A 56,746-nucleotide genomic window follows, 5' to 3' on the forward strand; every position below is an offset into this window, starting at 1 on the left:
GTGCCGCGAGCGTCGCCGAAGCATCCGCTGTGTTGGCTGGAGATGGTCTGTTGTTGGTCTCGAGGACGACGATCAACGGGGTTGTAATCGCTGCGGCCGGCGCGCGCTGAGCGCTGATCCGCCGCGGCACTGTCGATGAGCCATGGCGAGACGCACGCTTCGGCCGTTGCATGTCGCTCCAGCCACGTGATGGGCCGTGGCAAGTTCGGTTCGGTGCGTGACCGGTGCGGCGGCTACGGTGCCAGCGATCCCCAGTCGGCGAAGCCGGTGGGGTCGTGGCGGCCGATGCTGGCGTGCTCGAACAGGCCCCAGCCCTCGGCGTCGCCGCAGCGGGCGTGGGCGACGTGGTCGATCACGCCGTAGGGGGTGCGGGCGACGATGGCCGGGTCGGTCAGGTCGTAGCGGCTGGCGAAGGACCAGTCCCGGCCCTTCCACTGACCGTGCTGCCAGTCGGGATCGCCGCCGTAGCCGCAGCCGACGTGCAGCGGGATGCCGGTGCCCGGCGTGATCTCGATCTCCAGCGGCTTGCCGTCCGGCGTGCTCAACTCCAGCCGGGCCGCGACGGGAAGTCTTGTGCCGGAACGGTACTCGAGCGCGATGCGCGGCCAGCCGAGTTGCTCGGTGCGCCCGTCCGGCCAGACCCGGGTCGCGTCGTTGAGTGTGCGCCTGCCGTCCGGCTCTTCCTGCACGATCACCACCACGGCGAAATCCTCGAAACGCAGCGGCACGTACAGCCACCAGAACCCACCCGAGGGCTCGGCGGCCGCGCGGCCGGGCGGCTCGGTCTCGCCGACCGGGCGGATGCCCCACGAGCGGTCCCTGGTTCCGGTCCACACCGCCGGGTCGACGGCGATGTCGTCGCCGTCCACGTGCAGCGTGCCCGACCACGAGCCGACCTGCGCGAACCGGGACGCGTCGATGATCGGCCGGTTGCCGGCCAGAATCAGGTGCGGTTGTTCCTGCACGGCGGGGAAGGCGCCGGTCCAGGTGAGATCGAAGCCCAGGTCGTCGTGGTCGCAGACCACCCGGATGCGGCGCAGCGGCTCCAGCACCTCGACGCGGTAGCCGCCGACGCGCTGGTCGAGGCCGCGGTCGCCGAGCGCGTCGGAGAACCGCACCGCCCGCAGCGTGTCGCCGCGGCGGACCGCGGCGTAGGCGTCGGTCACCCCGAGGTTGGGGTACACGCCGAGCCCGGTGATCAGCAGGGTGCCGCCGTCGCGGTCGTGGGCGTTGAAGTAGCTGCGGTCGTAGAAGTTCCGATCGCTGCTGGCCACCCTGGCCAGCGAGAGCGGTGTCTGGTGGATCGGGTATTCGTCCAAAGGCACAGGCATGGTCAGTCCCATTCGTAGGTTCCGGCGAGCAGCGCTTCCAAGCCGGCCCGGTGCATGACGTAGTCGTCGCGATCCGGCGTGTCGGTGTCCTCGCCGAAGTGGATCATCCGGCGCTTCACCCTGGCCATCACGATGGCGTGCCGCAACGCTGCGTAGATGAGGTAGAAATCGAGATCGCGCACCGGATAACCCGTCAGGGCTTGGTATTTCGCCACCACGTCGTCGCGGCGGAGGAAGTCGGGCAGGCCCGGTTGGCCGAAACGGGTGGCCAGGTCCTGGAAGAACCGGTGGATGAAGATCACCCAGGCCAGGTCGAGTTCACGCGGCCCGAGCGCGGCCATCTCCCAGTCCAGCACCGCCACCGGATCGAACCCGTGGTAGATGATGTTGCCCGGGCGTGCGTCGCCCCAGCTGAGCACGTCCGGGCCGGGGGCGGTGGGCCAGTGCTCGTCGAGCCACGCGAAACTCCGTTCGATGAGCGGGACCGCGAAGCCGTCGTCGGCGAGCGCCCACCGGTACCACGCGTGTTGCGCCGCGACGTGCCTGCGCAGGGACTGGCCCGGTCCGTTCAGCATCGGGAACCGCGCCGCGGGATCGGGGATGTCGTGGATCTTCGCGATCACCTCGACCGTGTTGTGGGTGAGCTGGAGCCGCTCGGCGGGACTCGCGTCGAACAGCCAGCCGACGAAGACGTACGGCGGGTTGTCCGCGGGCACCCTGCCGTCGACGCGGCGCATCACGAAGAACGGTGTTCCCAGCGGCTTGTCGTCGTTCTCCAGCCAGCACAGCTCGGGCACCGGCACGTCGGTGGCCGCGGCCACGCCCGCCATCACGTGGTACTGCGTGGCAAGGTCGTAGGTCTGGAAGACCGGGAACGATCCGGCCTCCGGCGCCATCCGCGCGACGAACGACCCGCGCTCCGAGCGCCCCGCGGCGCTCCATTCGGCGTCGAACAGGATCGACGTGCTCGACATGCCGCCGGACTGCGGACGCGATAAGCCGGAGACCCGGGGCAGGTGGTCGGCGCCGGTCTTCGCATGCAGCCAGCGGGCGAGATTCTCGGCGAGCGTGTCCAGGTCGCGTTCGCTGACGGTCAGCTGCTGTCGCTGTGCCGGGTCCGGATCGTCGGTCATCTTGTCCTCCTGACACGTGCCGCCCGGGTGCACCACCCGCCCGGGTTACGCGACTGTAACGCGTTCTAGTTGCGTCATGGGCGAAAACCGGACAGGAGTCCCGATGACCGGGACCATTGGCGATCAGCCGGTGGGGTCAGCACGTAGGCCGAAAGATGTACGCGGAACTCCAGGGTTTTCCCTGAGGTCATCCCACCATCCATTCGGATACTTTCGGCTCGCGGAAATCTGTTGGCGAGCGAGGGGTTTGTGTGCGCACGGTCGGAACGAATGTCCTGGATTCTCGCAGCGACGAGGCCCCGCTCGCGGTCGAGCGACGGCCGTGGAGCCTGCCGACCCGGATCGGGTTCCGGTTCGTCTTCGCGTATCTGCTGCTGTTCTGCCTGCTGTTCGCGCAGATCCTCTTCGTGTTTACGGGGATCGTGAGCAAGTGGCTGCCGGACAGCGCGATTTTGTGGCAGATGCGTGCGACGAACCCGCTGACCGGCTGGGTCGGCGAGCACGTCTTCGGAGTCCAAGCCGTTCTGCACGAGGATTCCGGCAGCGGCGATCAAGCCGCCATCTGGGTGCTGATCTGCTGTGAACTCATCGCGGCCACGGTGATCACGGTCGTCTGGTCGGTCCTCGATCGACGCCGTCGCGAGTACACCACACTCGGCGCGTGGTTCGTGCTGTTCATCCGGCTGTGCCTGGGCGGCCAGATGCTCTTCTACGGCATGGCCAAGGCCATCCCGACCCAGATGCCCGCGCCCTCGCTCACCACGCTGCTACAGCCGTACGGGACCATGAGCCCGGCTTCCGTGCTGTGGAACCAGGTCGGGGCCGCGCACTCGTACGAGATCCTGCTCGGCACCGCCGAAGTGCTCGGCGGAGTGCTGCTGTTCGTGCCGCGCACCGCGACGATCGGCGCGATGCTCAGCCTGGTGAGCATGGCGCAGGTCTTTGTGCTGAACATGACCTACGACGTGCCGGTGAAGATCCTCTCGTTCCACTTGCTGCTGCTCTGCCTGGTTGTTCTGGCGCCGCAGGCCCGGCGATTGGCGAATGTGCTCGTGCTGGAACGCCCGTCGGAGCCCGCCACCCAGCCCGCCCTGTTCGGGTCCCGGCGCGCGAACCGTATCGTGGCGGCGCTCCAGGTGGCTCTGGGGCTGTGGATACTGATCGGCGCCGCGCAGATCGGCTGGCAGGCATGGCGCGAGACGAACGGGGCGCCGAAGCCCCCGCTCTACGGCATCTGGACTGTCGGGGAGTTCACCAGCGCGGGGCATCCGGTGCCGCCGCTGCTCACCGACGAGAACCGCTGGCGTCGAGTGATCTTCGACCGGCCCGACGCGAGCGTGCAGAAAATGGACGACTCGTTCATGCCGGTGGTGGCGGAGGTCGACGACACCGCCCACACACTCGTGCTCATGCAGCCGCCGCGATCGCCGGACGCGTCGCCGAACCGCCTGGCGAGTTTCACCTTCACCCAGCCCACCGCGGACACGCTGCTGCTGACCGGCGAGCTGAACGGGACGCCGGTGCGGCTGTCACTGGATCGGGTGGATCTGAACTCGTTCCCGCTGCGCAGCCGCGGATTTCACTGGGTGCAGGAGTATCCGTACTTTCGCTGACCGAGACCTCGCGCCGCTGCGCCGGGTCCGCGGATCCCATCGAAACCCCGAACGGGTCCCGGAACTTTCGGTACCTTCGGTCTGCGTCAACTGGGAGTGAAAGGGACCGCCGTGACCGCGGAAGCGATCCTCGATCGGGCAGACGGCGCCGCGAGCGCCGTGGATCCCGGTACCCGGCCCTGGAGCGGCGCCACCCGCGTGGCGTTCCGCTTCGGTCTTCTGTACTTCGGGCTGTTCTGCCTGGTGTATCCGTCGATCGTGCCGGAGTTTCTCGGCATGGCCCGGCAATGGCTGCCCGACTCGGTCAACTACGGGGTCGCCCGGGCGCTCCGGCCGATCGTCGAGTGGACCGGCACGCGGGTGTTCGGCGCCTCCGTCGCGGCGAACACGGCGTCCATCAGCGGAGATCAGGCCTACTTCTGGGTGCTGGTGTTCGTCGTCGCGGTGGTTGCGGTGGCCGGGACTCTGATCTGGAGCGTGCTGGATCGGAAACGGCCGGACTACCGCGCCGTGCAGCCGTGGTTCCTGCTGTTCCTGCGGTTGTGCCTGGCCGGGCAGATGATCTCGTACGGAATTGCCAAGGCCATCCCGACGCAGATGCCGCCCACACCGCTGAGCCGACTGATCCAGCCGTACGGGGACTTCAGCCCCATGGCGGTGCTCTGGAACCAGATCGGGGTGTCGCAACCGTACGAAATCCTGCTGGGCTGCGCGGAACTGCTCGCTGGAGTGCTGCTGTTCGTGCCGCGCACCGCACTGGTGGGCGCGATGCTGAGCCTGGTGTGCACAACCCAGGTGTTCGTGCTGGACATGACCTACGACGTGCCCGCGAAGATCCTGTCGTTCCACCTCGTGCTGCTGTGCCTGGTGCTGCTCGCGCCGGAGGTCCGGCGCCTGGTGAGCGTGCTGGTGCTGGACCGGCCCACCGGCTCGTCGACGACGCCTCCGCTGTTCCGGACGGCGCGAGCCAACCGATTCGCGGCCGCGGCACAGATCGCGCTCGGGCTGTGGTTGCTGTTATCGAACGCCTACACCGGCTGGGATCGATGGACCGAACAGGGTGCGGGAAAGCCGGAACCTCCGCTGTACGGCATCTGGGCGGTCACCGAATTCAGCGTGGACGGCAAGTCGCTCCCGCCGCTTACCACCGACGAAGTGCGTTGGCAGCGGGTGGTTTTCGATCGCGATGGCGCCGCGGTGCAGCGGATGGACGGCCGGCTGGTCCCGGTGCTCGCGATGGTCGACTCCGACGCCCGCAGCCTGGCCCTGCTCGCGCCGCCGAGCACGATGACCGAGCGACCGGTGGTGATCGGCAGCTTCGGCTTCGACCGGCCCGACCCCGAGCGTTTGACGCTGACCGGCACTATCGCCGGACAGCCGGTGTCGATCGCGCTGACCTCGGTGAACCTGGACGATTTCCCGTTGCGCAGCCGCGGCTTCCACTGGGTCCAGGAGTATCCGTACTTCCGCTGACTGGCGTGGACAGGGAGTTCACGCCTCGAGTTCGTCGGCGACGCCGATGTCCTCGTACCACAGCGCGGGATGCTCGGCGATGAACTGGGTCATCAGGTCGACGCAGCGCCGGTCCTGCAGGACGGTTACCGCGACACCGTGGTCGGCGAGCCAGTCGTGACCGCCGGAGAAGGTCTGCGATTCCCCGACGATCAGCGAGCCGATACCGAATTGGCGAATCAGGCCGCTGCAATACCAGCACGGCGAGAGGGTGGTGACCATGGTCGTGCGGCGGTAGTCGCGCCGCCGCCCGGCCGCCCGGAACGCGTCGGTCTCGGCGTGGACGCTGGGATCCCCGGACTGCACCCGGCGGTTGCGGCCGCGTCCGAGCAGCGTGCCGTCGGCGTCGAAGAGAGCGGCGCCGATCGGGATCCCGCCCTCGGCGAGCCCGTGGAGCGCTTCCTCGTAGGCCACGTCGAGTAGCTCCTGCGCCGGTGTCACCGATGTCATGCGTCCACCTTCCAAGCCGGTCGGTCCGGCCACGACACCGAGTCCGTCGGTGGAGCCGGGTGGGGTGAATGACATATCCGACCGTATGTCACCCGAGGTAGCGTGAGCTACCCATCGCCCCGTCGGCCGCGGTGTGTCGTCGCAGGTCACAGTGGATTGGCCGGGCGCGCCGCGGTCGCTTACGCGAGATCGGGAGCGGATCCACTACTGTCTGGTAACCCATGCGGCGTCGGTCCGCTTGGTGACGCGGGCACGTCGCGGCGTCTCGCGGCGCGCGACCGCTATGCGGGCGGTGGGGTGTGTTCCGGAGTGCGGATACCGGCGATCCCGGCTCGCCCTAGCGTTGCTGCCGCACGAGAGCACGCGTTCACCTATCAGCAGCCCGACGCGGTCACCCTGATCCTCGACGGTCAACTCGGCCGGACGACCCGTCCGCCTGCGCATGGAGCTGGTCGAGAAAGGCAGCTTCCCGCTGATCGCGCGCGGCTTCCACTGGGTTCAGGAGGCGCGCTATCGCCGGTAGGCGGCGACCTTGCTCTCGGTCGTCGGCGCGGCGATCGCGAAACGACGCCGTAGGGGTGGCCGGTCGATTGCCGGTGCCCGGCGGTCAGGCCGTAGGCTCGAAACTTGTGCCGAACACGTCAGACGCAACGCAAGACCAGCCCACCGGCGACCCGAACTACCTGGTCGGGCTCGATCTGCGCGGCCGGCGCGTCGTCGTGGTCGGTGGGGGCACGGTGGCGCAGCGCAGGCTGGGCCTGCTGATCGCCTCCGGTGCGGACGTCCACGTGGTGAGCCGCGCGGTCACGCCCGCGGTCGAGGGCATGGCGACGTCGGGTCAGCTCACCATCGCGCTGCGCGCTTACGCCGACGGCGACCTCGACGGCGCCTGGTATGCCATCGCCTGCACCAACGAGCCGGAGACCAACGCCGCGGTGGTCGCCGAGGCGACGCGGCGGCGGATCTTCTGCGTGCGGGCCGACACGGCGCGACTGGGCACCGCGGTCACCCCCGCCACCGCCCGTTATGACGGACTGACCCTCGGCGTGCTGGCCAGTGGACAACACCGGCGTTCGGCGGCGGTACGCACCGCGCTGCTCGAGGCTCTGCAATCCGGTGTGGTGACCGACGACTCGACGCCGATTACGCCCGGTGTCGCCCTGGTCGGCGGCGGACCTGGCGATCCCGATCTGATCACCGTGCGCGGGCGGCGGTTGCTGGCCAGGGCGGATCTGGTGGTCGCCGACCGGCTCGCTCCCCCCGAACTGCTCGCCGAACTCGGGCCCGAGGTCGAGGTGGTCGACGCCGCGAAGATCCCGTACGGGCGGGCGATGGCGCAGGACGCGATCAACACCGCGCTCATCGAAGGCGCGAAGGCGGGCAAGTTCGTGGTGCGGCTCAAAGGCGGCGACCCATACGTGTTCGGGCGCGGCTACGAGGAGCTGGAAGCCTGCGTCGCGGCCGGGGTACCGGTCACGGTGGTGCCCGGTGTGACCAGCCCCATCGCGGTACCCGCCGCCGCGGGGATCCCGGTGACGCACCGCGGCGTCACCCACGAGTTCGTGGTGGTGAGCGGGCATGTCGCGCCGGACCATCCGGACTCGCTGGTCGACTGGCCCGCACTGGGCCGGCTGCGCGGCACCTTGGTGCTGATGATGGCGGTGGAGCGGATCGAACAGTTCGCCACCGCGCTGCTCGACGGCGGGCGCCCCGCCGATACACCTGTCACGGTCATCCAGGAGGGCACGCTGCGCACCCAGCGCGTGTTGCGCGCCGATCTCGGGACGGTCGCCGGCCGGGTTCGCGCGGAAGGCATCCGTCCACCCGCCATCGTGGTGATCGGCCCCACCGCCGGATTCTCCGCCGCCTCCGCCCCTTCACACGCCGACTCCGCGACGGGGTAGTTCCGTAGACCACCTGCGCCCGATCCGGTGGGCCGCGCGGCGGAGGCGACGGGGAGCATGAATTACAGTTGCTCACTGTGCTTCGGAATCCCGCTGCGACGATGCAGTATCCAGTGACGCAGCGGGCCTTCGGGCTCGCGATCCTAGTGCTGAGCGGGTTGCAGCTCATGGTCGTGCTCGACGGCACGGTCGTGATCTTCGCGCTGCCGCGGCTGCAAGAGGAGATGGGGCTGTCCAGCGCGGGAAGCGCGTGGACGGTGACGTCCTACGGGCTCACCTTCGCGGGCCTGATGCTGCTCGGTGGCAGGCTCGGCGACGCCTTCGGCCGCAAGCGCATGCTGGTCGTCGGCGTGGCGGTGTTCACCTTCGCCTCGCTGCTGTGCGGGCTCGCGCAGAACCAGGGCATGCTGATCGCGGCGCGCGCCTTCCAGGGCGCGGGCGCGGCGGTCGCGGCGCCGACCGCCTTCGCCCTCGTGGCCACCACGTTCGCGCCGGGTAAGGCGCGCAATCAGGCGATCGCGATCGTCGGCTCGATGGTCGGCATCGGCTCGGTGGGCGGCCTGGTGGTCGGCGGCGCGCTGACCCAGCTGTCCTGGCGGTGGATCTTCCTGATCAACGTCCCGATCGGCGCGCTGATCATCCTCGGCGCGGCATACAAACTCGCCGATACCGAGCACCACCGCTCGGCGCTGGACGTGCCCGGTGCGGTGCTGGGCACCATCGCGTGCGCCTCCATCGTGTTCGGCGCCACCGAGGGACCGGAGCTCGGATGGGGGCATCCCGCCATCATCGGCTCGCTGATCGCGGGCGTCGTGCTGCTCATCGTCTTCGTGGCGCTGGAACGGCGTGTGGACGACCCGCTGCTGCCCTGGTCGCTGTTCGACAGCAGGGACCGCGTCGCCACCTTCCTGCTGATCTTCCTCGCGGGCGGCGTGCTGGGTGCGATGACCTTCTTCGTCGCCCAGTTCATGCAGAACGTGATCGGTTACGGCCCGCTCAAGGCGGGCGTGGCGGCGATTCCGTTCACCGTGGGGATCGGTATCGGCGGCGCGGTGGCGTCCAAGGCGGCGCTGTATATCGCGCCCCGCTGGCTGCTCGCGGGTGCGGCCGCGGTGCTGGGCATCGGGTTGCTGTTCGGCTCGACCCTCGACGGCGAGGTGCTGTATTTCGCGACGTTGCTGCCGCTGCTGACGGTGATCGGTTTCGGCGTCGGCATCGCGATGGTGCTCGCGCCGCTGTGTGTGCTGGTCGGCGTGCCCCCGGCGAACATCGGTCCGCTGGCCGCGGTCGGCCAGATGTTCATGAACCTGGCGACGCCGGTCTTCATCGGCCTGCTCACCCCGATCGCCGCCTCGCGCACGCTCTCGCTCGGCGGCAGCACCGGCAAAGTCGCCCGGATGACGCCGGAGGAGATCGCCGCGCTGGGCAACGGCTACACCCTGGTGCTGTTCGTCTGCGCGCTCATCGCCTTCGCGGCCGGACTTGTCGCGCTGACGTTGCGGTTCACACCGCAGCAGCTGGCGAAGGCGCAGCACGCCCAGGAAGAAGCCCAGCAAGCCTGAGATTTGTGTCGGCTGAAGCCTGGCTCGCGGGCGCGCATGTCCAAGCAAGCAACGCCGCGCGTCGGGCCAGAGGAAATTCAGCGCGGCGGGCTAGCACGGCGTCTCAGCGGCCGGTCACAGTCGGCCCGCCACGCGACGCGGTGTGACTCGGACGATGATGCGCGGGCCGTCGTTCACCGACGCCGGGTTGAAATCCGCGTACTTCTTGCCGGTGTACTTCAACGAGAGCTCGTTGGGCAGCGTCTTCTCCGGGTCCGGGGTGATCGTGGCGTTGCCCCTGATCTCCGCGTAGACATACGGGTTGTCCGGGGGATTGATCAGCACCGTGATCTTCGGGTCGCGCGCGAGGTTCTTGCCCTGCTGGCGGTCGGCCGTGGTGGAGAACAGCAGATCGTCGCCGTCGCGCTTCAGCCAGATCACGGTGAGGTGCGGTTGCCCGTTCGGCCCGACCGTGGCGGCGGTGGCGAACACCCGCTCCTCGTCCAGGTACTTCTTCAGGTCATCGGAAAGCACAGCGGTACTGGTCACGTTTGGAGCGAACAATGCGGTGCGCCAGGGCATTCCCGCATCAGGCTGGTCCACCTCACCGCGTCCCACGACCCGGCGGCCGACGACCCTAACGGCAATGTGCTCTGCAACGCGGACCTGGCGATCCTCGCCGCCGACGCCTCCGGCTACGCCGCGTACACGCAGGCGGTTTAGTCAGGTGATGATCAACAGCTCAGTGGGTGAGGCGATCTCGGTACGCAATCCGGCTTTGGCCGCCACCCGCGCCACCCCGCGCACATCCCCCGGTTCGGCCCGAGTGAGCACGAGGGCGCGAGCGAGCAGGCCCTTGTGGTGCTTGTTGAAGTGACTCACCACCGTGCGTGACCCGTCCGGATGCTCGGTGAGCACGTTCGCGGTGACCGCGCCGGGAACCCGGCCCAGCTGCTGATAGGTGCCCGAGCGCAGATCGACGACGAGCTCGCCCGCGGCCTCGGCGTGCAGCGCTGCGGCCAGCTCGTCGCGCCAGACGGCCGAAAGAGTAGGCAAGCCGGGCAATTTGGAGCCGCCGGAGAGCCGGTAGGCGGGAATCGGGTCACCCGCGCGGACCGCGCCGAACAGGGCCGAACCGATGCCGAGCCGGGCGTACGCCTTTGCCCGTTGGATTTTCGTGAACGAGCGCGCGTCCAGCGCGTCATAGAGGACACCGGTGTAGCGCTCCAGCGCGGGCCGGGTCGGCGACGTGCGCAGCGCCGCATTCCGGGCGATCTCGCCGTCGGCGCCCTTGCCGAGCCCGAGCGCCGCGCGGGCGCGGTCCGGGTCGGCCGCCAAACGCACCACTTCCTCGACCAGCCGCGCGCGCACCGCCGTGAGCTGCGGCATCGCCAGCGCGTCCAGCGCGAGAGGCGCTCCGGCGCCGCCGTCGGACTTGGTTTCGGAGGGAGGCAGCAGCACCAGCACGAACGAATACGGTAATGCGCTGTGAGCAGCGTCGGGCCAGCGACTACCCTGTGCTTCCGTGATCACCCGCCTCTCCCGCCTGTTCCTGCGAACCCTGCGCGACGATCCCGCCGACGCGGAGGTGCCCAGCCACAAACTCTTGGTCCGCGCCGGCTACGTGCGCCGCGTCGCCCCGGGTGTCTACTCGTGGCTGCCGCTCGGCCTGCGCGTGCTGCGCAAGGTCGAGGACGTGGTTCGCGAGGAGATGGACGCGATCGGCGCCCAGGAGATCTCGCTACCCGCGCTGCTGCCCCGCGACCCGTACGAGACCACCAACCGGTGGACCGAGTACGGCGACGGCCTGTTCCGGTTGCGCGACCGCAAGGGCGCGGACTACCTGCTCGGCCCGACCCACGAGGAGCTCTTCGCGCTCACCGTGAAGAGCGAGTACAGCTCCTACAAGGACCTTCCGGTCACGCTGTACCAGATCCAGACCAAGTACCGCGACGAGGAACGTCCCCGCGCCGGCATCCTGCGCGGGCGCGAGTTCGTCATGAAGGACTCCTACTCCTTCGACCTCGACGAGGACGGCCTCAAAGCCAGCTACGACGCGCACCGGCAGGCCTACCAGCGCATCTTCGACCGGCTGCGGGTCAAGTACGTCATCGTGGCGGCCACCTCGGGCGCGATGGGCGGCAGCGCGTCGGAGGAATTCCTGGCCGACAGCCCGGTCGGCGAGGACACCTACGTGCGCTGCCTGGAATCCGGCTACGCGGCCAACGTGGAGGCGGTGGTCACGCCCGCTCCCGAGCCGCTGCCGATCGAGGGCAGGCCTGCCGCGGTCGTGCACGACACCCCGGACACCCCCACCATCGCGACGCTGGTCGACTGGGCCAACAGCGCCGGCCTCGCCGAGCACTACGGCCGCCCGGTCACCGCGGCCGACACGCTGAAGAACGTCATGGTCAAGCTGCGGCACCCGGACGGGAAGACCGAGATCATCGGCATCGGCGTCCCCGGCGACCGTGAGGTGGACGACAAGCGCCTCGGCGCCTCGGTCGAACCGGCCGAGGTGGAGTTGCTCACCGACGCCGATTTCGCCGAGAACCCATTCCTGGTGAAGGGCTACATCGGTCCGAAAGCATTGCAGACCAATGGTATTCGCTACCTTGTCGACCCCCGTGTCGGCACCGGGACGAGCTGGATCACCGGCGCCGACGAACCGGGCAAGCACGTCGTCGGACTGGTGGCCGGACGGGACTTCACGCCCGACGGCACCATCGAGGCGGCCGAGGTCCGCGACGGCGATCCCTCGCCGGACGGGCGCGGAGCGTTGGTGGCGGCGCGCGGCATCGAGATCGGCCACATCTTCCAGCTCGGCAACAAGTACACCGACGCGTTCGAGGTGGACGTGCTCGGCGAGAACGGCAAGCCGGTCCGGCTGACCATGGGCTCCTATGGCATCGGTGTCTCGCGCATGGTCGCGGTGATCGCCGAACAGCAGCACGACGAGAAGGGGCTGCGCTGGCCCGCCGCCGTCGCGCCGTACGACGTGCACGTCGTCATCGCGAACAAGGACGACGCGGCACGCGCCGGCGCCGAAGAGGTGGTCGCCGGACTGCACGCCCAAGGCTTGGACGTGCTCTTCGACGACCGCACCGCCTCGCCCGGCGTGAAGTTCAAGGACGCCGAACTGCTCGGCATGCCGCTGGTCCTGGTGATCGGCCGCGGCTGGGCCGAGGGCAAGGTCGAACTGCGCGATCGCTTCACCGGCGAGACCGAGGAACTCCCTGCCGCGGCGGCGGTGGACGCGGTGGTGGCCAAAGTTCGCCGCTGACCGGCTGCGCCGCCTCCCCATTTCCGACGACCCCCTGACGCAGTGCGTCAGGGGGTCGGTCGCTTATGGCACCCGCGGGATGCGGCCTGGGGGCTACTCGAAGCGGGCAACACGAGGCAACCAACGGGGCGGCGGTCACCTACGCAACCGTAGCCTGAATTTGCTGGTCATAAATCCGCGTACCTGGTCCACGCTGCGATTACCCGCTGGTAAGTTAACCGCCATGGGAAACACAGACGCGCGGTTGTTCAACCCCGCCAGCTATGATCCGCAGCAGTTCGACGCCGAGACGCGGCGGCTGTTGCGCGCCACCATCGAGTGGTTCGAAGGCCGGGGCAAGCAGCGTCTGCTCGCCGACGACGCGAACGCGGTGTGGACCGCCGACTTCCTCGACTTCGTGAAGAAGGAGAAGTTGTTCGCGACCTTCCTGACCCCTGCGGCCTACGCCGACGGCGACCCGAACCGCCGGTGGGACGCGGCACGCAACGCGGCGCTGTCGGAGATCTTCGGCTTCTACGGTCTGGCCTACTGGTACGCCGAGCAGGTCACCATCCTCGGCCTCGGCCCGATCTGGCAGAGCGGCAACGAGGACGCCAAGAAGCGCGCGGCCGCCGATTTGTCCGCGGGCGAGGTGATGGCGTTCGGTCTGTCCGAGCAGACGCACGGCGCCGACATCTACAACACCGACCTGGTGCTGACGCCCACCGAACCCGGCAGCGCCGATGCCGAGGCCGGAATCCTGTTCCGCGCCAACGGCGAGAAGTACTACATCGGCAACGGCAACGTGGCCAGCATGGTGTCGGTTTTCTCCCGTCGCGCCGACCTGGAGGGGGCGGATGGCTACGTCTGGTTCGCCGCCGATTCGCGCCACGACAACTACCGTCTGCTCGGCAATGTCGTGCACCAGCAGATGTACGTCAGCACGTTCCGCCTGGAGAACTACCCGGTGCGCGCCGAGGACATCCTGCACACCGGGCCCGAGGCGTTCTCCGCGGCGCTGAACACCGTCAACGTGGGCAAGTTCAACCTCTGCCACGGCGGCATCGGCATGGTCGAGCACTCGTTCTACGAGGCGATCACGCATGCCAACAACCGCATCCTCTACGGCAACCCGGTCACCGATTTCCCGCACGTGCGCACGAACTTCGTCGACGCCTACGCGCGCATCCTCGCGATGAAGCTGTTCAGCGACCGCGCCGTCGACTACTTCCGCAGCGCGAGCCTGGAGGACCGCCGCTATCTGCTGTTCAACCCGATGACGAAGTCCAAGGTGACCTCCGAGGGCGAGACCGTCATGACGCTGCTGCTGGACGTGCTGGCCGCCAAGGGTTTCGAGAAGAACACCTACTTCGCCGAGGTGCAGCGGCTGATCAACACCCTGCCCCGGTTGGAGGGCACGGTGCACGTGAACGTCGGGCAGATCCTGAAGTTCATGCCGAACTACCTGTTCAACCCGCAGGACTACCCGGAGATCGAGACCAGGCAGGACGCGGCCGACGACGAGTTCTTCTGGCGGCAGGGCCCGGCGCGGGGCGCGGGCAAGGTGCGGTTCGCGGACTGGACGCCGAGCTACGACAAGCACGCCGACATCCCCAATGTCGGCCGGTTCTACGAGCAGGCGCAGGCGCTGCGCACGCTGTTGACCACGGCGGCGCCGGACGCCGAGCAGCAGAAGGACCTGGACTTCATGCTGACCATCGGCCACCTGTTCTCGCTGGTGGTCTACGGCCAGCTGATCCTGGAGCAGGCCGCGATCACCGGGCTGGACCGCGATCTGATCGACCAGATCTTCGACTTCCAGATCCGCGATTTCAACGCCTACGCCACCGCGCTGTACGGCAAGCCGTCGGCCACCCCGGACCAGCAGGGCTGGGCCGCGGCCGCGCTGCGGCCTCCGGTCGCCGACCGTCCGCGCTTCGACCGGGTGTGGGCCGAGGTGGTGTCCTACGACGGCGCCTACGAAATGCGTCCGTAGTCGAGGCGTTCGAGCTGAACGGCGGTCCGGGTTGCCCGGACCGCCGATCGGGCAGCTCGTAGGGCGCTGCACGTCCGGTATCGATCGGCCGACGCGATGGCAGTGGACGTCGAATTCGGCGTGCACGGCTGGGCGTGGTCACCACGGTCGGGTCGGCATGGTTCTTCGGACGCGACGAGCATCCTGCGACGCGCGATGAGCATCCCGACCCTCGTCGCATTCGGCAGCTGCGCACGCCGCCCGGCCTGCTCGGAGCTCACCGCTCGGCACGGACCGGGCGATGCGCGGCCGTGTCGGCCCCACGGGCCGCGCAGCGCGGTCAGGCTTTGCCGGGGAACGCGACGGTCGGCGGGTCGGCGCCGAGGATCGATTGCCAGGTCGCCAGCCGGACAGCGGCGTCGGTGAGCGCGTCGACACCCGTGCGGCGGACGGTCGCGGACGCACCGCGCTCGACTACCGCTCGCCAGGCGATCGCGGTGTCGGACTCGACCGTCGCGGCCAGCCGGGCGGCCGAGATCGGATCGGTGACCGGGAACGGCACGGTGTAGGCGGCGCCGGGCGGCGGCACCGTCGCACCGTCCGCGGCGAGCGCGTCGGCGGTGGTGTCGCGCCGGGCGCGGTGTGCTGCGGTGTGCTCGGCGATGAGTCTGGTGCGTTCGGGCGAGGCGTGCGCGGCGATCACGCCGTAGGCGTATACCGCGCCGTATTCGGCATTCAACGCCTCCAGCAGCGCCTGGCGTTCGGCTTCGGTCATGCCAGCAACACCCCCGCCTGAGCCGCGCAGGCGGCGCTGATCGAGGCGAGCAGCCCGGCGCGATATCCGGACAGTGCGCGGGCCAGGTCGGCGGCCGATTTCTGGGACGCGGCGAGCTGGGAGCGCAGCGCATCGATGCTCGGCGGCGCGGTAGGCGGAACGGCGCTGCCTGCGGCCACGGCGGACGGCCCTGGGCCATTGGCGCGGGTTCGGTGCACCGGTGTGGTTCCGTCGGCGTATACGCCGATCACGCGGTCGATCTCGGTGCGCAGCGCGTCGGCGTGCGCGGTGCGCTCGGCCGCTATCACGTTGAGGGCCGCGTGCCGTTCCGGTGCGACGGCGATGGCCGCGGACGCGGCGGCGGCATCGGCACGAGCCAGAATCTCCTGTGCGGCAAGCGGATCCGGTTCGTGGATCACTTCCTTTTCGGCGCAGCCCGCCAGCGCGCCGAGGGTGAGGATGCCGACCGTTCCTCCGCCCGCGAGGCGTAGCGCGCTGCGTCGGTCCAGGGCGGCGAGGCGGGGCTCGTGCCGGTCGGAGGGAATGCCGGAAGTGCACCCGGCACGCGGCGGGGCGGGAAGGCGGATGGGCACGGCACCATCGTGCCAGATTCGTGGCACGCCACCGGACGAGGCGTCGGCCGTGGCGCGCGTACTCCTCGACCAGTGGTCCTTTACACTCTCGTGGCGCGTTACGCTAGACCTTCGGTAGAGAAATTTCCCGCCGCGTCACAACTGAACCAGGAGCCGCCCACATGCCGATGCCGACCGAGGAAAGGGTGAGCCAGCTCGTTGCTGGTCTCGTCGAACGCCGAGGATTCGATCTGGAGGGCGTCGAGATCTCGACGGCGGGCAAGCGCGCGGACGCGCAGGCTCGGGTGCAGGTGATCGTGGACAGCGACGCGTCCGATCTGGATTCGATCGCTACGCTCAGCGCGGAGTTGTCGGCGCGGCTGGACGACGCGGGAGATTTCGGCGAGACGCCCTACCTCCTGGAAGTGACGACTCCGGGCACCGATCGCCCGCTGACCGCCGACCGGCACTGGCACCGCGCCCGGGGGCGGAAGGTGCGCGTCGCACTGCGCGACGGCGTCCAGCCGCCGGAGGGGGCGGCGACCTTCGAAGCCAGAGTCGGCGCGCTCACCGGCGATTCGGTGGCGCTGGTGCTGGGCGGCAAACACGACCCACACCGGGTGACGGTTCCGCTCGCCGACATCGCCAGCGCTGTGGTCCAAGTGGAGTTCTCCCCGCCGGGCGCGCGGGAGCTGGAACTCGCCGGCGGAGTCGTTCCGGGACGACCCGCTCCGGGCCAGGAAGACGCGGTGGATGTCGCCGACGCGGCGCAGAGCAGTCCCGCTAGAGCAACACCGAATGCACGACACCAATCCATAACAGCGTCCGATTCGCCGACCGAAGGGATCGTGGAATGAACATCGAAATCGAAGCCCTGCGCGCGATCGTCGCCGACAAGGGGATCTCGATCGAGACCGTGATCTCCGCGATCGAGTCGGCGCTGCTGACGGCGTACCGCCACACCGAGGGGCATCAGCCCAACGCGCGCATCGACATCAACCAGCGGACCGGCGTGGTCCGGGTGATGGCGCGTGAGCTGGACGCCGACGGCAACGTGATCTCCGAATGGGACGACACCCCGGAGGGGTTCGGCCGGATCGCGGCGACCACGGCCAGGCAGGTCGTGCTGCAGCGGCTGCGTGACGCGGAGAACGAGAAGTCCTTCGGCGAGTTCTCCACCCATGAGGGCGACATAGTCGGCGGCGTGGTGCAGCGCGACGCGCGCGCCAACGCCCGCGGCACGGTCGTCGTGCGCATCGGCAGCGAGTTGCACGGCGCGGAGGGACTGATCCCGCCCGCCGAACAGGTGCCCGGCGAGACCTATGAGCACGGCGATCGGATCAAGTGCTACGTCGTCGGCGTCTCGCGTGGTCAGCGTGGCCCCCAGATCACCTTGTCGCGCACCCACCCCAACCTGGTGCGGCGACTGTTCGCGCTGGAGGTACCCGAGATCGCCGACGGCTCGGTGGAGATCGTCGCCGTGGCGCGGGAGGCGGGACACCGTTCCAAGATCGCCGTGCGCAGCGCCGTGCCCGGCGTCAACGCGAAGGGCGCCTGCATCGGCCCGATGGGCCAGCGGGTGCGCAACGTGATGAGCGAGCTGGCCGGCGAGAAGATCGACATCATCGACTACGCCGACGACCCGGCGACGTTCGTCGGCAACGCGCTCTCGCCGTCGAAAGTGGTTTCGGTCACGATCGTCGACGCCGAGGCGCGCGCGGCCCGCGTCGTGGTGCCCGATTTCCAGCTTTCGCTGGCCATCGGCAAGGAGGGGCAGAATGCCCGCCTGGCCGCGCGGCTGACCGGTTGGCGCATCGATATCCGCAGCGATGCCGCGCCTGACATGGGCGGATCCCTCCGGACGGAGGCGCATCGGAGTTGACCGGAACCCGCCAGCGGAGTGCTCGGGATGACAGGTTCGTAACTTCCGCGGGGGAGGGGTTCGGCGTTCCGAGCGTGGCAGCGGTAGAGTGGTCCAAGGTTCAGTCCGAGCCTTCGGCACTGATGCCCGATCGCACCACCGAGCAACACGCGGCGCCCCGGCGCCGGGCGGCTCCCGTGCGGACGTGTATCGGGTGCCGGAAGCGCGAGCTGGCCGTCGATCTGTTGCGGATCGTGGCTCGGGATCGTGAGACCGGTGACGGCTCTCACGTCATCGAGATCGTTCCCGATCCGCGGCGCAGACTTCCCGGACGGGGTGCCTGGCTGCACCCCTTTTCGGCTTGTCTGAGCACGGCAGAGCGGCGCCGAGCCATCGGCAGAGCACTACGAGTGTCCGGACATCTGGATATCTCAGCCCTGGAGCATTACCTCGAGAACAGGCACGAGCACTCATGAGCACACCGTGAAGTACCAACGATGAACGTCCATCGGAGATAACCCGAGGTCGTGCGGGCCTCCGTCGTCAAGACGGTGGCGCTGCTCGGCCTCTCAGTGAGGAGAGCAGTGGCAGGCAAGGCCCGCGTGCACGAGTTGGCCAAAGAACTCGGTGTCACGAGCAAGGAACTACTCGCAACGCTCAAGGAGCAAGGCGAGTTCGTGAAGTCCGCGTCGTCGACGGTGGAAGCTCCCGTCGCGCGCAGGCTGCGTGAGTCGTTCGCGGCGAAGTCCGCCCCGTCGAACGGCACCAAGCCGGGTGCACGCCCCGGTCCGTCGTCGTCGGCCCGTCCGTCCGCGAAGCCCGCGGGCGGTGGCCCTCGCCCCGGCCCGCGTCCGTCGGCTCCGGCGCCTACTCCGGCGCCCGCGGCGCAGGAGACCCCTCGTCCCGCCGCGCGTACCGGCGAATCCCCGGCCGTGAAGCCGGGTCCGGCCGCGCGCCCGGGACCGGCTCCGGCCCCGAAGCCCGCAACGCGGGAATCGGTCGCTCCGGCCGCCGCGGCGTCCGCGGGCGCGACGGCACCGGCCCCGGCTGGTCCGCGCCCGACGCCGGGCGGTCCGCGTCCAGGTCAGCAGCAGCGTCCCGGCGCCCCCACGCCGGGTGGCCCGCGTCAGGGTGGCCCTACTCCCGGTCCCCGTCCCGGGCCGAAGACCCCGCGCGTCGGCAACAACCCCTATTCGTCGGCTCCTGAGCGTCCCGCGCCGCGTCCGGCCGGTGGGCCGCGCCCGGGTCCCGCGCAGGGTGGTCCGCGTCCCGGTCCGGCGCAGGGCGGTCCGCGTCCCGGCCCGGCCCAAGGCGCTCGTCCGACCCCCGGTCAGGGTGGTCCGCGTCCCGGCGGTCCGCGGCCGAGCCCCGGCTCGATGCCCCCGCGCCCGAACCCCGGCGCGATGCCGTCGCGTGCGGCGCGTCCGGGTGGCGCGGGCGGTCCCGGCGCAGGTCGTCCGGGTCGTCCCGGTGGAGCGGGCGCCGGTCGTCCCGGCGGCGGTGGCGGCGGCGGCGGTTACCGCGGCGGTGGCGGCGGTGCTCCCGGTGCGGGCACCGGTGCGCCCGGTGCCGGTGGTGGTGCGGCCGGTGGCTTCCGTGGTCGTCCCGGTGGCGGCGGTGGCGGCGGCGGTCGTCCCGGTGGTCCCGGCGGGCGCGGTGGCGCGGCCGGCGCGTTCGGCCGTCCCGGTGGCGCGCCCAGGCGTGGCCGCAAGTCGAAGCGGCAGAAGCGGCAAGAGTACGACTCGATGCAGGCGCCCGCCGTCGGCGGCGTGCGGCTGCCGCGCGGCAACGGCGAGATCATCCGGCTCGCCCGCGGCGCCTCGCTGTCGGACTTCGCGGAGAAGATCGACGCGAACCCGGCCGCGCTGGTCCAGGCCCTGTTCAACCTGGGCGAGATGGTCACCGCGACCCAGTCGGTGAACGACGAGACCCTCGAGCTGCTCGGCAGCGAGATGAACTACGTCGTGCACGTGGTCAGCCCCGAGGACGAGGACCGCGAGCTGCTGGAGTCGTTCGACCTGACCTACGGCGAGGACGAGGGCGGCGAGGAAGACCTCGAGCAGCGTCCGCCGGTGGTGACCGTCATGGGTCACGTCGACCACGGTAAGACCCGACTGCTGGACACCATCCGCAAGGCCAACGTCCGAGAGGGCGAGGCAGGCGGCATCACCCAGCACATCGGCGCCTACCAGGTGCTCACCCACCTGGGCGACGACAACCGGCTGATCACCTTCATCGACACCCCGGGTCACGAGGCGTTCACCGCCATGCGTGCCCGCGGTGCGAAGGCCACCGACATCGCGATCCTGGTGGTCGCCGCCGACGACGGCGTCATGCCGCAGACGGTGGAGGCGATCAACCACGCGCAGGCGGCCGACGTGCCGATCGTGGTCGCGGTCAACAAGATCGACAAGGAAGGCGCGAACCCGGAGAAGATCCGGCAGCAGCTGACCGAGTACAACCTGGTGGCCGAGGAGTACGGCGGCGACACCATGTTCGTCGACATCTCCGCCAAGCAGGGCACCAACATCGAAGCACTGCTCGAGGCGGTCCTGCTCACCGCGGACGCCGCCCTCGACCTGCGGGCGAACCCGGACATGGACGCGCAGGGTGTGGCCATCGAGGCGCACCTCGACCGCGGCCGCGGCCCGGTCGCCACAGTGCTGGTGCAGCGCGGCACGCTGCGCGTCGGCGACTCGATCGTCGCGGGCGACGCCTACGGTCGCGTGCGGCGCATGGTCGACGAGCACGGCGAGGACGTGGACGCGGCGCTGCCGTCGCGGCCGGTCCAGGTCATCGGCTTCACGTCGGTTCCCGGCGCCGGTGACAACCTGCTCGTCGTGGACGAGGACCGGATCGCGCGGCAGATCGCCGACCGGCGCAACGCGCGCAAGCGCAACGCGCTGGCCGCACGCAGCCGCAAGCGGATCAGCCTGGAAGATCTGGATGCCGCGCTGAAGGAAACCAGCGAGCTGAACCTGATCCTCAAGGGCGACAACTCCGGTACCGTCGAGGCCCTCGAAGAGGCGCTGCTCGGTATCCAGGTGGACGACGAGGTGCGGCTGCGGGTTATCGACCGCGGTGTCGGTGGCGTCACCGAAACCAATGTCAATCTGGCGTCGGCGTCGAACGCGATCATCATCGGGTTCAACGTCCGCGCCGAGGGCAAGGCGACCGAGCTGGCCAACCGCGAGGGCGTCGACATCCGGTACTACTCGGTGATCTACCAGGCCATCGATGAGATCGAGAAGGCCCTCAAAGGCATGCTCAAGCCGATCTACGAAGAGGTCGAGCTGGGTCGCGCCGAGATCAGGGCGATCTTCCGCTCGTCGAAGGTCGGCAACATCGCCGGTTGCATGGTCACCTCGGGTTCGGTCAAGCGCAACGCCAAGGCGCGCCTGCTCCGCGACAACATGGTGATCGCCGAGACGATGACGATTTCCTCGCTGAAACGGGAGAAGGACGATGCCGTCGAGGTCCGCGAGGGCTACGAATGCGGTATGACGGTCACCTACTCCGACATCAAGGAAGGCGACATCATCGAGGCCTACGAGCTGCGCGAGAAGCCGCGCGACTGATAGACCGAGACGAGTCCGGACGCCGCGCCGTGTGTGCGCGGCGTCCGGGCCGGTCGTCCCGATTACTGGAGGGGTGTCGGTGTACCTGGGTGCACTGGAGTTCGACGTGCTGCTCGGCGATGTGCATTCACTGAAACAGAAGCGTTCGGTGATCCGGCCGGTCCTGGCCGAATTGCAGCGCTTCGGCGTGAGTGCGGCCGAAGGCGGGGACCATGATCTCTACCGTCGCTCACTGCTGGGCGTCGCTATGGTCAGCCCGGGAATGGACCACCTGACCGAGGTGCTGGACAGATGTGAACGGCACGTCGCGGCCCGTCCGGAGTTACAGTTGCTGGCGGTGCGCCGCCGGATCTTCGGACCCGAAGACTGACCGTGGCGCCGGACACCGCGCGAGCGATGGGCACGGCGGTCTCCGGCCGCCATCGAACAGAGTGAGTAGTGAGGAGGAAACGGCCATGGTGGACCAAGCCAGGGCACGCCGACTCGCCAAGCGGATTTCCTCGATCGTGGCCACCGCGATCGAGTACGAGGTGAAGGATCCGCGGCTGCGTTTCGTGACCATCACCGACGCCAAGGTGACGGGCGATCTCCGCGAGGCGACGGTGTACTACACCGTGATGGGCGAAACTCTCGACGCCGAACCGGATTACGAAGGTGCGGCCGCCGGTCTGGCGAAAGCCAGGGGTGTGTTGCGCTCCAAGGTGGGTGCGGGAACCGGGGTGAAGTTCACCCCGTCGCTGGCGTTCGTACTGGACACCGTGCCCGACGCGGCGCGGCAGATGGAGGAACTGCTCGCCAAGGCGCGGGCCGCGGACGACGCGGTCGCCAAGGTGGCCGCCAACGCCAGGCCCGCGGGCGACGCCGACCCCTACAAGGTCGAACGCGACACCGACGAGTGACATACGGTAGTCGATGACGACAATGCGGGAAACGGCCGACCTGGAAGCGGCCGTGGCGGCGCTGGACGCGGCGCGCTCGGTGACCATCCTCTGCCATGTGCAGCCCGATGCGGACACCATTGGAAGCGGTCTGGCGCTGGCGCTGGTCCTGCATCGGCGCGGGACTGCGGTGCAGGTGTCGTTCGCCGAACCGGCCGAGTTGCCTTTCTCGATGCGGTCGTTGCCGGGTGTGCGGCATCTGGTGGCGCCCGCGGAGGTGCGCGCCGAGGTGGACCTGCTCGTCACGGTCGACTGCGGTAGCGCGACGCGGCTCGGCGTGCTCGCCGACCGATTGCCTGGCGCAGCAACGACAATGGTGATCGATCACCATCGGTCGAATACCCGCTTCGGCGCCATCAACGTGGTCGATTCCGCTGCCGAGTCCACGACGAGCGTGATCGCGCGGCTACTCGACGCCTGGCGCGTGCCGATCGATCCGGACGTGGCGCATTGCCTCTACGCCGGTCTGGTCACCGACACCGGCTCGTTCCGGTGGGTGCGGCCGGGTACCCACGAACTTGCCGAGCGCCTGCTGTCGACGGGAATCGATGGCGCGGAGATCGCCCGCACCTTGCTGGACACGCACCCGTTCGGGTGGCTGTCGATGCTGTCGCGAGTGCTGGGGACCGCGCGGCTGGTGCCGGACGCGCGCGGCGGCGTCGGGCTGGTGTACGCGTTCGTGCACCGCGACGACGTCGACGGGGTGCGGTCGGAGGAGGTCGAGAGCGTCATCGATATCGTGCGTACGACCGCGGAAGCGGGAATCGCCGCGGTATTCAAGCAATCCCACGGCGTGCCCGATCGGTGGACGGTGTCGCTCCGTTCGCGCGACACCGGGGTCTCGGTGGGCGACGGCGTGGACGTGGCGGAGGTGGCCACGGCGCTGGGCGGCGGCGGCCACCGTTTCGCCGCCGGATACACCGCGTACGGTACGCCCGAGGAGCTGGTCGCCGCGCTGCTGGCCGCGCTCGGGTGACGGTGTTCTCCGGCATCGGTCGGCACGAAGCACGCCACCACGAAAGTCGTTCGGCACTAAGCGATGTCGTGTCCTTTGATATGCCCGGTGCATACCTGAAGCCGTCGATCCCCGTCGCCGGACCCTTGCGGTGTCCGGGTCCGCGGCTGCGTGGCGAAGGGCCGGGGCGGGGTCCCGCCCGCCGGACGGAGCAGCTCGCTTCGCGCGTGTGCGCAGGTCCGCGCGAAATCGGCGGAGCTCCGTGCGGGAGGCGGCCGGCATTGGGCGGCATAGAGCCGGTTGCCATGAAATCCATTCGGCCCGAATCGTTGTCCTGTCCTCGCGGGCCCAGCGCATGGCCGCTGGTGTCCAGCTGCCCGGCGGTCGTTACGCCGGTGTGTGGTCGCCGACGCGTGGCCGATCTCCGGACAGCGCAGGGCTGGCTTCGCGCATGCGCACACGTCCGCGGATCTTTGCCGGGACATCTGCGTGGGTCGCGACCGAATCGGTTATCACGCGCAAGGTGGCCCCACGGCTCGCGCGACGACCGGTGTCGGCGGAGTCTGCCAGTCGGCGGTGTCATGTCGGGGCATCAACTGCACAGACGGCAGTCGCGACCGGATCCGGGTAGGGAAGGTGTTCGTGAACGCGAAAAGTTCCAGCGAGGCGGAGGTCACCGGCTCGGTATCGCAGGATGCCGAGACGCCGCTGCCAGAAGTCGACCGGGCCGCCGCGGCGGGGCCGAAACGGATCCTCGGGCTGGCGTTGCCGACGCTCGGCGTGCTGATCGCCGAGCCGCTCTATCTGCTGTTCGATCTCGCTGTCGTCGGTCGGCTCGGCGCGCTCGCACTGGCCGGTCTCGCGGTCGGGGGATTGATTCTGGCGCAGACGAGTTCACAGCTCACTTTTTTGTCCTATGGCACCACAGCGCGCTCGGCTCGTCGCCACGGCGCGGGCGATCACCGGGGTGCGGTCGGCGAAGGCGTGCAGGCGACGTGGATCGCGATCGTGGTCGGCGCCGCGATTCTGCTGTCGGCCGAGTTGTTCGCCGTGCCGCTGACCAACGCGATCGCGGGCGGCGGCGACATCGCGGGTGCGGCGCTGGGTTGGCTGCGGATCGCGCTGTTCGGTGTGCCGCTGATCCTGATCTCCATGGCGGGCAACGGCTGGTTGCGCGGCGTCCAAGAGACGCGCAGGCCGCTGGTTTATGTGGTTGCGGGACTAGTGGTTTCGGCGGTCTTGTGCCCGGTGCTGGTGCACGGGCTGTTCGGCGCGCCGCGTATGGAGTTGCCCGGCTCCGCGGTGGCGAATGTCGCCGGGCAGGTGGTCATGGCGGCGCTGTTTCTGAACGCGCTGATCCGGGAAGGCGTTTCGCTGGTGCCGCAGTGGTCGCTCATGAGCGCGCAGCTCGTCCTCGGTCGCGATCTGATCGTTCGCAGCTTCGCCTTCCAAGCCTGTTTCGTCTCGGCCGCCGCGGTCGCGGCCCGCTTCGGCGCGGCCTCGGTGGCTGCCCACCAGTTGGTCCTGCAGCTGTGGAACTTCCTGGCCCTCGCCTTGGACGCGCTGGCCATCGCGGCGCAGACCCTCACCGGCGCCGCGCTCGGCGCGGGCGACGCCGCCGGCGCTCGCGGCATCGCCCGGCGCGTCACCCGATGGTCGGAGATCTTCAGCCTCGCTCTCGCCGCCTTATTCGCGGCGGGCGCGCTGCTCATCCCGACGCTGTTCACAAGCGACCCGCAGGTCCTCGATCGCACCCACGTGGTGTGGTGGTTCTTCGTCGCCCTGATTCCAGTGGCAGGCATCGTCTTCGCCCTCGACGGCGTCCTGCTCGGCGCGGGGGACGCCGCCTATCTGCGCACTACCACGCTCACCGCGGCGCTGGCCGGTTTCCTGCCCGCCATCTGGCTGTCGCTGGCGTTCGACTGGGGCGTGGCCGGAATCTGGTCCGGCTTGGCCGCGTTCATGGTGTTGCGGCTGATCGCCGTGACGTGGCGGACGCTGTCGGGCCGGTGGGCCCGCGTCGGCGCCGAGGTGCCGGCGTGAGCGAGCGTCAGCGAGCGAACCGACAACGCAGCGCCCTCGCGCACGACGGAGCCGAGCGCCAGCGAGGCGTAGTCGTGCACGACACCCGGCTCGGCCGGTGCGTGCGAATCGGAACGGATGTGCCAAGGTAGGTGTGGTGATACCCAAGTTGATGGCGGTGAGCGACATTCATGTCGGGCACCAGGGGAATCGGCCGGTAGTCGAGCAGATCACGGCGGACTCGCCGGAGGACTGGCTCATCGTGGCCGGCGACGTGGGAGAGAAGACCGAGGACATCCGGTGGGCGCTGGAGCGGCTGCGCGGCCGGTTCGCCAAGGTGATCTGGGTGCCGGGCAACCATGAGCTGTGGACCACGGCGAAGGACCCGGTGCAGATGTCCGGGGTGGCGCGCTACGACTACTTGGTCGCCATGTGCCGCGACTTGGACGTGCTGACGCCGGAGGACCCGTTCCCGGTATGGGACGGCGCCGGTGCCGAGGAGTACGGCGGACCGGTGACCCTGGCGCCGATGTTCCTGCTGTACGACTACTCGTTCCTGCCGGAGGGCGCCACCACGAAGGCGGAGGGTCTCGCCATCGCCAGGGAGCGCAACGTGGTGGCGACCGACGAGTTCCTGCTGTCGCCGGAGCCGTACCTGACCAGGGACGCGTGGTGCCATGCCCGCGTGCAGGTGACCAAACGCAAGCTGGACGCGCTCGCACCCGGCACGCCGGTCGTCCTGATCAACCACTTTCCGCTGGTGCGGCAGCCGACCGATGTGCTGTTCTATCCGGAGTTCGCGCTGTGGTGCGGCACCGAACTGACCGCGGACTGGCACACCCGCTACAACGTGGTCTGCTCGGTCTACGGCCACCTGCACATCCCGCGTACCTCGCACTACGACGGTGTGCGGTTCGAGGAGGTCTCGCTCGGCTACCCGCGCGAGTGGCAGCGCCGCGGCCTGCCCGATCGACTGCTGCGCCAGATCCTGCCCACTCCGGAGTACCCGCCAGGGACGCTGAACAAGTGGGGTGGCCACTTCCAGGTGACGCCGGAAATGGAAGCCGCCGCGGCGGAAATGCGTAGCAAAGCGCAACAGCGGCGGGGACTGGCGTAGTCCCCGCGTCCGTCGCCGAGCCGTTTCGCGCCGAGCGCCCGATGTGACCGGGTCGGAGTGGTGCACTTCGACCGGCAACGGGGATCATCACTCGGTCCTGGTCACTTCGCCGAACGCGGTAGTCGACACGTGATCCGATTCCGCTGGCGGCCCAGGTAGCCTGCCGAGAGCGGAGCCGGTTGTGGACCACCTAGCGGTGACAGTGTCGGCGGCAGGCAGGTTCGCCGGGTCCGCGACGCCCAGCTCCTCAGCGGGCTCATGGCACTGCGCTACTGGCCGTTGCGGCTCGGCTAGGCTCGGCGGTGATGATCGAGAACATTCTGCCCGCCGGTGTGGCCTCTGCCGAGTTGCTGGCGTACCCGGAGGATCTGAAGCCGCATCCGGCGGAGGAGCATCTCATCGCCAAGTCGGTGGAGAAGCGGCGCCGCGATTTCATCGGTGCCCGGCACTGCGCCCGGCTGGCGCTGGCGCAGCTCGGCGAGCCGCCCGTCGCGATCGGCAAGGGAGAGCGGGGCGCTCCGGTATGGCCGCGCGGAATCGTCGGCAGCCTCACCCACTGTGACGGCTACCAGGCCGCCGCGCTGGGCCACAAGCTGCGGTTCCGTTCCATTGGCATCGACGCCGAGCCGCATGCCACGCTGCCCGACGGCGTGCTGGATTCGGTCAGCCTTCCGCAGGAGCGGGAGTGGCTGAAGACCACCGACTCCGCGCTGCACCTGGACCGGCTGCTGTTCTGCGCCAAAGAAGCCACCTACAAGGCCTGGTTCCCGCTGACGGTGCGCTGGCTCGGCTTCGAGGACGCGCACATCACCTTCGAGATCGAGAACAGCACCGCCGATTCCGGGTACGGCAGTTTCCACACCGAGCTGCTGGTTCCGGGCCAGACCACCGACGGCGGCGTGCCGCTGCGCTCCTTCGACGGCCGGTGGCTGATCGTCGACGGGTACATCCTGACCGCGATCGTGCACGTCTGATGGACGCTCTCGGCGGGCTGCTCATCATCGACAAGGCCGGTGGCTGGACCAGCCACGACGTCGTGGCGAAATGCCGGAAGCTGCTGCACACCAAGAAGATCGGGCACGCGGGCACGCTGGACCCGATGGCCACCGGCGTGCTGGTGCTCGGCGTGGAACGCGCGACCAAACTGCTCGGCCTGCTCACCCTGACCACCAAGGCGTACACCGCAACCATCCGCCTCGGGCAGGCCACCACCACCGACGACGCCGAGGGCGAGGTGCTCGCCACCACCCCGGCCGGCCACCTCACCGACGCCGACATCGCCCCGCGCATCACCGAACTCACCGGTGACATCGACCAAGTCCCCGCCACGGTGAGCGCGATCAAGGTCGGCGGCGAACGCGCGTACGCCCGTCACCGTGCCGGGGAGGACGTGCAGCTGGCCGCCCGCCCGGTCACGGTGTCGCGCTTCGACGTGCTGGCCCGCCGCGACGCCGGTGATTTCGTGGACCTGGACGTGGTGGTGGAGTGCTCCTCGGGCACCTACGTGCGGGCGCTCGCCCGTGACCTGGGCGCCGCGCTCGGCGTCGGCGGTCACCTGACCGCGTTGCGCCGCACCAGCGTCGGTCCGTTCACCCTCGAACACGCCCGCACCCTGGACGAGCTGGCCGCCGCCGCGGAATCGGGCGCGCCATCGCTGAGCCTGGATATCGACGCCGCGATTCGAACCGCGTTCCCGCACCGGGACATCGACGACAAGCAGGCCGACGACCTGCGCAACGGACGCTGGCTCGCCCCCGTCGGAATCCCCGGCGTCTACGCCGCCATCGACCCCGAAGGCCGAGCCATCGCCCTGCTGCGAGAGTCCGGCAACCGCGCGTCCTCGGTGATGGTCGTCCGCCCGGCCAACCTCTGATCCACCCACAGACGACACCGCGCCTGGTTGGACTCGTGCTGTGTCTGCCTGGTCGGGCGCTGTCATGGTGCTCGTAGCCGAGCTATGGCGGCGTGGTTGTGGTTAGGGTCGAGTGATATCGCGGCCGCCCAGGCGTGGGCGGCGCGCGCTCGTCGAAGGCGATGAACCCGCGCTGCCCTAACGGGATCGGCACGGTGCGGCCGTTGTTGCGCAGCCGGTAGGCCGGTGTCGTGTCGCGCTCATCGCGGGGGAAAAGGATCTCGATCTGGTGTCCCACCAGTCGCCATCCAGCGTGCGTGTCGCCGGATCGCCTTTGTTGTCGCGCAAGCTGGTGTTGTCGTATCCATGCGGAGAAGGTTTACCGAACGCGCTGGTCAGAGCTGGTCAAGCGGCAAAGATCCGAGAATTCGCAGGAATCGGCAGGATCGGTTCGCGACCGCCGCATATGCTGGATCGCATTGCGCCAAATGGAGTTCGTAATCGGACATTTCAGGTTTGGTGATCAGTTCAGTAGGCGTTTGCAGCTACCTGCGTCTGCCCCGTGGCCGTATGCCCGCTCGAAATCGGAATAATCCGGATCGACCTTGTCCAGGTAATACGGAATAACGGCCGCCTCGACGTCACCGCACACCCATTTCTCACCCGATTCGCTGTTTTCCATTTGGAAAGTTATGATGTGCCAGCCGGTTAAAGGAGCGCCCGCCGAGGCTGTGCATTCACGCCCCTTCACGGATCCGAAGTGGGGTTGGTCGAGCGTATATTTGCACGTGTAGGTCGGCAGGGCTTGCGCCGCAGCGGTGGGGGCGGTCACCAGACCGGCGGTAGCGGCCAGCATGAGTGCAGGCAGCCCGAGGCGGACCAGGCGGGTTGTGATCATCGCGGTTCCTGTTCGAAATCGAAATCAGTAATATTTGTGGGAAGCGGGCACTCGCTACGGCGTGCCGTGCGATCAGACCGGGCGACAGTTGCTCGCGTTCACCCCGGCGTTGAGCACCTCTTCCGCTTCGATTGCTCCCATTTCCGGATGGATCGGCTTCCCGAGGGACGGGAACGCGCCACCGCACTCCCATTTTTCACCGGTGACGCTGTTTTCCATCCTGACGGGGTGGAAATAATTACCGTCCAACGGGGCGCCCGGTGACGCTGTGCACCTGCGTGCTTTCATCAGGTTGAATATCGCGAAATGGTTTTCGACAGGTGTGTACTTGCAGGTGTATGTCGGCACCGGGGGTTGCGCCGCGGCGGTGGGAGCCATCGCCAGACCGGCAGTAGCGGCCAGCACGAGCGCGGGAAGCCCAAGGAGGATGGGACGGGTTGTGATCATCAAGGCTCCTGTTCTAAATCGAAATCACTGTCGCAGTAAGCGACTGTTCGGCATCGGAGTGCGAATCCGTGTAAAAACCATGAGTAGACAGCTGATTTCGCACTCACCCTCGCCGGTCGGCCTTAAGGAATCCTTAACGACAGGTAATAACGGTCGATCGGTCGCGACTCGCGTATGAGCACTCCCGGCTGTCTCTAGCGGTGCGCTTGTCGTGCTGGTTCGGGCTCGCGGTCTTCCCGGCAACCCACTGAACCGGATTCGCATCTTCCCAAGACATGGGAGCCTCGCCGACCTGCTACGGGATAGGATCCGGTTCGACTCGGATGGCAAGGAGCGCAATGACTTCGGCAGAACGATCGTTGAGTCCACAGTTGCTGCGGCAGCAGCGTTGATCATGGGCGCGCCATCGGCGGTCGCCGTGTCCCCGGGTCGGGAACGGCTGCGTTTACGAATGAAAGCCGTGAGCGACAACGCCTCGCGCATCAGCTTCCTGGACAACGGATGGGAGATTCGCAGCGGCAACACGCAGGTCTCCGGCGGCACCGGCACAGCGACGTGGACCCCGAGCACGACCGGCACACATGTCCTGACGGCGAAGGAAATCACCGGCGACCTCGCAGAGACGAGCATCACCGTGGAAGTCGGTACCGGCACAAACCTCGGCAGCGCGTGCGTGGTGCGGTAACGGCCGGCCAAGTTTCGAAAGTTAGGGGTTGAGCTCAATGAAGCGAACCGTTGCGGCGACAGTCGCTGTCCTTGTCGGCGGCGCGGCACTGGTCACCGCCACTGCCGGGGATGCGCTCGGTGCGCATCCCGCATCTGTGCAGGAAGGTCGCGGCCGAATAGTGGTGGGCTTGCCGGATTCCGACGATGAGCGGTCGATCAGGGTGGAAGTGTGGATCGATGGCCAGAACGTGAGCTGTAGCGGCCACCCATGCAGCGTCGGACAGGGACACGCCTATTCGTTGGCCTACAACCTGCCGGCAGGGCCGCATCGTGTCGAGATTCGACAGCCCGGCCAACCCGACTTGCTCGACCAGGTCGTGACTGTGCAACCCCCCGACCGCCTGCTCGACACCCTGCAATGCTGGCACCTGCCCGTGCCGCCGGATCCCACTCTCATCTGCTGATTTCCTCCGACCGGCCTCTGAGCTCGACGCCAGCGACTGCAGCCGAGGTGACGGTGCCACGCGGAGATGAGGAAGCCGGAGCGATCAGGCCGAGGGCGGCATTGTTTTGCTGATCCGATCCGACCTGCTGGCGCGGAAATTGGTTCAGTTCACCCGGCACTTGAGTAGCGAGATCATAAAGGGAGCAAGGGCGGCCGCCGAACACGGCGTCCGGCCCATCGCTCGTGGAGCCGGGGGCGCAGTCGAAGAACTTCGGAACGCTGATAAGGGGTTTCGCCGTCGTTTCGATGCCGGCGACCCGCCATCCCCACCTCCGCTGTCGGAGTCCGGCTCCGGACCGCTGGATACCTTTTATAACGGAGCACGTCTGTGGCAAGTCGAGCAAATATTTCCCAGGGCTTTTCGCGGAACAGTAGCCGCAGGCGAGGAAGGCTATATTCGCACAGCGTCGCACAGTTCCGCCGGAGACGTCGTCTACCTGACAGATGGCACTGACATCGCCGGCGTGTACGGAACGATCACTAGCTGGACCGATGTCCGTGACGGCACAATGCGGTTCCATCCCGCGGGCATGGTACTGGGTATCGACGCCAACCGTATCCGTGTGCATCCGATGGCCGCGGACGGGCACTCGGCAGCCAACTTCGTCGAAGGTGTCAGCGACCGGGTATTCACCACCCCCGGCCGCGTGGATACATCCAAGATCGTCAGCGTGAAATTTCAAACCTACGACAACATCATCGACAACCCCGATATAACACTGGTAGCCGACGGATTCCCCGGCTTCGATGGCCTGAGACAAGAGTCGCTGCGCGACCCCGCAATAGTCGCCGATCGGCTCTCCGACATCGCCGAGGCCGTGCGCAGAAACTACCCATCGATCGACGTCACCGTCGGCGCCAACCACCTCACCAGCGACGAAGCCATCAGAACCTTCCTGGCAACATGAACGAAGCCCGCAACGCTTCCAGCCCGACCTTGTCATCAGCTTCTCGCTGGTCTGCCGGGCGAGCGTCGAGCACCTGGTCGGAACCGAGGCGCGGACGGCCTGGTTCTGCGTGGCGTCGCAACCGATACGGCTGTTCGAGTCTTTCATCGGCTCTCGGTTTCCTTTGCCATGAGTTGACTTGTGCAACCAGGAGATTCGGCAACGCGAGTCCACGGTGTCGCCGCCAGGAATGCCCGCCGTAACGCACCCGGTGATTCGAAACGGGTATTCGCCTGCAACGAGCCGACCGATCGGTTGAACGGGCGTACAAGGCAGGGCCGCATCACTGTGGTCACCGACCATACGCGGACCGAGCGGCTGGGGTTTGCCCACAGCGAATCGGAGCCGCACTGCCCCAATGAAATCCGTACAGTGTGTGCGGTGGCCGTCGGACGCGGAGTCCGATGGCGGGTTGCAGTGGCGGCGAAGGTAGTGGGCGATGAGTGAACGACCGGTCGATACGTTCGGGTTGTGGGACCAGGACGGTGACGGACTCGTCTCGGTAGCGGATATCACGGCGGGGCTCCGGGCGCTCGGCCTGGAGGTCGATGAGGAAGCGGTGGAGCGGATGGTCGCCGCCGCCGACACCAACGGCGACTTCCTGGTCTCCCGTGCGGAATTCGACGCCGCGCTGGTCGCCGGCCGCATCGAGGTGACCGACGCGGACGCGGCGTTCAAGGTCTTCGACGTCAACGGCGACGGCCGCATCTCGGTCGAGGAACTCGAATCGCTCATCCGCCACGTCGGCGCGGGCCGCATCGACGAACCGGCCGACGCCTTGCTGGCCGCGGCCGACCGCGATGGCGACGGCTACCTGTCGCTCCCGGAGTTCCGCATGCTGCTCGATTTCCTCTCCCGTTGACCGCACCATGTACCCGAGAGCCGCATGGACGGTGTAGCCGGAGACATCCGCCCACAGTTTGCGCGGGGAGCGATGACTGAGGCGGTCGCGTGGATGGTGTAGCCGGAGACATCCGCACACAGCCTGCGCGGGGCCGAGCGATGACTGAGGCGGCCGCGCGAACGGTGCAGGGGGGACGTATTCGCCTACAGTCAGCGCGGGGGTGAGCGATGACTGTAGGCGGGCGCGCGGACGGTGCAGCCGGACGTATTCGCCTACAGCATGCGCCGGACGGACGAAGGTAGAGATAGCCGCAGAAACGGTGCAGTCGAACATAGTTCGTCTATTGCCCGCTCCGAGCCCGGGCGGAGGTTGCGGCAGCCGCGGAAAACGTGCAGTTGGACGCAGTCCGTCTGTAGCCTGCGCCGGGCCGAGCGAAGGTGCGGCAGCCCTAGCTGCCGATCTGGTGGCGCAGCCGTTGCACCGCGTCGTCCATGTGCTCGGCGAGGAGGGCGCGAGCTCGGTCGGGTGCGGCGGTGGCGATCGCTTCGCGCAGGTCGACGTGTTCGCGAGCCTGTTCGCGCAGGTCGGGGTAGGTGGTTTGCAAGGCGCCCAGGCACATTCGCGTCTCGATCAGCAAGGTGCGTGCGGCGCGCACCAGCCGCGGGCTGGCCGCGCTCTCCACCAGAGCTTCGTGGAATGCCTGGTCGGCGTCGGACACCCCAACTGCGTCACCGCGGTCGGCGCACGCGACCATCTCCTCGACACTGGGTCCGAGCGCTTCGTAGGCGATCGGGCGGCGGCCGTCGAGGATCAGCTCCAGCGCGCCGCCTTCCAGTGCCGTTCTGGCCCGGTAGACATCGATGACGTCGTCGAGGCTCAGTTCGATGACGAAGATCCCGCGGTGGCGGATGCTGTGCAGCAGGCCCTCGGACACCAAGCGCTGCATCGCCTCCCGCACCGGCCCGCGGGAGACGGCGAACTGCGCGGCCAGATCGGCTTCGCCGAGCTGCGATCCCGGCGCGAGATTGCCGCGCATGATCGCCTCGCGGAGCCGATCGGCGATCATCTCCGCGGTCGACTGCCGGTTCACCGGCTCGAAATCAACGACGGACATCGATCTGCCTTTCCGCGAACAAGGTGCCGAACCCGGAAACGACCCGATCGGCGCCGGCCAGCCGCAGGCCTGCCCAGATCGTGACCTGATTGGCCGTCAGCACCGGTTTGCCCAGCGTAGCTTCCAGGTCCGGCAGCACCGCCATGGTGTGCATGGCGGTATCGGGAACCAGTAGCGCCTGCGCGTCCGGGTGGTCGTTGTCGACCGCCAGCCGCAACACCTGGACCGGGGTGAGCGTGCCGACCTCGGCGGCGGTGTCGATACCCGCACTGGACATGGAGACGACGTCGATGCCCGCGTCGGCGAGGAACGCCACGAACAGCCGGGCCACCTCGTCGGGATAGCTGGCCGCGACCGCGACCGAACGCAACCCGAGCGTGTGCACGGCATCGACGAAGGCGAGGCTGGTGCTGGTCGCGGGCACGCCCGCCACCTCGGCCAGTGTGCGCACCTGCTCGCGAGCGCCCGTGGGTCCGTAGACGAAACTGCCGGAGGTACACGCCCAGACGACCGCCTCGGGCCGGTGCCGGGCGAGCAATGCCGCGCCGACGCGCAATTTCTCCGGGCTGCCCAGTTCGAGCAGTTCGGGGACGGCGTGCAGATCGGTGCCGTAGATGTGGGCTACCGGAAGGTGCGCGCCGAGGGCCGCCGCCGCGAGCGGGTAGTCGCCCTCGGCCGCGTGGTCGGGGTAGATGAAGCCGACGGTGGGTGCCTGCATGCGATGCTCTTCCTTCAGAAAACGTTGAGTAGCCACTTGCCCGGGCCCATCATCGGCAGCTTCATCCGGCCGAGGCAGGCCCACATGGTGAGCTGGTTGGCGGTGAGCACGGGTTTGCCGAGCGCCTGTTCGAGCGGCTCGATGACGTCGTAGGTCGGCAGGTTGGTGCAGCTGACGAAGACGGCCTGGGCGGCGGGATCGTCGGCGCCGGCGATGCGTTCGGCGATGGTGCGGTAGCTGACCTTCCAGATGCCGCCACCGAGCCCGAGGTGATCGGACCGCACCACCGCGCACCCGGCCTCGGCGAGGAATTCGTGCAGCCTGTGCGTGAGGATCTCGTCGTAGGGGGTGAGCACCGAGATCTGGGTGAGTTTCAGATGGCGGATCGCCTCCAGCAACGCGCCCGAGGTGGTGACCGCGTCCTGTGCCCCGGCCAGGCAGATGGTCTCACGCAGCGACTTCTCGTAGGCCAGGCCCTTGATGAAGCTTCCCGACGTGCACAAGTAGGCCACCACCTCGGGCTCCACGTGCAAGACGTTTCGCGTGGCCGCGGTCAGATGGGCCGCATCGGACACCAGTTCGGCCATCTCCAGCGACACCGGTACCGGTTCATAGGGTGTGCGAGCCAGGTGCAGGCTGACCTCCAAGGGCGCCCAGCGCCACAACTCCCGTTCCAGCGCGAGGTCGAACGGAGCGATGATCCCGATGCCCCGTTGCGCGACGGGGCCCTCCAGGTCGGGAAAGCTCAGATCCACTGCGGCCCCTCTCGCGCTCAGCCGGGACGACCTCCGAACACGATCGGATTGTTGACAATCATACGATGTGATCTTAGTGTGTCAATGTGGATCAGGGCCCGATTGTCACCGTCCTGCACAGTGACAGTGTGCCCGACATCGACGGCATGGCCCTGGTGGCAGACCGCGCCACGGTCCGGTACACGGAGGCCTCCGGCCTCGCGGACGCCCTGCGGGGGGCGGAAGTGTTGTTCGTCTACGACTTTCGCACTCGCGCGCTGCCCGGCGCGTGGCATGCCGCGGACCGCCTGCGCTGGGTGCACATGGGGTCGACCGGCGTCGACCCGGCGATGTTTCCCGAATTGCAGGCGAGTGAGGTGGTGGTGACCAATACCCGCGGCGTCTTCGATTCGGCGATCGCCGAATACGTCCTCGGGCAGATTCTCGGCTTCGCCAAGGACTTGTCCGGCTCGCTGCTGTTGCAGCAGCGGCACGAGTGGCGGCATAGGGAGTCCGAACGCGTCGAGGGTGCGCGCGCGCTGATCGTGGGCACTGGCTCGATCGCACGTCATATCGCCCGCTTGCTGCGCGCGGTGGGGATGACGGTGCATGCTGTGGGCAGGCGGGAGCGTGCCGCGGACCCGGATTTCGGCGTCGTCGCCACCGATCTGCACGCCGAGCTGGGCCGGGCCGACTACGTCATCGCGATCGCCCCGCTGACCGAGCAGACCAGGAACATGTTCGACGCCAGCGCTTTCGCCGCGATGCGGCCGCACGCCAGGTTTGTCAACGTGGGTCGCGGGGAACTCGTTGTGACCGACGATCTCGTCGCCGCGTTGCGCACCGGATCGATCGCCGCGGCGGCGCTCGATGTGGTGAACCCCGAGCCGCTCCCGGCCGACCATCCCCTGTGGGAACTGCCGAATGTCCGGATCACCCCGCACAACTCCGGTGACGTTGTCGGATGGCGCACCGAGATCGTCAACGCGTTCGCCGAGAACTTCGACAAATGGATCACCGGACGCCCGCTGGACAACGTGGTCGACAAAAGGCTGGGGTACGTGCCCGGCTGAAGGAGCCCATCCATGAGCTACCCCGACATGAACTCTCCCACCGATCCGACCGCGATGACGGCGGTCGAGCTGGTCTCCGCCTACGCGGCGGGCGCGCTGTCGCCGGTCGAGGCCACCGAGGCGATCCTGCGGGCGATCACCGATCGCGACGGCGCGCTCAACGCGTTCTGTCTCGTCGATTCCGACCGTGCCCTGGTGCAGGCGAAGGATTCCGAGGCGCGCTGGCAGTCCGGCCACGCTCGCGGATTGCTGGACGGCGTGCCGATCTCGATCAAGGACGTCTTCCTGACCGAGGGCTGGCCCACCCGGCGCGGATCCACCTCGATCGACCCGGCCGGGCCGTGGCCGGTGGACAGCCCGGTGGCGGCGCGGCTGCGCGAGGACGGCATGGTCTTCCTGGGCAAGACCACGACCCCGGAGATCGCGTGGAAAGCGGTCACCGACAGCCCGTTGACCGGAATCACCCGCAACCCGGCCGACGCGTCCACCACGGCGGGCGGATCCTCCGGCGGCAGCGCCGCGGCTGTCGCGGCGGGCATGGGGCCGGTTTCGGTGGGCACCGACGGCGGCGGCAGCGTGCGCATTCCGGCGGCCTTCTGCGGCATCGTCGGGTTCAAGCCCACCTACGGCCGGATTCCGCTGTACCCGGCCAGCCCCTTCGGTCCGCTGGCGCACGCGGGCCCGATGACCCGCACCGTCGAGGACGCGGCGCTGCTGATGGACATCCTGTCGCTCCCTGATCCGCGCGACCCGACCGCGCTTGCTCCCACGCTCACCACTTTCCGCGCCGAAATGCAGCGTGATGTGCGCGGATTGCGCGTGGCGTACTCGCCGACGCTGGGCTACGCCGAGGTGGACGCCGACGTCGCCGCGGTCGTCGACGCGGCGGTGGCTCGCCTCGCCGAGGCCGAACTGCTCGTCAGCGCGGCCGATCCCGGTTTCGGTGATCCGCGCGAGGCCTTCGAACTGCTCTGGGCGGCGGGGGCGGCCACGATGCTGTCCGGCTTCCCGGAGGGGACGCGCGAGCGGGTCGATCCGGGACTGCGCGCGGTGTGGGAACGCGGCGAGACCGTCAGCGCCGTCGACTATCTCGCCGCCCGCAACGTGGCGGCGCAGCTCGGCATCACCATGGGCGCGTTCCATACCGACTACGACGTCCTGATCACTCCGACCGTGCCGATTCCCGCGTTCGCGGCCGGCCATGACGTGCCCCCCGGCAGCGGGCTGCGCAGCTGGCCGCAGTGGACGCCGTTCACGTATCCGTTCAATCTCACCCAGCAGCCCGCGATCAGCATCCCGGTGGGCAGCACACCCGCGGGTCTTCCGGTCGGGCTGCAGATCGTCGGTCCGCGTCACTCCGACGACCTGGTGCTGGCGGTGGCCCGCTACGCTGAATTCGTGCTGGCCTCCTGAATGAACAGCGCCCCCGCGAGTGCGGCGGGGGCACTGGCTCGTTGGGTCAGGCGCGGGCGAAGGCGAGTGTTTCGCCTTGGACTCCGTGCAGCCACAGGGTGTTACACGCCGCGGCCATCTCGGCCAGGCCTTCCTCGATCGTGGCGAAGACGTTGCCGGGTACCCAGCCGAGATCGCCGTTGATCAGCAAATTGTTGCGGCCGTAGAACAGCGCGAGGTCGGTCGCGCCGCGCTCGTGCTCGGCCGCGGAGCCGGGCTCGTAGCCGTAGGCCGGATTGCCGATCTCCCACGGTTCGAAATCGAACAGGCACACGTCGCCGGGGATCGGCGTGACGGTGGGGTTCTCCCGATGCGGGGCCGCGCCGATCCGCGGGAGCAGAGTGTACACCTCGTTGCGGGCGTACTTGGCGTGGAAAGCGTCGCCTTCCTGCGGCAGCGCGTTCCACACCGCCGCACACGTGCGCGGCGCCTCCTCGTCGAGCAAACGCGCGCGGCAGGTCACTGCGGCCTTGGTGAGGGAAATGGTGATGTAGCGGGCCATGCGGTCCTGCTTCCTGATCTGGCCCGCCGGACGGGCACGGGTGGAGTCGGGAACAACGGCGGCGTGGCCGGGCAGGCATACCGGGGCGCGGACACTGCGGGGTTGCCGCACAGGCGCGTCGGCGGCGGGAGTCGCCGGGCTACAGCTCGGCGAGGACCTCCGACCAGATGGCGAGCGCGTCCTCGATCTGAGCATCGGTCACGATCAGCGGCGGAATCATCCGCACCACGTTCATCTGCGCGCCACAGGTCAGCAGCAGCAGTCCCTTGGCAATCGCGGCGCGCTGCGCGGCCGCGGCGGTGACCGGATCGGGTTCGCCGGTGGCCGTGGTGAATTCCGCGCCCGCCATCAGTCCGAGACCGCGCACGTCGCCGATCGCCTTGGTGGCGCTGTCGCGCAGACCGCGGAGCAGCTGCTCGCCCCTGACCGCCGCATTCTCCACCAGGCCTTCGGATTCGATGACGTCCAGCGTGGCGATCGCCGCCGCGCACGCCACCGCGTTGCCGCCGTAGGTGCCGCCCTGCGAGCCCGGCCATGCCCGCGCCATCAGCTCGCGCGGCGCCGCGATACCCGACAGCGGGAACCCACTGGCCAGCCCTTTCGCGATGGTGATCACGTCCGGCCGCACACCGAAGTGCTGATGGCCGAAGAATTTTCCGGTCCGTCCGAAGCCGGTCTGGATCTCGTCGAAAACCAGCAGTATGCCGTGCCGGTCCGCGCGTTCGCGCAGTCCGCGGAAGAACGCGGTGTTGCCGGGGATGTAGCCGCCCTCGCCGAGCACGGGCTCCACCAGGAACGCGGCGGTGTCGGCGGGGGAGGTGAGCGTGGTGAACAGGTAGTCGAGTTCGCGCAGCGCGAAGGCGGTGGCCTCTTGCTCGCTCCAGCCGTAGCGGAACGCGGTGGGGAAGGGCGCGACGTGCACGCCCGGCATGAGCGGGCTGAATCCGGCGGAGAACCGGGTGCCGGACGTCGTCATCGTGGCGGCCGCGACGGTGCGGCCGTGGAAACCGCCGTGGAAGACGATGACGTTCGGCCGCCCGGTCGCCTGGCGCACCAGCCGCAGCGCCGCCTCGACCGCCTCGCTACCGGAATTGGCGAAGAACAGCGCGTCCAAGCCCTCCGGCAGCACCGCGCCGAGGCGATCGGTGAGTTCCAGCAGCGGCCGGTGCAGGACGGTCGTGTACTGGCCGTGGATCAGCGAGGCGACCTGTGCCTGCGCCGCCGCGACCACGTGCGGGTGGCAGTGGCCGGTGCTGGTCACGCCGATGCCGGCGGTGAAGTCCAGGTAGCGGCGTCCGTCGGTGCCGTAGAGATAGCACCCCGACCCGTGGTCGACGGTCACCGGAGTGGCCTGTTTCAGGACGGGCGATAGCTCGGTCATGGTGATTCGCCTCCCGGAGCGGGTGGGATGACTGGCGTGATTGCATATTGTCGGATTGTCGACAATATGCATAACATGGCCGCACGGGTCGCAGCAATGGCCGAACGCTGCGCGGTCGAGAGGAGCCACCGACGATGCTCACCGAAAGCCCCCTCAGCACCGCTGAACGATCCGCGATCGACACGGTGCCGCGCGGCCTGTTCATCAACGGCGAGTGGCGTGAGACCGCCCGATCGCTACCTGTCATCGATCCCGCGACCGGCGAACTGCTCTGTTCCGTTGCCGACGCGGATCCCGCCGACGGCCTCGCGGCACTGGACGCGGCGTGCGGAGCGCAACCGGAGTGGGCGCGCACCCCACCACGAGAGCGCAGCGACCTGCTCATGCGCGTCCACCGCGCGTTGCTCGCCGACACCGAGCGGCTCGGGATGATCGCGACGCTGGAGATGGGCAAACCGCTGGCCGAGGCGCGCGGCGAGATCGCCTATGCCGCGGAGTTCTTCCGCTGGTTCGCCGAGGAGGCCGTGCGCTTGGACGGCGGGTACATGCCCGCGCCCACCGGCGGCTCCCGCTTCCTGGTGACCAGGCAGCCGGTCGGCCCCAGCCTGCTCATCACGCCGTGGAACTTCCCGATGGCCATGGGTGCGCGCAAGGTCGCTCCGGCCCTTGCCGCCGGCTGCACCTGCGTGGTGAAACCCGCTGAGCAGACGCCGCTTTCGATACTGGCGCTGGCCGAGATCATGTCCGCTGCCGGCCTGCCCGCCGGGGTGGTCAACGTGATCACCACCGCCGACCCCGCCGCCCTGATGACGCCGCTGATCCGCGATGAGCGCTCGCGCAAGCTGTCCTTCACGGGTTCGACCGCGGTCGGCAAACAGCTGCTCGCGCAGTGCGCTCGAACGGTAATGCGCACCTCGATGGAACTCGGTGGCAACGCCCCGCTGCTGGTATTCGACGACGCCGATCTGGACGAGGCGGTCGAGGGCGCGCTCGCGGCGAAGATGCGCAATATCGGCCAGGCATGCACCGCCGCCAACCGCATTCTGGTCCAGCGTGGCGTCGCGGACGTCTTCGCACGCAGGCTCGCCGATCGGATGGCGGCGCTGCCGATGGGTCGCGGGACCGAGCCGGACGTGGTGGTCGGCCCATTGATCGATGCCGACGCCGTCGCCAAGGTGCAGCGCTTGGTCGACGACGCCCGCGATCGCGGCGCCACGGTGCTCATCGGCGGGACCGCGCTGGACGGTCCTGGCACCTTCTATCCCGCGACCGTGCTGGTCGACGTCCCCGACGATGCCGAACTGTGCCAGACCGAGATCTTCGGCCCGGTCGCCGCGATCGGCGTGTTCGACACCGAGGAAGAAGCCATCGGCCGGGCCAACGACACGCCGTACGGGCTGGTGAGCTACGTATTCACCGAGAACCTGCGGCGGGGACTGCGGGTATGTGAGGCGCTGGAGACCGGCATGGTGGGACTCAACCAGGGCGTGGTGTCGAATCCGGCCGCGCCGTTCGGCGGCGTCAAAGAATCCGGGCTCGGCCGCGAGGGCGGGCCTACCGGAATCGACGAGTTCCTCGAGACCAAGTACATCGGCGTGAAGTTGTGAGTCCGGCGTGCCGAGCCGTACAGCGTGCGTCGCACAGCCGACGACCGCGGACAGCCTGGAACCAGAACCACAGCCCGGCTGATATTCGAGACCGTCGGAGGCCAGGTCGGCCGAACACAAGGGAGAGGGACCACGGGTGAGCGGATACCGGATCGCGACCATCCCAGGCGATGGCATCGGCGTCGACGTGACCGCAGAGGCGGTACGAGTGCTCGACGCGGTGCTGCCGGATATCGAATGGACCGAATTCGACTGGTCCTGTGAGCAGTACCTGCGCACGGGCGCGATGATGCCCGCCGACGGTCCGGACCGGCTCGGCCGATTCGACGCGATCCTGCTCGGCGCGGTCGGCTTTCCCGGTGTGCCCGATCATATTTCGCTGTGGGGTCTGCTCATCCCGTTGCGCCGGGCCTTCGGTCAGTACGTCAACCTGCGTCCGGTGCGCCTGCTGCCGGGCACCGAGTCGGCGCTGCGCGGCCGGACCGCTGACGATCTGGACATACTGATCGTGCGAGAGAATTCGGAGGGTGAGTATTCCGAGATCGGCGGCATGCACAATCCCGGCCGGCCCGACGAATTCGTGCTCCAGGAGTCGGTGTTCACCCGTGTCGGGTGCGAACGGATCATTCGCTACGCCTTCGAACGAGCCGCCGAACGCGGCGGGCGCCTCTGCTCGGCCACGAAGTCGAACGGGCTCATCCACTCAATGCCGTACTGGGACAGCGTATTCGAGCGCATCGCCGCGGAGTACCCGCAGGTGACGACGCGCCAGATGCATGTCGACGCGCTGGCCGCCGAGATCGTGCTGCACCCGGACCGCCTCGACGTCATCGTCGGTTCGAATCTGTTCGGCGACATACTCTCCGACCTGGCCGCCGCCGTCACCGGCGGGCTGGGTCTGGCGCCGTCGGGCAACATCAATCCCGACCGCGGTGCCCCGTCGATGTTCGAGGCCGTGCACGGCAGCGCTCCCGACATCGCCGGTCAGGGGATCGCGAATCCGGTCGCGCAGATACTGGCGGGCGCCATGCTGCTCGATCATCTCGGCGAGTCCGCTGCGGCGGTCGCGATCGACCGAGCGGTCGGCGACGTGCTCGCCTCGGGCAATGTCCTGACCCCCGACCTCGGCGGCACCGCCACCACCAGCGACCTCGGCAGTGCCATCGCCACCCGCGCCGCCGAGCTGATCGGCAGGCCCATCACCACCCACGCCTGATCTGTTCTGCGGAAAGTACGGTTCGACAGCGATATTCGGTTGTCCGCGCATTCGCCGGAATTGCTGCGGCAGTTCGAGGACCTCCTGAGCCGGATGCGGTCCACACTCGACGACCGGCTGGCCGCGGACCCACAAGAACGGTCAGCTGGTGAGCCAGATCGCCTCGGCGGCGGGGCGGCCCAAGTCGGTCGGTGACTCCGTCGCGCCGATGCGGACGGCGATGGTACCGGCGAAGTCCCGGCGTTCCACGACCGCGATGGTGGTGTCCAGGGCGATGCCCACGGAGTCGAAGTAGCGCAGCATGTCAGGGTCCGAATCGGAGATCCGGGCGACGCGACCGGATTCACCCGCGGCGAAGTCGCTTAGCCTGCGGGCGGGCGGGGTGGGTACCGCGCCGTCCACCGAGGGGATCGGGTCGCCGTGCGGATCGCGGTCGGGGTAGCCGAGTTTGGCGTCGATGCGCGCCATCAGCAGTTCGGAGACCGCGTGCTCGAGCACCTCGGCCTCGTCGTGCACCTCGTCCCAGCCGTAACCGAGCTCGTTGACCAGGAACGTCTCGATCAACCGGTGCCTGCGCACCATCGCGACGGCGGCACGGCGCCCTTCGGGAGTCAGCGCGATCGCGCCGTAGCGGGCATGCTCGACCAGCCCTTGGTCGGCCAGCTTGCGCACCGCTTCGGAGACGGTCGAGGCGGAGACACCGATCCGCTCCGCGAGCAACTTGGTGGACACCTTATCCTGCGACCACTCCTGCGCCGTCCAGATCACCTTCAGATAGTCCTGGGCGACCGACGAGAGCACCGGCGCGATCGTCGCGGTGCCACCTTGGGCTTCGCCTGGCACAGAGGTGTCGGCCAGCTCGCGTCGCGTGGCGATATCTCGTTTACCGGGCACACACCCGAGCTTAGGCGGGGTGGTGCCGATATACACATTCAGACATCCCGGGCGCCGGAATCCCCGTGGCCGGCGAACGCCGTGCCGTCGAATCTCCGGCCGGTCAGCAGCGCGGTCGCGGGCGGCCGCAGCGGCGCTCCCGTCAGGTCGTAAAACGTTGCTTCGGCTGATCCGGCGAACCGGTCGCCGGTCACCTCGAGCTCGAACGCGACGATCCCTTTGCCGATCACCGCCGGGTCGGCTCGATCGACGACGAACTCCAGGAACGCGCCGGTGACGCGGTTGCCATCGGAGCGCCACGTGCCCATTCCGTTGCTGTCGCTGGTGGCGCGGTTGCCGTAATCCGGGTTGGACTGCAGCATCGTGCCGCCGGGATGGAATTGCATCACGTGGTAGGCGAACGGAGCCCCGTCGGCGGTCACCTCCCAGGTGCCGAGGACGGGATGCCGGTCACTCATGTGGCCTCCTCGCAGAGTGCGGCCAGCACCGCGATGCCCCGGTCGATATCGTCTCCCGGCACGTTGGCGAAGCTCAGCCGCATCGTGTTGCGGTGGTCGGCGTCGTCGGCGTAGAAGGCGCTTCCCGGCAGGAAGGCGACACCCTCCCGCAGCGCCGTGCCCAGCAGCGCATCGGCGTCGAACCCCTGCGGGCCCTCCACCCACAGAAACATCCCGCCGTCGGGCGCGACCCACTGGAAGCCCGGCGGGAAGTGCCGCTCCACGGCGTCGGCCAGGGTGTCCAATTTGGCCGAGTACACCTCGACGAGGCGAGCGAGGTGCGCCGCCCCCGCCGCGCTGCCCAGGAACTCGGCGGCAATCGCCTGGCAGTACGTCGAGGTTTGCATATCGATGCCTTGCTTCAAAGCGAGCACACTGCGCAAGAGGTCCGGAGGCATGACGGTGATGCCGACACGAAGGGCCGGGGCAAGCGTTTTCGACAGCGAGGTGATGTAGACCGAATTGTCCGGTGCGAAGGACACGAGCGCGGGCGGTGCCACGCCGCGGTAGCGCAGGTCGGCATAGACGTCGTCCTCGATCACCAGCGTGTCGTGTCCGACGACGATCTGGGCGATCTGTTCACGCCGCGGAGTCGGCATCGTTCGCCCGGTCGGATTCTGGAAAGTCGGCAAGAGGTACACGAATGCGGCGTCATATCGGGCCAGTGCTTCCTCGAGTGCTTCCGGCACGATTCCGAAATCGTCCGACGGGACCCCGACAACGGTGGCGCCATGGCTACGGAATTCTTTGACCGCGGGCCCGTAGGTCGGGGTTTCCACCAGTACCACGTCCTGGGGGTCGAGCAGCGCCAAACATACGTTGTGCAATGCCCCGGATCCGCCCGTGGAGATGTGCAAGCTGTCGGGAGAGCATCGAATTCCGCGGGTGCGCAGAAGGTTTCGGGCTTCGTCCAGGAGCGGGCCGAATCCCTGGGTCATGCCGTACTGGAGGACGGCGCTTCCGTACTTGCCGATGACGTCCCGGGACAGCGCCGAGACGAGTTCGCCGGGCAGCAGTGCCGGGTCCGGCGCCCCGACGGCGAAGGAGACGACGTCAGGGCGCTTTGCGAGCGCCGCGAAGATGTCATCGATCGGCCCGCTGGCCACCGCGGCCGCGCCGCTGCTGCGTTTGACGAGCGCCATCTCACGAACCGGCCCGGTCACGGCGCAGGCGGGCAACGACTTCCGGCACGCGGGCGTCGTATTCCGGCGTCAGCACCACGTCGTCGTTGAACAAAGGGTCGGTTCGCATTTCCAGCGCGACGAGGTCGTCGGCCTCGGCCAAGTTCACCGCCACGTGCACGACGCCGTCCGGGATGTAGATGAACTCGCCGGGGCCGTGGAAATAGGGCCTCAGGTCCGGGCCGATCAGCGTGACCGCGCTACCGCGTAGGCAGACGACGACGATCTCGCTGTGCGCGTGGTAATGCGCCCTCGATACCGCGGCCGGAGCCATGTTGACCATGCCCGCCGAGATGCCGGTCGCACCGCAGGTTTCGGTGGTGACGCAGGGGACGAGGCGTTGTCGCTGCCGCCCGATTGTCTCCGCCGAATCGGACGGGTTGATCACACGAACCTGCTTGACTGCACTTTTCATGACTACTCCGGGGGCACTTCCGTCGCCAACGAAATCGGACGCTAGACGATTCGCGCTACTTGGGCGAGAAGAGCTTCTCGAGCCTGGAAAACCGTGGATGTACCGACTCTTTCGCGTACCCGTCCGGTGCGTTTCGGGTTGACGAAGTTTCCGTCGGGGATGTCGCGAACTGCGACGTTGTGCCGCAACGATCCGCACCGTGCAGCAGGGCGCGGTCACCGTTCGGCTATCTCCCGGATAGGGGGCGGGCATCCCCCAGGAGGTGGATCCGTTGCGATCAGGGAATCCACGGGCCGACGATGCGGATGGGCCGAGGTCCCTGCACCCCGCGATAGCTCGTCGGTTCCAGGCATCGGAATCGTTGTGTGACGTCGGCACGCCCGAATACTGTTCGCTACCTGATATGCGTAGGCTGCGCACTGTGCAGAGATGGCGAAGTCTCGACGAGGTGCCCGCGGATTGGGGGCGCTGCGTCCTCACGATCGGTGTGTTCGACGGTGTGCACCGCGGCCACGCGCAACTGATCAGCCGGGCCGTGAAGTCCGCCGCCGCACGCGGCATGCCCGCGGTACTGATGACCTTCGATCCGCACCCGATGGAGGTCGTCCGCCCCGGCTCCCATCCGGCTCAGCTGACCACCCTGACCCGCCGCGCCGAATTGGCCGAGGAACTGGGCGTCGACGTGTTCTGCGTCATGCCGTTCACCCAGGAATTCATGAAGCTGACCCCCGCCCGGTACGTCCACGATCTGCTGGTCGAGCGCTTGCACGTGGTCGAGGTGGTGGTCGGTGACAACTTCACCTTCGGCAAGAAGGCCGCCGGGACGGTCGAGACCATGCGGGAGCTCGGTCACCGATTCGGGTTCGAGGTCGACGCGGTGACACTGCTCGGCGAACACGCGGTCACCTTCTCCTCGACCTACATCCGCGCTTGCGTCGACGCGGGCGACATGGCGGCCGCGGCCGAGGCGCTGGGCCGGCCGCATCGGGTCGAGGGTGTCGTGGTGCACGGCGACGGCCGCGGCAAGAAGCTGGGCTTTCCCACCGCGAACGTCGCGCCGCCGATGCACGCCGCGATCCCGGCCGACGGCGTGTACGCGGGGTGGTTCACCGTGCTCGGACCCGGGCCCACGATCGGCACCGTCACACCGGGTGAGCGGGCCATGGCCGCCATCTCGGTGGGCACCAACCCGACGTTCTCCGGTCGTGCCCGCACGGTCGAGGCGTACGTGCTCGACCGCGAGGCCGACCTCTACGGCCAGCACGTCGCGGTCGATTTCGTCGAGCACGTCCGCGGCCAGCGCAAGTTCGACTCGGTGGACGAGCTCATCGAGACCATGGGCCGTGACGTGGAGACCGCGCGCAAGATCCTCACCGCCGGCGACGATCGGTGAGCGTCGAGCCCGCAGGGGTGGAACGCGCCCGCGATTTCGGCGGGGACGTGCTGGTCCGGTAGGGTGGACGCTCGGGTTTGCTGCGGTCCGCGGCGGCGCCCGCACCGGGTGACCGGGTCTTCGAGCGCGGAACTGAGAAACAGGAGTGGATGCCCCATGGCACTGACCACCGAGCAGAAGTCGGCGATTCTCGCCGAGTACGGCCTGCACGAGAAGGACACCGGTTCGCCGGAGGCGCAGATCGCGCTGCTGTCCAAGCGGATCGCCGACATCACCGAGCACCTCAAGAAGCACAAGCACGACCACCACACCCGCCACGGTCTGATGGCGCTGATCGGTCGTCGCAAGCGGCTGTCGAAGTACCTGCAGGACAACGACATCAACCGCTACCGTTCGCTGATCGAGCGTCTCGGGCTGCGGCGGTAATTCTTCTTCGACTCGCGTCCGAGCGGCCGGCGCCTACGACTTCATCGCGTACGCGTCGGCCGTTCGGTGTTCGAGGGTCCGAGCGATAGCTCGATCCATGCCGTGGCCGAGGCGGTCGATAGCTCGGCGAACGGGGAGACGTACAATCTTTTCGTTGGCTACTTGTGTATCAGGGGCGAATATGTCCCGTCGCACGACAACATTGCACAGCCGTATGCACCCGCCCGCGTGGCGTCGGTCTTCGGTAGTGGCCTTTCGGCTGAGTTTTCGCGCCGTCGGGCTTCGATCGATGACCGCCTCCGCGTCGCCGTCTCCAAGGGGATTCGGCCGGGTGTGCGCGTCGCAGCCAGGAGGGTTGCCGCGCGCCCGTGCCCGGTACGGCTGACGACAGCCGGATCGCGCTCACCACGCGCTCGAGCCGGCGAAGACGAGAGGTTGAGAGAGAAGAATGACTGAAACAACTGAGCGCAGGACTTCGGCCGTCGAGGTCGAGCCCGGCGTCTTCGAATCCGTCGCGCTGATCGACAACGGCAGCTACGGCACCCGCACCGTCCGGTTCGAGACCGGGCGCCTGGCCCGGCAGGCCGCCGGTTCGGTGGTCGCCTACCTGGACGACGAGACCATGCTGCTGTCGGCCACCACCGCAGGCAAGCAGCCCAAGGACCAGTTCGACTTCTTCCCGCTGACGGTCGACGTCGAGGAGCGGATGTACGCCGCTGGCCGCATCCCCGGATCGTTCTTCCGCCGCGAGGGCCGTCCCACCACCGACGCGATCCTGACCTGCCGCCTGATCGACCGTCCGCTGCGTCCGTCGTTCGTCGACGGCCTGCGCAACGAGATCCAGGTCGTGGTCACCGTGCTGAGCCTGGACCCGAAGGATCTCTACGACGTGGTGGCGATCAACGCCGCGTCCGCGTCCACCCAGCTCGCCGGCCTGCCGTTCTCCGGCCCGGTCGGCGGCGTGCGCGTCGCGCTGATCGAGGGGCAGTGGGTGGCGTTCCCGACCACCGAGCAGCTCGAGAACGCCGTGTTCGACATGGTCGTCGCGGGCCGTGTGGTCGAGTCCGGTGACGTCGCCATCATGATGGTCGAGGCCGAGGCGACCGAGAACGTCATCGCGCTGGTCGAGGGCGGCGCGCAGGCCCCGACCGAGGCCGTCGTGGCCGAGGGCCTCGAGGCCGCCAAGCCGTTCATCGCCCGCCTCTGCCGCGCGCAGCAGGACCTGGCCGAACTGGCTGCCAAGCCCACCGAGGAGTTCCCGCTCTTCCCGCCGTACGGCCAGGACATCTACGAGGCCGTCGAGGGCACCGCCAAGCGCGAGCTGAGCGAGGCGCTGAGCATCGCGGGCAAGCAGGAGCGCGAGGAGAAGATCGACGAGATCAAGCTCGCCGTGCTCGATCGTCTCGGCGACGACTTCGCCGGGCGCGAGAAGGAGCTCGGCTCGGCGTTCCGCTCGGTCACCAAGAAGCTGGTGCGCCAGCGCATCCTGTCCGACGGCTTCCGCATCGACGGCCGCGGTCTCGCCGACATCCGCGCGCTGTCGGCCGAGGTGGCGGTCGTGCCGCGGGCGCACGGCTCGGCGCTGTTCGAGCGCGGCGAGACCCAGATCCTGGGCGTCACCACGCTCGACATGGTGAAGATGGCCCAGCAGGTCGACTCGCTCGGCCCGGAGACCAGCAAGCGCTACATGCACCACTACAACTTCCCGCCGTTCTCCACCGGTGAGACCGGCCGCGTCGGTTCGCCCAAGCGCCGCGAGATCGGCCACGGCGCGCTGGCCGAGCGGGCGCTGATCCCGGTGCTGCCCAGCCAGGAGGAGTTCCCGTACGCCATCCGTCAGGTCTCCGAGGCGCTGGGCTCCAACGGCTCCACCTCGATGGGCTCGGTGTGCGCCTCCACCCTGTCGCTGCTGAACGCCGGTGTGCCGCTGAAGGCGCCGGTCGCCGGTATCGCCATGGGCCTGGTGTCCGACACCATCAGCAACGACCAGGGCGAGGACGAGGTCCGCTACGTCGCGCTGACCGACATCCTGGGCGCCGAAGACGCCTTCGGCGACATGGACTTCAAGGTCGCGGGCACCCGCGAGTTCGTCACCGCGCTGCAGCTGGACACCAAGCTGGACGGCATCCCCTCGCAGGTGCTGGCCGGTGCGCTGAGCCAGGCGCACGACGCGCGCACCACCATCCTGGACGTGATGGCCGAGGCCATCGCGTCCCCGGACGAGATGAGCCCGTACGCGCCGCGCGTCACCGCGATCAAGATCCCGGTCGACAAGATCGGCGAGGTGATCGGCCCCAAGGGCAAGGTGATCAACCAGATCACCGAGGACACCGGCGCCAACATCTCCATCGAGGACGACGGCACCGTGTTCGTCGGCGCGACCGACGGCCCGTCGGCGCAGGCCGCGATCGACGCGATCAACGCCATCGCCAACCCGCAGCTGCCCAAAGTCGGCGAGCGCTTCCTCGGCACGGTCGTCAAGACCACCGCCTTCGGCGCGTTCGTCTCGCTGCTGCCCGGCCGCGACGGCCTGGTGCACATCTCGAAGCTGGGCAACGGCAAGCGGGTGGCCAAGGTCGAGGACGTGGTGAACGTCGGTGACAAGCTGCGCGTGGAGATCGCCGACATCGACAACCGCGGCAAGATCTCGCTGGTGCCGGTCGACGAGACCGCCGAGGAGTCCGGCGACGACGCGGCCGATGCGGGCTCGGCCGGGACCGAGTAGTACTTGTCTCTGTGACGAAGAAGAAGACGACAACCCCTCTGCTCAACACCGGGCGGGGGGGTTCGTCACTCGAGCTGCGGGCAGACACGGACAGCGGAGTTCGGCGCACCGTGCTGCCCGGTGGATTGCGCGTGGTGACCGAGCACCTGCCCGGGGTGCGCTCGGCGTCCATCGGCGTCTGGGTGGGAGTCGGGTCGCGCGACGAAGGCCCGACGGTCGCGGGTGCCGCGCATTTCCTGGAACACCTGCTGTTCAAGGCGACCCCGACGCGGTCGGCACTCGACATCGCCGAGGCGATGGACGCGGTCGGCGGCGAACTCAACGCGTTCACCGCCAAGGAACAGACCTGCTACTACGCGCATGTCCTCGACGAGGACCTGCCGCTGGCCGTCGACATGGTCTCCGACGTGGTGCTCAATGGTCTGTGCCGGGCGGTGGACGTGGACCTGGAACGTCAGGTCGTGCTCGAGGAGATCGCCATGCGCGACGACGACCCCGAGGACCTGGTCGGCGACGCGTTCCTGACCGCGCTGTTCGGCGACCACCCGATCGGGCGTCCGGTGATCGGCTCGGTCGAATCCATCGAGGCCATGCGCCCGGACCAGCTGCGGTCCTTCCACGTGCGCCGCTACCGTCCCGACCGGATGGTGGTCGCGGTGGCGGGCAATGTGGAGCACGACCACACGGTGGAATTGGTGCACCGCGCCTTCGAGAACCGGCTCGATCCCGCGGCGACGCCCGCGCGGCGACGCGAGGGGAGGTTCCGCCCGCACGGCGCTCCGCAGCTGCAGTGGAACCGCCGAGACAGCGAACAGGCGCACCTCGCCTTCGGCGTGCGCGCCTTCGGACGGCACGAAGGGGAGCGGCGCTGGCCGCTGTCGGTGCTCAACACGGTGGTCGGCGGCGGGCTGAGTTCGCGGCTGTTCCAACGCATCCGGGAAGAACGCGGGCTGGCCTACTCGGTGTACTCCAGCGTCGACACCTTCGCCGACACCGGTGCGTTCTCGGTGTACATCGGCTGCCAGCCGGAGAACCTCGGCAACGTGGCGGCCTTGGCGCGCGGCGTGCTGGAAGAGGTGGCGGCCGACGGCATCAGCGACGCCGAGTGCGCCCGCGCCAAGGGCTCGCTGCGCGGCGGTCTGGTGCTCGGCCTGGAGGACTCCGCCTCGCGCATGAACCGGCTCGGGCGCAGCGAACTCAGTTACGGCAACCACCGCAGCGTGTCGGAGACCCTGGCTCGCATCGACGCCGTCACCACCGACGAGGTTTCCGCGGTCGCGCGGACGCTGCTGGCGCGGCCGTTCGCGGCGTCGGTCGCCGGGCCGTACAAGCGCGTCCGTGAGCTGCCCGCGGCCGTCCGGCGGCTGGTCCCGAACTGATCCCGGCGGGCCGCGGTCCTGGCCAAACCCGCGGCTCGGCGCGCAATTCCTTGGCGCGATACTGTTTCGGCCGTCTTGCCGTCCTCCGCGTCGGCAAGGCGCTGAACTCGATTGTCCGGGTGCCGAACCCGGCGATTTCTGGCAAGGAGTCGAGATGAACCGTACGTATCGTGCCCTTCGCGTGCTGGGCGCGATCTCGCTGCCGATCCTGGTGCTGGCCGGGTGCGGCGGGGAGGACGCGGACGCCGCGGGCAAGCCCGGCGAGCCGACCGCGGCCGCGCTGCGCGGGAAGGCGACCGAGCTGAACGCCGCTCTGGCAAGTCACGATTACGCGGCCGCTTACCAATTCCGTTCCGCCCGATGCAAGCTCACGCTGAACCAGGACGATTACGTGGCGTCCATGGCGCAGCTCTACGACGGCAGGGACCTGAAGACCAAGCCGTCCGAGGTCAGCGTCACCACGTCGGGGACGACGGGATCGGTTACGGTCAAGAACTTCGACGCCCGCGCGGCCGAGGACGACGCGAAGCCCAAGACCTGGACGTTCATCGACGGGCAGTGGCGCTTCGACAACTGCTGAACGCGTGCTCGCCCCGCCGGGTCACTCGGTGTGGGAGCGATTGGCGGCGTCGACGATCGCCGGGATCACGCCCGGCAGCGCGGATTCCAGGTCGTCGACGCGCAAGCGCTGGCAGGTGTGGCCATCCACGATCAGGCGCTCGGTGACGCCCGCCTCACGCAGGATCTTGAAGTGGTGAGTGGCGGTGGACTTGTTGATTGCTTCGTAGAGCGCGCCGCAGCGCACGGCCGTACCCGCATTGCTGAGCCGGCGCACCATCTCCAGGCGCACCGGATCCTGCAGCGCGCCGAGCACGGTGGACAGCCCGGCCACCGGAGGCGAGTCCTGCGCTGTGTCATTGGCGTCGGCCATGATCTGGCTCACTCTCAGGTTTGATGATTGTCGTACCGGATGTATCGTCGACTGCGGTTCGATCACTATCAAACTTACCTGATCGGAGATCTGATGGCAGCGACGATGGCGGTGGCCGCCGACGAGCAGACCGCGCAGCGCTGGGCCTACGCCTTGATTCTCGCGGCCAGCGGCGTCGCACTCGGGGTGTCCGGTGTGCCCGCGCCGCTCTACGGCATCTACGAGACGCAGTGGCATCTCTCGCCGCTCACCACGACCATCGTGTTCGCCGTCTATGCCATAGCAGCGCTCGGCGCCGTGCTGGTCTCCGGCCGGATCTCCGACGTGGTGGGCCGAAAACCGGTGCTGCTGGGCGCCTTCGGCACGATGATCGTCGGATTGGTGGTGTTCGTGCTGGCCGACAGCGTGCCCATGCTGCTGCTCGCGCGGGCGCTGCACGGGATGGCGGTCGGATCGACCGTGGTGGCGGGCGCTGCCGCGCTGCTGGATCTGCGGCCACACCGAGGAGCGCGGTCCGGGCAGCTCAGCGGCGTCGCGTTCAATGTCGGTATGGCGGTGGCGATTCTGGGCTCGGCCTTGCTGGCGCAGTACGCCCCGCATCCGCTGCGCACACCCTATGTTGTGATCACCGTCGTCTGCCTGGCGATCGGCGCCGGCGTGCTCGCACTGCGGGAACCGCACTCCGCGCGGGTGTCCGGACGCATCCGGATCGCGAAACCGGCTGTTCCGCCGGAAATCCGGGGCGACTTCTGGTTTTCCGCGATCGGCGTGATGGCGGCCTGGTCGGTGCTCGGCGTGCTGCTGTCGCTGTACCCGTCGCTGGCGGCGCAGCAGACCGGCATCCACAATCTGGTCTTCGGCGGCACGGTGGTCGCCTCGACCGCACTCTCCGGCGCGACCGCCCAGCTGTTCGCGACCGGTGTGCCGGCACGGTGGGCCGCGATCCTCGGCGACACCGGCATGGCGCTGTCGCTGCTGTCGACCGTGCCCGCGCTGGCCACGCACAACTGGGTCGCGGTCCTCGTCGCCGGCGTGACGCTCGGGGCGACCTTCGGCCTCGGCTTCGGCGGTTCGCTGCGTCATCTGTCGGACGTTGTGCCGCAACACAAGCGGGGCGAGACGATGTCGGCGTACTACCTGCTGGCCTACTCGGCCATGGCCCTGCCCACGATCCTGGCCGGGTGGGCCGCCACCACGTGGGGGTTGAGCACCGTGTTCCCGTGGTTCGTCGGCGTGGTGGCGGTGGCCTGCCTGATCGCTGCCGGGCTCGGCCTGCGCCGCAATCGGGCGACGGCCGAGCAGGCGGCATGAGCGGCGATTGGCTTTTCCCGCCGGGTGTCGGCTAATGTTCTGTGTCGCATCACGGACAACACCGCGATGCGAGTGCGGATGTAGCGCAGCTGGTAGCGCATCACCTTGCCAAGGTGAGGGTCGCGGGTTCGAATCCCGTCATCCGCTCCACGAATAATCGTCTTCTGAGGCAGCGATCGCCAACACGGACAATCTGAAGCGATCCGCGAATCGAAACTTCGGTCAGTGCTGGTCACACTCGACCCCTCGTGTCGCTGCGAACACCTGGCAGCCCCGGCCCGTATCGTCGCCATGTACGAGAAATGCGTATTTTTGCTCGTCCCCGGTCTGGTACGGCACTGGAGGCGGAGCGAGGGCGGCCCACACCACGAGCCGCCCGCGCCGGTCCGATGCTGAGAGCGCTATTCAGACGTCCTGACGTCGAGCTCGGTTTCCATGGGATTTTGCCGGATAGCCGGTGGATCGTCGAACAGCCACCACACTGGTAAGGAGAGCGATGTTCACCCATAACAAAGAGCTCCAGTTCGAGGTACGCGTGGACCGGCCTGATCCGCGTTTCGCGACATTGCTGCAAGAGCAGTTCGGCGGCGCCAACGGTGAACTGAAAGCCGCCATGCAGTACTTCAGTCAGGCGTTCCTGCTGCGTCGCAAGCATCCCAAGATCTACGACCTTTTCATGGACATCGCGACCGAGGAATTCAGCCACCTCGAGATCGTCGGCTCCATGATCACCATGCTGCTCGACGGGCTCAACGACGATTTGAAGCAGGCCAACGAGCGGTGTGACTGGATGCCGGTCGTGTCGACCTCCGGCGGACGCGACCAGGCCATCCACCAGGTCGCGATGAACCCGGTGTACTTCGCGCTGACCGGCGGCGGCGTCGACGTGAGCAACTCCGCGGGCGTGCCGTGGTCGGGCGCCTACGTCAACGCCAACGGTGAACCGTCGGTGGATCTGCGCAGCAACCTCGCGGCGGAATCGCGGGCCAAGATCGTCTACGAGTACCTCAAGCAGTTCACCGACGACCCGGGCGTGCAAGACACGCTGTCGTTCCTGATGACCAGGGAAGTCGCGCACTTCCAGCAGTTCACGGCCGCCCTCAACGAACTGCCGGTCAACTTCCCACCTGGCGTATTGCCCGGCGACGATCGGTTCCAGAACGTCGCGTTCAACATGTCCAACGGCGCCGCGAGCGCCCGGGGACCCTGGAACGAAGGGCAAGGCCCCTGGCCCTCGGGCACGGAATGGCGCTACATCGACAACCCTGTCGCCGAATGGCTCCCCTCCGATGAGCACGCGAACCATGGCGCCGAAAACAACCCGCAGGGCGAACCCGCGGTGCGGGGCAGCAAGCCGTTCACCCACGAATCGCACATACCCGGCTGAGCCGGTCTTTCGCAGATAGCCCCGGCGACGGCGCGGCCCATGGTCGCGCCGTCGCAGTTTGTGCCGGTCGTGCCGGTGTAGCGAGAAAACGCTCGGATGGCGGAGACCAGGTGTGCGGCCTCGATAACCGCAAATGAGAAATGTGCCGGGGACGGTTGCCCGAGAGCCATATTCTGCCAATGTGACCACCGAACCGGCATCCCCGGCACGACCATTCCGGCGACGGGTCGCGCTGCTGGCCGCTGGTGGAATGCTGGCGGTCGGTGGCGCCGCCACCCGGCGGTTCAGCTGGTCGGCCACGGCGTTGGTGGCCGTGCTCACGGTCGTGGCTTCGGCGCTGGCCTGGCGTGCGCGGCCCGTGCGGACTGCACCGAGCGCCCGGCTGCGGCGAGGCGTGGCACTGTGGTCGACGTTGCTGGTCGCGGCGGCGATCTGGGAGGTCTATGCCTTTGCGCGGCAACCGGATCGGATGCGGCCGAGTGTGGAACACCCGACCTTGTCGACGCTGCTGGATCCGGCACTCGAGCAGTGGCCGCTGCGGTTGGCCGGCTGGTTGGTGTGGCTGGGTGCCGGCTGGTGGCTGGTGTCGCGATGAGCGATCGGGCGATTGTCGTCATCGGGTTCGCGCTGGTCCTGGTGGCCACGCTAGGCGCGGTCGTACTGACGCACGTTCGCCGGGATCTGGTCGCGCCGGTCGGTGAAACGGTCAGGTACTTGACCCGCACTCGGGCGGCGCGCATCGCCGCCGTTCTTGTCTGGGCATGGCTCGGCTGGCACTTTCTGGCGCGGTAGGGAAACAGGGTGCTGCATCGGTGGTACTGTGGAGACGACCGAATGAACATTCAATCAGGAGGTCCTGATGTTCTGGAGTGCAGCGCAGATCCCGGACCAGCGCGGCCGGACGGCCGTGGTGACCGGCGCCAATAGTGGATTGGGACTCGAAACCGCGCGACAGCTCGCCGCGAAGGGCGCGCATGTCGTGATGGCAGTACGGAATCAGCGAAAAGCGGAGGCCGCGGTCGAGGAGATTCGCGGCAGCGCGCCGGATGCCTCGCTCGAGCTGGTGGCGTTGGATCTCGCGTCCCAAGCGTCGGTCCGGGCCGCGGCCGAGCAGATCCTCGGCGCCCATGAGCGTGTCGACCTGCTGGTCAACAATGCCGGTGTCATGGCGATCGGTGAGACCAAGACCGTCGACGGGTTCGAGACGCAGTTCGGTGTGGACCATCTCGGGCATTGGACACTGACCGCGCTGCTGATGCCCGCATTGCGGCGGGCCCATGGCGCGCGGGTCGTCACGGTGACGAGCACGGCGCATCACATGGGCCGCGCCGTCGATCCGGCCAACCCGCACCTCGATGGCCGCTACCGGCCGTGGCGCGCCTACGGGCAGGCCAAACTCGCCAACTTCCACTTCGGCCTCGGCCTGCAGCGCGAGTTCGACAAGGCGGGCGCGGCCACGGCGAGCCTGATCGCGCATCCGGGGTTGTCGGACACCAACCTGCAAGCGGTCAGCGTAGAAGAGTCCGGCGGAGGTCTCACTCAGCGCATCGGCCTCTGGGCAGCCCGGCACACGGGCATGTCCGCGGCCGACGGGGCGTTGCCACAGCTGCGTGCGGCGACGGACCCGGCGGCGAAGGGCGGCGAGTTCTACGGGCCGCTGTACGTCAACAACGGGCCGCCGGTACGCAAGCCGATATTCCGCAGGTTCGGCA

At 68.4% G+C, this 56,746-nt stretch carries 55 protein-coding genes and 1 tRNA gene (1 of these 56 cut by a window edge); 36 read left to right on the forward strand and 20 right to left on the reverse strand.

The window, feature by feature from the left end; translation table 11 throughout:
- Positions 1-233: 233 nt before the first annotated feature.
- Positions 234-1,331: a hypothetical protein gene (locus IU459_RS03545; protein ID WP_195127980.1), complete on the reverse strand. Its 1,098-nt coding sequence runs from the start codon at positions 1,329-1,331 to the stop codon at positions 234-236.
- Between the two features lie 2 nt (positions 1,332-1,333).
- The gene (locus tag IU459_RS03550; protein WP_195127981.1) at positions 1,334-2,464 is read right to left on the reverse strand and encodes a phosphotransferase family protein; all 1,131 of its coding nucleotides are present in this window, start codon (positions 2,462-2,464) and stop codon (positions 1,334-1,336) included.
- A gap of 251 nt (positions 2,465-2,715) precedes the next feature.
- On the opposite strand from IU459_RS03550, the gene IU459_RS03555 reads away from it, so the two are divergent.
- A complete protein-coding gene (locus IU459_RS03555; protein WP_324198722.1) occupies positions 2,716-4,077 on the forward strand; it encodes a DoxX family protein in 1,362 nt (453 codons plus the stop codon).
- 111 nt (positions 4,078-4,188) lie between these two features.
- The gene (locus IU459_RS03560; protein ID WP_324198723.1) at positions 4,189-5,550 is read left to right on the forward strand and encodes a DoxX family protein; all 1,362 of its coding nucleotides are present in this window, start codon (positions 4,189-4,191) and stop codon (positions 5,548-5,550) included.
- Between the two features lie 18 nt (positions 5,551-5,568).
- Here the strand turns inward: IU459_RS03560 and IU459_RS03565 are convergent, their stop codons facing one another.
- Positions 5,569-6,039 carry a nucleoside deaminase gene (locus tag IU459_RS03565; RefSeq protein ID WP_195127982.1) on the reverse strand — a complete coding sequence of 157 codons (471 nt, stop codon included), beginning with the start codon at positions 6,037-6,039 and terminating at the stop codon, positions 5,569-5,571.
- A gap of 629 nt (positions 6,040-6,668) precedes the next feature.
- Between IU459_RS03565 and cobA the strand changes: the two genes are divergently transcribed.
- The gene (gene cobA / locus IU459_RS03570) at positions 6,669-7,943 is read left to right on the forward strand and encodes a uroporphyrinogen-III C-methyltransferase (RefSeq protein ID WP_195127983.1); all 1,275 of its coding nucleotides are present in this window, start codon (positions 6,669-6,671) and stop codon (positions 7,941-7,943) included.
- A 101-nt stretch (positions 7,944-8,044) separates the two neighbouring features.
- A complete protein-coding gene (locus IU459_RS03575) occupies positions 8,045-9,505 on the forward strand; it encodes an MFS transporter (RefSeq protein ID WP_195127984.1) in 1,461 nt (486 codons plus the stop codon).
- 114 nt (positions 9,506-9,619) lie between these two features.
- Here IU459_RS03575 and IU459_RS03580 read toward each other — a convergent pair whose 3' ends face one another.
- Together IU459_RS03580 and yaaA are read right to left on the reverse strand one after the other, a co-directional pair.
- On the reverse strand, positions 9,620-10,033 hold the full coding sequence (locus IU459_RS03580; protein WP_324198724.1) for a PPOX class F420-dependent oxidoreductase: 414 nt from the start codon (positions 10,031-10,033) through the stop codon (positions 9,620-9,622).
- Between the two features lie 174 nt (positions 10,034-10,207).
- On the reverse strand, positions 10,208-10,951 hold the full coding sequence (yaaA, locus tag IU459_RS03585; RefSeq protein WP_195127985.1) for a peroxide stress protein YaaA: 744 nt from the start codon (positions 10,949-10,951) through the stop codon (positions 10,208-10,210).
- A gap of 58 nt (positions 10,952-11,009) precedes the next feature.
- On the opposite strand from yaaA, the gene IU459_RS03590 reads away from it, so the two are divergent.
- Positions 11,010-12,767, forward strand: coding sequence for a proline--tRNA ligase (locus IU459_RS03590; protein WP_195127986.1), 1,758 nt, complete (start codon positions 11,010-11,012; stop codon positions 12,765-12,767).
- Between the two features lie 223 nt (positions 12,768-12,990).
- A complete protein-coding gene (locus IU459_RS03595) occupies positions 12,991-14,742 on the forward strand; it encodes an acyl-CoA dehydrogenase family protein (RefSeq protein ID WP_195127987.1) in 1,752 nt (583 codons plus the stop codon).
- 319 nt (positions 14,743-15,061) lie between these two features.
- On the opposite strand, the gene IU459_RS03600 is transcribed toward IU459_RS03595, so the two are convergent.
- Together IU459_RS03600 and IU459_RS03605 are read right to left on the reverse strand one after the other, a co-directional pair.
- A complete protein-coding gene (locus IU459_RS03600) occupies positions 15,062-15,496 on the reverse strand; it encodes a ferritin-like domain-containing protein (protein ID WP_195127988.1) in 435 nt (144 codons plus the stop codon).
- Entirely contained in the window at positions 15,493-16,005 is a 513-nt protein-coding gene (locus IU459_RS03605) for a hypothetical protein (protein WP_195128181.1), read from the reverse strand. The genes IU459_RS03600 and IU459_RS03605 overlap by 4 nt, the downstream gene beginning before the upstream one ends.
- Positions 16,006-16,250: 245 nt before the next feature.
- Here IU459_RS03605 and rimP point away from each other — a divergent pair, with 245 nt between their 5' ends.
- The 11 genes from rimP to truB all read left to right on the forward strand — a co-directional run bounded on the left by rimP (position 16,251) and on the right by truB (position 28,412).
- Positions 16,251-16,925: a ribosome maturation factor RimP gene (rimP, locus tag IU459_RS03610; protein WP_195127989.1), complete on the forward strand. Its 675-nt coding sequence runs from the start codon at positions 16,251-16,253 to the stop codon at positions 16,923-16,925.
- Positions 16,922-17,950 carry a transcription termination factor NusA gene (gene nusA, locus IU459_RS03615; RefSeq protein WP_195127990.1) on the forward strand — a complete coding sequence of 343 codons (1,029 nt, stop codon included), beginning with the start codon at positions 16,922-16,924 and terminating at the stop codon, positions 17,948-17,950. Before rimP ends, nusA begins: the two co-directional genes overlap by 4 nt.
- A 122-nt stretch (positions 17,951-18,072) precedes the next feature.
- The gene (locus IU459_RS03620) at positions 18,073-18,405 is read left to right on the forward strand and encodes a YlxR family protein (protein ID WP_067477854.1); all 333 of its coding nucleotides are present in this window, start codon (positions 18,073-18,075) and stop codon (positions 18,403-18,405) included.
- Positions 18,406-18,513: 108 nt separating this feature from the next.
- Positions 18,514-21,507 carry a translation initiation factor IF-2 gene (gene infB / locus IU459_RS03625; RefSeq protein ID WP_195127991.1) on the forward strand — a complete coding sequence of 998 codons (2,994 nt, stop codon included), beginning with the start codon at positions 18,514-18,516 and terminating at the stop codon, positions 21,505-21,507.
- A gap of 79 nt (positions 21,508-21,586) precedes the next feature.
- A complete protein-coding gene (locus IU459_RS03630; protein ID WP_195127992.1) occupies positions 21,587-21,877 on the forward strand; it encodes a DUF503 domain-containing protein in 291 nt (96 codons plus the stop codon).
- Between the two features lie 85 nt (positions 21,878-21,962).
- Complete coding sequence (gene rbfA / locus IU459_RS03635) at positions 21,963-22,406, forward strand: 30S ribosome-binding factor RbfA (protein ID WP_195127993.1); 444 nt, start codon at positions 21,963-21,965, stop codon at positions 22,404-22,406.
- 13 nt (positions 22,407-22,419) lie between these two features.
- Entirely contained in the window at positions 22,420-23,421 is a 1,002-nt protein-coding gene (locus IU459_RS03640; protein ID WP_195127994.1) for a DHH family phosphoesterase, read from the forward strand.
- 687 nt (positions 23,422-24,108) lie between these two features.
- Positions 24,109-25,443: an MATE family efflux transporter gene (locus tag IU459_RS03645; protein WP_195128182.1), complete on the forward strand. Its 1,335-nt coding sequence runs from the start codon at positions 24,109-24,111 to the stop codon at positions 25,441-25,443.
- Positions 25,444-25,579: 136 nt separating this feature from the next.
- Positions 25,580-26,539 carry a metallophosphoesterase family protein gene (locus tag IU459_RS03650; RefSeq protein ID WP_195127995.1) on the forward strand — a complete coding sequence of 320 codons (960 nt, stop codon included), beginning with the start codon at positions 25,580-25,582 and terminating at the stop codon, positions 26,537-26,539.
- Between the two features lie 305 nt (positions 26,540-26,844).
- Entirely contained in the window at positions 26,845-27,513 is a 669-nt protein-coding gene (npt, locus tag IU459_RS03655; protein WP_195127996.1) for a 4'-phosphopantetheinyl transferase Npt, read from the forward strand.
- Complete coding sequence (truB, locus tag IU459_RS03660) at positions 27,513-28,412, forward strand: tRNA pseudouridine(55) synthase TruB (protein ID WP_195127997.1); 900 nt, start codon at positions 27,513-27,515, stop codon at positions 28,410-28,412. Before npt ends, truB begins: the two co-directional genes overlap by 1 nt.
- An 82-nt stretch (positions 28,413-28,494) precedes the next feature.
- Here truB and IU459_RS03665 read toward each other — a convergent pair whose 3' ends face one another.
- The 3 genes from IU459_RS03665 to IU459_RS03675 form a co-directional block, all read right to left on the reverse strand.
- Positions 28,495-28,689 carry a hypothetical protein gene (locus IU459_RS03665; RefSeq protein ID WP_195127998.1) on the reverse strand — a complete coding sequence of 65 codons (195 nt, stop codon included), beginning with the start codon at positions 28,687-28,689 and terminating at the stop codon, positions 28,495-28,497.
- 225 nt (positions 28,690-28,914) lie between these two features.
- The gene (locus IU459_RS03670) at positions 28,915-29,289 is read right to left on the reverse strand and encodes a hypothetical protein (RefSeq protein ID WP_195127999.1); all 375 of its coding nucleotides are present in this window, start codon (positions 29,287-29,289) and stop codon (positions 28,915-28,917) included.
- Positions 29,290-29,361: 72 nt separating this feature from the next.
- Positions 29,362-29,736, reverse strand: coding sequence for a hypothetical protein (locus IU459_RS03675; RefSeq protein WP_195128000.1), 375 nt, complete (start codon positions 29,734-29,736; stop codon positions 29,362-29,364).
- Between the two features lie 211 nt (positions 29,737-29,947).
- On the opposite strand from IU459_RS03675, the gene IU459_RS03680 reads away from it, so the two are divergent.
- The 4 genes from IU459_RS03680 to IU459_RS03695 all read left to right on the forward strand — a co-directional run bounded on the left by IU459_RS03680 (position 29,948) and on the right by IU459_RS03695 (position 32,716).
- Complete coding sequence (locus IU459_RS03680) at positions 29,948-30,421, forward strand: Ig-like domain-containing protein (protein ID WP_195128001.1); 474 nt, start codon at positions 29,948-29,950, stop codon at positions 30,419-30,421.
- A gap of 37 nt (positions 30,422-30,458) precedes the next feature.
- On the forward strand, positions 30,459-30,866 hold the full coding sequence (locus tag IU459_RS03685; protein ID WP_195128002.1) for a hypothetical protein: 408 nt from the start codon (positions 30,459-30,461) through the stop codon (positions 30,864-30,866).
- 106 nt (positions 30,867-30,972) lie between these two features.
- The gene (locus IU459_RS03690; RefSeq protein WP_195128003.1) at positions 30,973-31,815 is read left to right on the forward strand and encodes a hypothetical protein; all 843 of its coding nucleotides are present in this window, start codon (positions 30,973-30,975) and stop codon (positions 31,813-31,815) included.
- A gap of 478 nt (positions 31,816-32,293) precedes the next feature.
- A complete protein-coding gene (locus IU459_RS03695; protein WP_195128004.1) occupies positions 32,294-32,716 on the forward strand; it encodes an EF-hand domain-containing protein in 423 nt (140 codons plus the stop codon).
- 430 nt (positions 32,717-33,146) lie between these two features.
- Here IU459_RS03695 and IU459_RS03700 read toward each other — a convergent pair whose 3' ends face one another.
- The 3 genes from IU459_RS03700 to IU459_RS03710 are packed head-to-tail and all read right to left on the reverse strand — an operon-like array spanning position 33,147 to position 35,285.
- Positions 33,147-33,812 carry a GntR family transcriptional regulator gene (locus IU459_RS03700; protein ID WP_195128005.1) on the reverse strand — a complete coding sequence of 222 codons (666 nt, stop codon included), beginning with the start codon at positions 33,810-33,812 and terminating at the stop codon, positions 33,147-33,149.
- Positions 33,799-34,530 carry a maleate cis-trans isomerase family protein gene (locus tag IU459_RS03705; RefSeq protein ID WP_195128006.1) on the reverse strand — a complete coding sequence of 244 codons (732 nt, stop codon included), beginning with the start codon at positions 34,528-34,530 and terminating at the stop codon, positions 33,799-33,801. The genes IU459_RS03700 and IU459_RS03705 overlap by 14 nt, the downstream gene beginning before the upstream one ends.
- Before the next feature lie 14 nt (positions 34,531-34,544).
- Complete coding sequence (locus tag IU459_RS03710) at positions 34,545-35,285, reverse strand: maleate cis-trans isomerase family protein (protein WP_195128007.1); 741 nt, start codon at positions 35,283-35,285, stop codon at positions 34,545-34,547.
- Between the two features lie 86 nt (positions 35,286-35,371).
- On the opposite strand from IU459_RS03710, the gene IU459_RS03715 reads away from it, so the two are divergent.
- Positions 35,372-36,337 carry a D-2-hydroxyacid dehydrogenase gene (locus tag IU459_RS03715; RefSeq protein ID WP_195128008.1) on the forward strand — a complete coding sequence of 322 codons (966 nt, stop codon included), beginning with the start codon at positions 35,372-35,374 and terminating at the stop codon, positions 36,335-36,337.
- Between the two features lie 27 nt (positions 36,338-36,364).
- Complete coding sequence (locus IU459_RS03720; RefSeq protein ID WP_228837356.1) at positions 36,365-37,750, forward strand: amidase; 1,386 nt, start codon at positions 36,365-36,367, stop codon at positions 37,748-37,750.
- 46 nt (positions 37,751-37,796) lie between these two features.
- Here IU459_RS03720 and IU459_RS03725 read toward each other — a convergent pair whose 3' ends face one another.
- Both IU459_RS03725 and IU459_RS03730 read right to left on the reverse strand, forming a co-directional pair.
- Entirely contained in the window at positions 37,797-38,291 is a 495-nt protein-coding gene (locus tag IU459_RS03725; RefSeq protein WP_195128010.1) for a DUF3830 family protein, read from the reverse strand.
- A 139-nt stretch (positions 38,292-38,430) separates the two neighbouring features.
- Positions 38,431-39,672: an aspartate aminotransferase family protein gene (locus tag IU459_RS03730; RefSeq protein ID WP_195128011.1), complete on the reverse strand. Its 1,242-nt coding sequence runs from the start codon at positions 39,670-39,672 to the stop codon at positions 38,431-38,433.
- Positions 39,673-39,806: 134 nt separating this feature from the next.
- Here IU459_RS03730 and IU459_RS03735 point away from each other — a divergent pair, with 134 nt between their 5' ends.
- Positions 39,807-41,279, forward strand: coding sequence for an NAD-dependent succinate-semialdehyde dehydrogenase (locus tag IU459_RS03735; protein ID WP_195128012.1), 1,473 nt, complete (start codon positions 39,807-39,809; stop codon positions 41,277-41,279).
- Positions 41,280-41,415: 136 nt separating this feature from the next.
- The gene (locus tag IU459_RS03740; RefSeq protein WP_195128013.1) at positions 41,416-42,495 is read left to right on the forward strand and encodes a tartrate dehydrogenase; all 1,080 of its coding nucleotides are present in this window, start codon (positions 41,416-41,418) and stop codon (positions 42,493-42,495) included.
- Between the two features lie 141 nt (positions 42,496-42,636).
- Here the strand turns inward: IU459_RS03740 and IU459_RS03745 are convergent, their stop codons facing one another.
- From IU459_RS03745 to IU459_RS03760, 4 genes are all read right to left on the reverse strand, one after another.
- On the reverse strand, positions 42,637-43,305 hold the full coding sequence (locus IU459_RS03745) for a metal-dependent transcriptional regulator (RefSeq protein WP_195128183.1): 669 nt from the start codon (positions 43,303-43,305) through the stop codon (positions 42,637-42,639).
- A 122-nt stretch (positions 43,306-43,427) separates the two neighbouring features.
- On the reverse strand, positions 43,428-43,847 hold the full coding sequence (locus IU459_RS03750; protein ID WP_195128014.1) for a hypothetical protein: 420 nt from the start codon (positions 43,845-43,847) through the stop codon (positions 43,428-43,430).
- Complete coding sequence (locus tag IU459_RS03755) at positions 43,844-45,028, reverse strand: aminotransferase-like domain-containing protein (protein WP_195128015.1); 1,185 nt, start codon at positions 45,026-45,028, stop codon at positions 43,844-43,846. Before IU459_RS03755 ends, IU459_RS03750 begins: the two co-directional genes overlap by 4 nt.
- Position 45,029: 1 nt before the next feature.
- Complete coding sequence (locus tag IU459_RS03760) at positions 45,030-45,482, reverse strand: cupin domain-containing protein (protein ID WP_195128016.1); 453 nt, start codon at positions 45,480-45,482, stop codon at positions 45,030-45,032.
- Positions 45,483-45,903: 421 nt separating this feature from the next.
- Between IU459_RS03760 and IU459_RS03765 the strand changes: the two genes are divergently transcribed.
- The 5 genes from IU459_RS03765 (at position 45,904) to IU459_RS03785 (ending at position 51,985) form a co-directional block, all read left to right on the forward strand.
- Positions 45,904-46,875 (forward strand): bifunctional riboflavin kinase/FAD synthetase, encoded by a 972-nt coding sequence (locus IU459_RS03765; RefSeq protein ID WP_195128017.1) that lies wholly within the window; start codon positions 45,904-45,906, stop codon positions 46,873-46,875.
- 156 nt (positions 46,876-47,031) lie between these two features.
- A complete protein-coding gene (gene rpsO / locus IU459_RS03770) occupies positions 47,032-47,301 on the forward strand; it encodes a 30S ribosomal protein S15 (protein ID WP_039799352.1) in 270 nt (89 codons plus the stop codon).
- Between the two features lie 448 nt (positions 47,302-47,749).
- A complete protein-coding gene (locus IU459_RS03775; RefSeq protein WP_195128018.1) occupies positions 47,750-50,026 on the forward strand; it encodes a polyribonucleotide nucleotidyltransferase in 2,277 nt (758 codons plus the stop codon).
- Positions 50,027-50,064: 38 nt separating this feature from the next.
- Positions 50,065-51,405, forward strand: coding sequence for a M16 family metallopeptidase (locus IU459_RS03780; RefSeq protein WP_195128184.1), 1,341 nt, complete (start codon positions 50,065-50,067; stop codon positions 51,403-51,405).
- A gap of 154 nt (positions 51,406-51,559) precedes the next feature.
- Positions 51,560-51,985: a hypothetical protein gene (locus IU459_RS03785; RefSeq protein WP_195128019.1), complete on the forward strand. Its 426-nt coding sequence runs from the start codon at positions 51,560-51,562 to the stop codon at positions 51,983-51,985.
- A 21-nt stretch (positions 51,986-52,006) separates the two neighbouring features.
- On the opposite strand, the gene IU459_RS03790 is transcribed toward IU459_RS03785, so the two are convergent.
- Positions 52,007-52,336, reverse strand: coding sequence for a helix-turn-helix domain-containing protein (locus IU459_RS03790; protein ID WP_195128020.1), 330 nt, complete (start codon positions 52,334-52,336; stop codon positions 52,007-52,009).
- 93 nt (positions 52,337-52,429) lie between these two features.
- Here IU459_RS03790 and IU459_RS03795 point away from each other — a divergent pair, with 93 nt between their 5' ends.
- The 6 genes from IU459_RS03795 to IU459_RS03820 form a co-directional block, all read left to right on the forward strand.
- Positions 52,430-53,647: an MFS transporter gene (locus IU459_RS03795; protein WP_228837288.1), complete on the forward strand. Its 1,218-nt coding sequence runs from the start codon at positions 52,430-52,432 to the stop codon at positions 53,645-53,647.
- Positions 53,648-53,721: 74 nt separating this feature from the next.
- Positions 53,722-53,797, forward strand: a tRNA-Gly gene (locus IU459_RS03800).
- Positions 53,798-54,143: 346 nt separating this feature from the next.
- Positions 54,144-55,034, forward strand: coding sequence for a manganese catalase family protein (locus IU459_RS03805; RefSeq protein WP_195128021.1), 891 nt, complete (start codon positions 54,144-54,146; stop codon positions 55,032-55,034).
- A 181-nt stretch (positions 55,035-55,215) separates the two neighbouring features.
- The gene (locus tag IU459_RS03810; RefSeq protein ID WP_195128022.1) at positions 55,216-55,629 is read left to right on the forward strand and encodes a hypothetical protein; all 414 of its coding nucleotides are present in this window, start codon (positions 55,216-55,218) and stop codon (positions 55,627-55,629) included.
- A complete protein-coding gene (locus tag IU459_RS03815; RefSeq protein ID WP_195128023.1) occupies positions 55,626-55,826 on the forward strand; it encodes a DUF6186 family protein in 201 nt (66 codons plus the stop codon). Before IU459_RS03810 ends, IU459_RS03815 begins: the two co-directional genes overlap by 4 nt.
- A gap of 67 nt (positions 55,827-55,893) precedes the next feature.
- Positions 55,894-56,746, forward strand: partial view of an oxidoreductase gene (locus IU459_RS03820; protein ID WP_195128024.1) — the 5' portion only. It continues 86 nt past the right edge of the window; 853 of the gene's 939 nt are visible here — the first part of the coding sequence; its start codon is at positions 55,894-55,896; the stop codon falls past the right edge of the window.

It is taken from the genome of Nocardia amamiensis (assembly GCF_015477605.1).
Classification (GTDB): Bacteria; Actinomycetota; Actinomycetes; order Mycobacteriales; family Mycobacteriaceae; genus Nocardia; species Nocardia amamiensis_A.

What these genes read in the sequence shown, in the direction of transcription:
- IU459_RS03545 (WP_195127980.1), bottom strand. Translation starts at nt 1,331, where the DNA reads ATGCCTGTGCCTTTGGACGAATACCCGATCCACCAGACACCGCTCTCG.
- IU459_RS03550 (WP_195127981.1), bottom strand. Translation starts at nt 2,464, where the DNA reads ATGACCGACGATCCGGACCCGGCACAGCGACAGCAGCTGACCGTCAGC.
- IU459_RS03565 (WP_195127982.1), bottom strand. Translation starts at nt 6,039, where the DNA reads ATGACATCGGTGACACCGGCGCAGGAGCTACTCGACGTGGCCTACGAG.
- IU459_RS03575 (WP_195127984.1), top strand. Translation starts at nt 8,045, where the DNA reads ATGCAGTATCCAGTGACGCAGCGGGCCTTCGGGCTCGCGATCCTAGTG.
- IU459_RS03595 (WP_195127987.1), top strand. Translation starts at nt 12,991, where the DNA reads ATGGGAAACACAGACGCGCGGTTGTTCAACCCCGCCAGCTATGATCCG.
- IU459_RS03600 (WP_195127988.1), bottom strand. Translation starts at nt 15,496, where the DNA reads ATGACCGAAGCCGAACGCCAGGCGCTGCTGGAGGCGTTGAATGCCGAA.
- rimP (WP_195127989.1), top strand. Translation starts at nt 16,251, where the DNA reads ATGCCGATGCCGACCGAGGAAAGGGTGAGCCAGCTCGTTGCTGGTCTC.
- nusA (WP_195127990.1), top strand. Translation starts at nt 16,922, where the DNA reads ATGAACATCGAAATCGAAGCCCTGCGCGCGATCGTCGCCGACAAGGGG.
- IU459_RS03620 (WP_067477854.1), top strand. Translation starts at nt 18,073, where the DNA reads ATGCCCGATCGCACCACCGAGCAACACGCGGCGCCCCGGCGCCGGGCG.
- rbfA (WP_195127993.1), top strand. Translation starts at nt 21,963, where the DNA reads ATGGTGGACCAAGCCAGGGCACGCCGACTCGCCAAGCGGATTTCCTCG.
- IU459_RS03640 (WP_195127994.1), top strand. Translation starts at nt 22,420, where the DNA reads ATGACGACAATGCGGGAAACGGCCGACCTGGAAGCGGCCGTGGCGGCG.
- npt (WP_195127996.1), top strand. Translation starts at nt 26,845, where the DNA reads ATGATCGAGAACATTCTGCCCGCCGGTGTGGCCTCTGCCGAGTTGCTG.
- truB (WP_195127997.1), top strand. Translation starts at nt 27,513, where the DNA reads ATGGACGCTCTCGGCGGGCTGCTCATCATCGACAAGGCCGGTGGCTGG.
- IU459_RS03670 (WP_195127999.1), bottom strand. Translation starts at nt 29,289, where the DNA reads ATGATCACAACCCGCCTGGTCCGCCTCGGGCTGCCTGCACTCATGCTG.
- IU459_RS03675 (WP_195128000.1), bottom strand. Translation starts at nt 29,736, where the DNA reads ATGATCACAACCCGTCCCATCCTCCTTGGGCTTCCCGCGCTCGTGCTG.
- IU459_RS03685 (WP_195128002.1), top strand. Translation starts at nt 30,459, where the DNA reads ATGAAGCGAACCGTTGCGGCGACAGTCGCTGTCCTTGTCGGCGGCGCG.
- IU459_RS03695 (WP_195128004.1), top strand. Translation starts at nt 32,294, where the DNA reads ATGAGTGAACGACCGGTCGATACGTTCGGGTTGTGGGACCAGGACGGT.
- IU459_RS03700 (WP_195128005.1), bottom strand. Translation starts at nt 33,812, where the DNA reads ATGTCCGTCGTTGATTTCGAGCCGGTGAACCGGCAGTCGACCGCGGAG.
- IU459_RS03705 (WP_195128006.1), bottom strand. Translation starts at nt 34,530, where the DNA reads ATGCAGGCACCCACCGTCGGCTTCATCTACCCCGACCACGCGGCCGAG.
- IU459_RS03720 (WP_228837356.1), top strand. Translation starts at nt 36,365, where the DNA reads ATGAACTCTCCCACCGATCCGACCGCGATGACGGCGGTCGAGCTGGTC.
- IU459_RS03725 (WP_195128010.1), bottom strand. Translation starts at nt 38,291, where the DNA reads ATGGCCCGCTACATCACCATTTCCCTCACCAAGGCCGCAGTGACCTGC.
- IU459_RS03730 (WP_195128011.1), bottom strand. Translation starts at nt 39,672, where the DNA reads ATGACCGAGCTATCGCCCGTCCTGAAACAGGCCACTCCGGTGACCGTC.
- IU459_RS03735 (WP_195128012.1), top strand. Translation starts at nt 39,807, where the DNA reads ATGCTCACCGAAAGCCCCCTCAGCACCGCTGAACGATCCGCGATCGAC.
- IU459_RS03750 (WP_195128014.1), bottom strand. Translation starts at nt 43,847, where the DNA reads ATGAGTGACCGGCATCCCGTCCTCGGCACCTGGGAGGTGACCGCCGAC.
- IU459_RS03755 (WP_195128015.1), bottom strand. Translation starts at nt 45,028, where the DNA reads ATGGCGCTCGTCAAACGCAGCAGCGGCGCGGCCGCGGTGGCCAGCGGG.
- IU459_RS03760 (WP_195128016.1), bottom strand. Translation starts at nt 45,482, where the DNA reads ATGAAAAGTGCAGTCAAGCAGGTTCGTGTGATCAACCCGTCCGATTCG.
- rpsO (WP_039799352.1), top strand. Translation starts at nt 47,032, where the DNA reads ATGGCACTGACCACCGAGCAGAAGTCGGCGATTCTCGCCGAGTACGGC.
- IU459_RS03775 (WP_195128018.1), top strand. Translation starts at nt 47,750, where the DNA reads ATGACTGAAACAACTGAGCGCAGGACTTCGGCCGTCGAGGTCGAGCCC.
- IU459_RS03785 (WP_195128019.1), top strand. Translation starts at nt 51,560, where the DNA reads ATGAACCGTACGTATCGTGCCCTTCGCGTGCTGGGCGCGATCTCGCTG.
- IU459_RS03790 (WP_195128020.1), bottom strand. Translation starts at nt 52,336, where the DNA reads ATGGCCGACGCCAATGACACAGCGCAGGACTCGCCTCCGGTGGCCGGG.
- IU459_RS03795 (WP_228837288.1), top strand. Translation starts at nt 52,430, where the DNA reads ATGGCAGCGACGATGGCGGTGGCCGCCGACGAGCAGACCGCGCAGCGC.
- IU459_RS03805 (WP_195128021.1), top strand. Translation starts at nt 54,144, where the DNA reads ATGTTCACCCATAACAAAGAGCTCCAGTTCGAGGTACGCGTGGACCGG.
- IU459_RS03815 (WP_195128023.1), top strand. Translation starts at nt 55,626, where the DNA reads ATGAGCGATCGGGCGATTGTCGTCATCGGGTTCGCGCTGGTCCTGGTG.